The following is a 56,395-nucleotide window of genomic DNA, read 5'->3' as shown; positions in this document are numbered from 1 at the left end:
GACCCGGGCCAGAACCTCGCGCACCTTGGCACGCCGGTCGTGCGGGGTCAGCAGGTCGACGACGTCGGCGCCCACGGCCTCGGCCCGGTCATATCCGTAGATGCGCTGTGCTGCGGCGTTGAAGCCCAGGATCCGCCCATCGGGGCGCGCCACCAGAATTGCATCGATCGACGCCTCGAACAGCGAATTCAGGCGATTGCTGACCGCGGCGATGCGGCGGTTTCGTTCGCCTGCGCTGCGCACCATCGCGGCCAGGACCACGACGCTGCCCGCCAGCACCATGAACAACGGAACGACCAGCAGCGACAGGGTGGTCAATGCGCGGGCCACACCTTCGCGGCGCAGCGCGGATTTTTCGGCGAAAAGCCGCACCCCCTCCAGCGACACCTGCCTGACCAGGGGCACGGAGGCGTCGACGATGGGCATGATCCGGGGCAGCCCCGCGATTAGTCCCGCGTCATCGCCGTCGATCACCGGCACGGCGGCGTCCAGCCCGGACTGGATCGCCATCAGCGCGGTCGAGATGCCGGGTTCCGCGCGCAGGTGGTCATAGGTCCGCCCCTGCTGCAGCGTCTGGATGCGCGAATAGAAGATGTCGAACCGCTGCCGCAGATCCCGTGCCTGATCCGCGCCGGCACCGGGCGTGGCCAGCAGCAGCGCGGCACGCTGCAGGGCCAGCACCTCGACCTCGGACTGGGCCAGGAACCATTGGGTGTTGTCCGTGGCGGCGGTCCCCATCTCGTCGATCTGACGGCGCGCATCGACCTGCAGCAGCCAGACGACCAGCCCCAGGGCCAGGATCACGCAACCGAAGAAGGCGGGCATCATCCTGACCGCCCGCGCGATGCGCGGGGGATGCAGGTCGGTGCCCACCGCGTTGATCACCTCACGGCCTCGATCCGGACCAGCTGCCAGATGCTGCGGGCATAGGTCACTTCGGACTGCAGCGCAGGATCGGAGTCATAGGGATAGATGACCCAGAGCGGCCCCTTGTCGCGCACGGACATCGCCTGCCCGTCCTGCTGGAACGCGACGATGGGATAATCCGCCGTCACCTCGTCCACGGGAATCTGCACCGCGTAATCGTTGATCGCCACGGCCGAGACCGTGCCCTCATCGATGCCCGCATCGGTCAGGATCGCCTGCAGCGGGACCCCGGTGAAGGCCGGCTGCCCCTCCGTCCAGATGGTCGAGGTGGCAAAGCTGACCGGCCCAAACGCCTGAAGCGCCGCCTGGTCATAGGTCTGCGTACGGTCCGGGCCGACCACGGTCAGCAACGGATCGTCGGCCAACGCCGGACCTGCTAGCGCAAGCAAAAGGGAGAGGGCTGCGATCTTCATGGGACTGCCTTCGACAAGGTTGGTCGGGGTTGCGGTGTCGCTTGATCTTGACGCCCGCCGCGCCAATCTGGCAGCGAATCCTTCCTAAAATGCTATCGACCGGCCGATGCCCTTTACTGGTATGGAAGTATGGTATAAATTTGCAGAAAAGGGCCTGACATGATTCCGATCCGCACTGCCACGACCGCCCAGCAGGTCCATGACTGGTTGTACCGCTGCGTCCTGCGCGGCGACCTGCTGCCGGGCACGCGCCTGTCGGAGACCGAGATCGCGGCCCAGGTCAACCTGTCGCGCCAACCCGTGCGCGAGGCCTTCATCCGGCTTGCCGCCGATGGCTTGGCCGAGGTGCTGCCCCAACGGGGCACCTATATCGGGCGCATCTCGATGCGGGCGGTCCTGTCGGCGCGCTTCATCCGCGAGGCGGTGGAAAGCGACCTGGCCCGCCATGTGGCCGCCACCCGCCCCGACCTGACCGCGATGGCCGCCGAACTGGCCGTGCAGGAACGATGCGATGTCGAAGGCGACGTGCCGGGGTTCATCGAATCGGACGACCGGTTCCACCGGGCCATGGCCCTGGCGGCGGATCAGGGCGCCGTCTGGCAGGATCTGGAACGGCTCAAGGCCCAGATGAACCGCCTGCGGCACCTGTCGATGCGCGTCTTCGACCGCAGCCAGACCATCGCCCAGCACCGTGCCGTACTGACCGCGCTGCAGGCCGGCGACGCCGATGGCGCCGAAGATGCCATCCGCACGCATCTGCGCCAGATGCTGACCGAACTGCCGCAGATGGCCGCGGCGCATCCCGACTATTTCACCGACTGAAAGGTCCCGAAGCATGCCGCAAGCCGACCCTATCCGCATCCTGTCCATCGGCGAGGCCATGGTCGAGATGTCGCGTGCCCCCGATCCGGACCTGTGGCGGATGGGCTTTGCCGGCGACACGCTGAACACGGCCTGGTATCTGCGCCGCCTGTTGGACGACGCCTGGCAGGTCGACTATCTGACGCGGGTCGGCACGGGCGACTTTTCGACCCGGATGGTCGAGTTCCTGCGGGCCGAAGGGCTGGGCACCGCCCATGTCACCCGTCAGCCCGATGCCGAGATCGGCCTCTATGCGATCAGCCTGACGAACGGGGAACGCAGCTTCTCCTACTGGCGCGACACGTCCGCGGCGCGGCGGCTGGCCGACGACCCGACCCTGCTGCACGCGGCCCTGCAGGGCTGCGCAATGGCCTATCTGTCGGGGATCACGCTGGCGATCCTGCCCCCGCAGGGGCGCATCGGCCTGCTGCAGGCGCTGGACCGGGCGCGGCAGGCCGGCACCACGGTCGTCTTCGACACCAACCTGCGGCCGCGCCTGTGGGCCGACGTGGACACCATGCGTGCGGTCACGCAGGACGCTGCCGGCCGCGCGGATCTGGTCCTGCCCAGCTTCGACGACGAGGCCGCGCTGTTCGGCGATGCCGATCCGCAGGCGACGCTGGACCGCTATCTGGCCCTGGGCGCGGGCCAGGTGGTGGTCAAGAATGGCGGTGGGCCGATCCGGTTCGGCGGGCGCGATGGTGCGGGCCACATCGACGATCTCAGCGTCGAGACCCCGGTCGACAGCACCGCCGCGGGCGACAGCTTCAATGCGGGCTATCTGGCGGCACGGCTGACGGGGGCCGATTGCGCCGGTGCCATCCGGGCCGGGCACGCGCTTGGGCGACAGGTGATCCGCCATCCGGGCGCGTTGATCCGGCAGGCGGTCGAGGCCGCGCGGCGCTGACTACAGCACCGCGCCGATCTGCCAGGGCAGGAACTCGTGGTCGCCCAGGCCCAGGGCCTCGCTGCGGGTGACCTGGCCCGAGGCGGTGCGCAGGATCAGATCGACGATCTGGCGGCCCTTGTCGTCAAGGCTGACACCGGACAGCACGTCGCCGCAGTTCAGATCCATGTCATCCCGCATTGCGGCGAACAGCGCATCGTTCGTCGCCAGCTTGAGGGTGGGCGCGGGTTTCGACCCGAAGGCCGATCCGCGCCCGGTGGTGAACACGATCAGCTGCGCCCCCCCGGCGATCTGACCCGTGGCCGAGACCGGGTCGTAACCCGGCGTGTCCATGAAGTTCAGGCCCGGCGCGGTGATGGGTTCGGCATAATCCAGCACGGCGTTCAGCGGCGTGGCGCCCGCCTTGGCCACCGCGCCCAGGGATTTCTCAAGGATCGTCGTCAGCCCGCCCGCCTTGTTGCCGGGGCTGGGATTGTTGTCCAGCGAGGCACCGTTCATCGCGGCATACCCCTCCCACCAGCGCAGGCGGGCCAGCAGCCGGTCGGCCAATGCGGGGTCGGCGGCGCGGTCCAGCAGCAGGCGTTCCGCGCCGTGGATCTCGGGCGTCTCGGACAGCACGACCGATGCGCCCTGCGCGGCCAGGATATCGCAGGCCACCCCAAGTGCGGGGTTGGCCGTGATGCCCGAAAATCCGTCCGACCCGCCGCATTGCAGCCCGATCCGCAGGGCCGATGCCGGGGCGGGTGCGCGCGTCACCGCATTGACCTGCGGCAGCATCTGGCGGACGCGGGCCTTGATGGCGTCGATGGTCGCGCGGGTGCCGCCGTTGTCCTGGATCGTCAGCCCATGAAAGCGCGCGGCCTGTCCCAGCTCCTGCTTCATGCGGGCGATCTGCATCACCTCGCAGCCCAGACCCACGAACAGCGCGGCCCCGACGTTCGGGTGCCCGGCATGCCCGGTCAGCACCCGCTGCAGCGCGATCCAGCCCGGTCCGCTGTCGGCCATCCCGCAGCCCGATCCATGGGCAAAGGCCACCACCCCGTCGACATTCGGATAATCGGCCAGCGCGCCCTCGGCCTGCAATTCGTCGGCGGCGCGGCGGATGACCGTCGCCGAACAGTTGACCGTCGCCACCAGCGCCACGAAGTTGCGCGTACCGACCTGTCCGCCGTCGCGGTGATAGCCCTGAAACTGCAATTCCCGCCCGCGATGCCGGTCAAGAGCCGCCCGCGCGGCCGCAAGCCCGGCGCCGGGGGTCTGGTCGCGGTCGTGATCGCCAAAGGCCAGGTTGTGGCTGTGAACGTGGTCGCCCGCCACGATGTCGCAGGTGGCATAGCCGATGACCTGCCCGTACTTCACCACCGCCGCCCCCCGCGCGATGTCCGCGCGGGCGATCTTGTGTCCAGCAGGCGCCACGCCGCGCGCGGTCAGGATGGCGACGGTGTCCGACGGATTCAGGACCAGCGGTTCAGCCACTTGCGGCGACCCGCGCGCCATCACGCACCAGCCGGGTCAGCGCATCGGTCAGGTCCGCGCGGAACCCCGCATCATCGTGCAGCACGGCGGGAAAGACCTGCGACAGGGCCAGGAACCCGTCTACCGTCGCCGCCGGATCGTCGCGCCCCGAGGCATAGCGCATCCAGGCCGCCACGGCCAAGGTCAGCCCCGGTACGGGCCGCCCGGCGGCGCGGCCTTCGGCGATGGTGCCAAGGATGCGCTGCGGCAGTTTCTGGCTGCCGTCCATGGCGATCTGCCAGGTCCGGTGACGGATCGCCGGATTGGCATAGCGCGCCGCGAGCGCGTCGGCATAGGCCGCAAGGTCGGTGCCCGGCGGCGGCGKCAGCGCCGGGATGATCTCGGACCGCCACAGACGGTCGACGAAGTGCGCCATCACCGGGTCGGCCATCGTGTCGGCGATGGTCTGGTGCCCGGCCAGATAGCCCAGATAGGCCAGGCTGGAATGGGTGCCGTTCAGCATCCGCAGCTTCATGTGCTCGAACGGCGTCACGTCGTCGACCAGCTGCACGCCGACCGCGCCCAGGTCCGGGCGGCCGTTGCAGAACCGGTCCTCGACAACCCATTGGCGGAAGGGTTCGTGCATCACCGGGGCCTCGTCGCGCCGGTCCGTCAGGGTCTCGACCCGGTCCAGATCGGCGGGCGTGGTGGCCGGAACGATGCGGTCGACCATGGTCGAGGGGAAGGCCCCTTGCGCCTCGATCCAGGCGGCCAGATCGGGGTCGATCAGTCGCGCCAGGTCCAGCACGACGCCACGCACGACATGGCCGTTTTCCGGCAGGTTGTCGCAGCACAGCACGGTAAAGGGCGGGATGCCCGCCGCGCGGCGCGCCTGCAGGGCCCGGATCAGAAAGCCCGGCGCCGATCTGGGCAGCGGATTGTCCAGATCGTGGCGGATGTCGGGGTGATCGGCGTTCAGCCGCCCCGTGGAAGGCTCATGGCAATAGCCCTTTTCTGTGACCGTCAGGCTGACGATCCGCACCGCGGGTGCGGTCATCGCGTCCAGCACGGCCTGGGGGTTTTCGGGCGCGACCAGAACGTCGCGCAGCACGGTGACGACCTGCGCGGTCTCTCCCTCCGGTCCCAGCTGCAGCGCGGTGTAGGCCCAGCCCTGCGGGGCCAGCCGGTCGCGCGTGCCGGGCGATTGCAACGAAACGCCGATGATGCCCCAGTCGCCGCCAGAGGCCGCCATGGCCTGTTCGACATAGATGGCGCCATGCGCGCGAAAGAACGCGCCAAGGCCCAGATGGACGATGCCCGCGGGTGCGGCGGACGGGGTATGGTGCAACCTAGCGGGCAAGCCAGCCTCCATCGACGTTGAGGATCGCGCCGTTGACGTAATCGGACGCGGGCGCGGCCAGGAACACGGCGGTCTGGGCGATATCCTCGGGGCGACCCCACCGGCCTGCGGGGATGCGCTCCAGGATGGCGCGGCTGCGGTCGGGATCGGCGCGCAGTGCCTGCGTGTTGTTCGTTTCGATATAGCCTGGCGCGATGGCGTTGACGTTCAGCCCGCGCCCGGCCCATTCGTTGGCCATCAGCTTGGTCAGCCCCGCCACGCCATGTTTCGACGCGGTATAGGACGGCACCCGGATGCCGCCCTGAAAGGACAGCAGCGACGCGATGTTGATGATCTTGCCCCTTCCCCGTGGCAGGGCGGCGCGCGCAAAGGCCTGGCAGGTAAAGAACAGCGCCTTGGCATTCACGTCCATCACCGCGTCCCAATCGGCCTCGGTGAAATCGACCGCATCGTCGCGGCGGATGATGCCCGCATTGTTCACCAGGATGTCGATGGGCTGGTCCGCGAACACGTCGCGCGCCGCCATCGGATCGGCGAAATCCAAGGTCAGCGACCGCCCCGCCTTGTCAGACACCTGGCCCATCATCGCCACCGTCTCGGCGCAGTCGCGCCGGCCGCTGGCGATCACGTCCGCCCCGGCCTGCGCCAAGGCCACGGCGATGGCCTGGCCGATGCCGGTATTCGCGCCGGTGACCAGGGCTGTGCGTCCCTCAAGGGAAAAGGGGGTCACCGCAGGTCCTCCGGCTGGATGAAGTCCATGTCGGTGTAATCGACATTGTCCCCCGCCATCGCCCAGATGAAGGTGTATTCGCCGATGCCCGCGCCGGAATGGATCGACCAGGTCGGCGACAGCACCGCCTGTTCGTTGGCCACGAACAGGTGGCGCGTCTCTTGCGGTTCGCCCATCAGGTGCAGGACCCGCGATTCCGGCGCCATGCCGTGATAGAGGTATGCCTCCATCCGGCGGTCATGGACATGGGCAGGAATGGTGTTCCAGACCGACCCTTCCTGCAACGAGGTATAGCCCAGCACCAGCTGGCAGCTTTCCATGACCAGCGGGTGGATGAACTGCTTGATGACGCGCTTGTTCGAGGTCGCGGTGGCGCCCATCTCGACCTTCTTGGCCTGATCGACGGTGATCAGCCGATGCGGTAGCGCGCGATGCGCAGGCGCCGAGGTGATGTAGAACCGCCCCCCGCCCGAAAACGTCACCGCCCCCGCGCCCATGCCCAGATACAGCACGTCGCCATTGGCCATGTCCCAGCCCTGCCCCGCGGCCTCCACCCGGCCCGGCCCGCCGATATTGACGATGCCCATCTCGCGGCGGTCCAGAAAGCTGGGCGTGCGGGTCTCGTCGATGGCGTCCAGGGTCAGGGGCGCCCCGTCCGGCACCGCACCGCCAACCACGAAGCGGTCGTAATGCGTATAGGTCAGGCGGATCTGACCGGCGGCGAACAGACCCTCGACCAGGAAATGCTGCCGCAGCTGGGCGGTGTCCATGCCGCGGGCGTGGTCCGGGTGGATCGCGTGGCGGGTTTCGACATGCGTCATCAGGGGTCCTTTCACAGAAAATCGTCGCGGCGGGGGGTGAAGCTGTCGATCAGCACACCCTCCTCCAGGCACAGGCAGCCGTGTTCGGCGCCCGAGGGGATGATGAAGGCGTCGCCGGGCCCGACCTCGGACGGCTGGCCGTCGACGGTGAAGCGGTAGCGGCCCGACTGGACATAGGTCGACTGCACATGCGGATGGCTGTGCAGCGCGCCCCGGTCGCCCGCCGCGAAGGCGAAGCGGACGACCATCAGATCCGGCGCATGGGCCAGGACGGTGCGGACGGGATCGGTCATTGCGACACCTTCATCAGCGGAACACGGAGGGCAGCCACAGCGACAGCGCCGGGACATAGGTGACCAGCATCAGCGTGGCGAAGGCCGCGCCGTAGAACGGCCAGATCGTGCGCATCGCCTGCCAGATGCTGATGCGGCCCACCGCGCAGCCCACGAACAGCACCGCGCCGACGGGCGGCGTGCACAGGCCGATCCCCAGGTTCAGGATCATGATGACCCCGAAATGCACCGGATCGACGCCGAAGGCGGTGGCGACCGGCAGAAAGATCGGCGTTGTGATGACGATCAGCGGCGACATGTCCATGAACGTCCCCAGGATCAGAAGGACGATGTTGATCATCAGCAGGATCACGATGGGGTTGCTGGACACGCTTTGCAGGATCTCGACCAGCTGTGTCGGCACGCGCAGATAGGCCAGAAGCCAGCCGAAACAGGCCGCGCAACCGATCACCAGCAGCACCATGGCGGTGGTGCGCACCGCACCCTTGGTCGCCTCGACGAATTCGGACCAGGGCAGGCTGCGATAGACCAGGGCCGTCACCAGCAGCGCATAGACCACCGCCACGTTCGAGGATTCGGACGCCGTGAACCAGCCCGACCGCACGCCCCCGAAGATGATCGCGATCAGGATCAGGCCGGGCATCGCGGACACGAACAGCGCGCCCAGCATCCGAAGGCCCGGGAACGGCTCGGTCGGATAGCCCTTCCGGCGCGCGACCCACCAGGCGGTGACCATCAGCGATACCGCCAGCAGCAGGCCTGGAATGATGCCCGCGGTGAACAGGTCTGCGATGGACAGACGGCCCCCGGCGGCGATGGAGTAGATGATCATGTTGTGGCTGGGCGGGATCATCAGCGCGATGATCGAACTGACGACCGTGATGTTCACGGCGTAATCGACGTCGTAACCGCGCGCCTTCATCTGCGGGACCATCAGGCCGCCCACCGCGCTGGCGTCGGCCGCGGCCGACCCAGACACGCCGCCGAACATCAGCGAGGCCATGATGTTGACCTGGCCCAGCCCGCCGCGCATGTGCCCGACCATCGCACCGGCCAGCGCCACCAGGCGCCGGGCGATGTCGCCCCGCACCATCAGGTCGCCCGCGAAGATGAAGAACGGGATCGCGATCAGCGCAAAGACCGAAATGCCGCTGTTCAGGCGCTGGAACACCACCACCGGCGGCAGCCCCATATAGAGGACGGTCAGAAAACTGGCCACGCCCAGGCAGAAGGCCACCGGCGTGCCGATCATCAGCAGCGTGACGAAGCTGCCGAACAGGATCCACAATTCCATGATCTCAGGTCCTTTCGCGGGGGCGCGCAGCCTTGCCGTCCAGAAGGTCATCGGCGCGCACCGCACCCGGCGCGCCGTCGACGACGCCGTCCGCGGCATCGTCCATGTCACCAAAGCGCATCGTCTTCAGCCCCGCCGCGCGGCGCAGGATGCGTTCGACCGAAAACAGCATCAGCAGGATGCCGCCCCCGATCAGCGGCGCGAAATCCCACAGGCGCGAAATGCCGATGCCCGGCACCACGCCGCTGGCCGCGCGCGCCGCCAACTGCCAGCCGAACCACGCCATGCCGAAGCCGAAGGCCGTCACGACCACGTCGGACAGGCTGTGGAACCACGGCCGCCAGCTTTCCGGCACGACCATCAGGCCCACGTCGAACGACAGGTGATAGCCTTCCTTGACCCCCACGGCGGCGCCCAGGAAGATGAACCAGCCCATCAGCATGACGGCGGCCGGTTCGGCCCAGAACAGGCTGGACCCCATCACGTAACGGAAGAACACCTGCGCAAAGACAAAGGCGGTCATCAGAACCAGCCCGATCCCCGCCAGCCACAAGGCCGCCTGCGCGACCGCGCCGGTCAGCGTGGCAAATCTGATCATCCCCTCGCGCATCGCGCATCCCCCGGAAAAGAAAAGGCCGCCCGCGAGGTCCGCGGGCGGCGTGATGTCACTGGGTCGCGCGGATGCGTTCGACCAGGTCCTTGTTCTCGGGGGTGGTCACGTACTTGTCGTAGACGGGCACCATCGCCTCGATGAACGGGGTCTTGTCGATCTCGGTGATGACCTCGGCACCGGCGGCGGTCACCTTGTCCAGCGATTCCTGTTCCTGCGCCGCCCACAGGTCGCGCTGCAGGGTCGAGGAATTCTGCGCCGCCTCGCGCAGGATCGCCTGATCCTCGGGGGTCAGCTTGTCCCAGCTGGTCTTGGACATCGCGACCAGTTCGGGAACGATCAGGTGCTCGTCCAGGGTGAAATACTTGGCGACCTCGGCGTGGCCCGAACTGTCATAGCTGGGAAAGTTGTTCTCGGCTCCGTCGATCACGCCGGTCTGGATGCTGGAATAGACCTCTCCATAGGGCATCGGCGTGGCGTTGGCGCCAAGCGCATCCATCATGTCGACGAACACGTCGTTCTGCATGACGCGGAACTTCATCCCCTCGAGGTCGGCGATCGACTGGATCGGCCGCTGCGAGTTGTAGAAGCTGCGCGCCCCGCCGTCGTACCAGGCCAGTGCCACCAGATCGCGCTCCTCGAACGCGGCGGCAATCTCCTCGCCGATGGGACCGTCCAGGACCGCGTGGCTGTGCTCGACGGACGTGAACAGATAGGGCAGCGACATGATCTGGGTGACCGGCACGATGTCGTTGAACGACCCGAAGCTGGCGCGGACCATGTCGATGACGCCGAACTGGGTCTGCTCGATCGTGTCCTTCTCCTCGCCCAGCTGGGACGACGGGAACACCTCGATGCAGATGCGGCCGTCGGTCTTCTCGCGGACCTCCTCGGCCATGGCCTTGACGCCCTCGACCGTCGGATAGCCGTCGGGATGGGTATCGGACGACCGCAGCGTGATCTCGCAGGCGGTGGCGAAGCTGGCCGAGGCCAGCAGGCCCGCCAGGGTTGTCATCAGCAGTTTCATGTTATCCTCCCAGATACAGATGCTCAAAGCTTGTAGGCCCGCTTGGCCAGGCCATAGGTCAGGTCGCGCGCCACCTCGGGGGCCTCGTCCTCCTCCAGACGTCCCGATGCGACCAGGTCGGCCAGCCAGGCGCAATCGACCCTGCGCGCCACGTCGTGACGGGCCGGGATCGAACAGAAGGCGCGCGTGTCGTCGTTGAACCCCACGGTGTTGTAGAACCCCGCCGTTTCCGTGGTCATCTCGCGAAAGCGGCGCATGCCTTCGGGGCTGTCGTGGAACCACCATGCCGGACCTAGCCGCAGGCAGGGCCAGACGCCGGCCATCGGGGCCAGTTCGCGGGCATAGGCGGTCTCGTCCAGCGTGAACAGGATCACCGTCAGGCGCGGGTCCATGCCCACCGCGTTCAGCAGCGGCCGCAGCGCGGTCACGTAATCGGTGCGGCCAGGGATGTCGAAGCCCTTGTCGCGGCCGAACATCGCCAGCACGTCGTCGGAATGGTTGCGGCGCGACCCGGGGTGGATCTGCAGGACCAGCCCGTCGTCAAGGCTCATGCGCGCCATCTCGGTCAGCATGTGGCCGCGGAACGCGTCGGCCTCCTCTGCGGTGCAGGTGCCGCGCAAGGCCTTGGCGAACAGCGCAGCGGCCTGGTCGCGGGGCAGATCCTCGGTCCGGGCCGACGCGTGGCCATGGTCGCTGGACGTCGCGCCATGGTCGATGAAGAACGCCCGACGCGCCCGATGCGCGTCCAGGTATCCTTCCCAGGTCGCGGTGTCGAACCCGGTCTGCTGGCCCATCAGCGCGACATTGTCGGCGAACCCGGCCATCTCGGGGTCGATCACGCCGTCCGGACGATAGGCGGTGATGACCCTGCCCCCCCAGTCGCTGTCGCGGATCATCCGGTGCCAGCGCAGATCGTCGGTCGCGGCCTCGGTCGTGGCGATCGCCTCGATGTTGAAACGGTCGAACAGCGCGCGGGGCCGGAATTCGGGCCGGGCCAGGCACTCGGCGATGTGATCGTAATACCAGTCGGCCGTGTCTTCGGACAGGCGGCGGTCAATGCCGAAGACGTGCTGGAAGCTGTGGTCCAGCCACAGGCGCGACGGCGTGCCGCGAAACAGCGGATAATGCCGCGCGAACAGCCGCCAGATGGTCCGCCCATCCGTTTCGGTCGGCCCGCCATCGGCGCGGGGCACCCCCAGGTCGGTCAGCGCCACCCCCTGCGAACACAGCATGCGGAACACGTAATGATCGGGCGTCACGAACAGCTGCGCGGGGTCGGGAAACGCCTCGTTCTCCGCAAACCAGCGCGGATCGGTATGGCCGTGTGGGCTGATGATCGGCAGGTCGCGCACCTGTTCGTACAGCGCGCGGGCCAGATCGCGGGCGCGGCCCTGGGTCGGGAACAGGCGGTCGTCGTCCAGCAGTGTCATGTGATCCCCCTCCGACTCACTTGCCATTCCGCTAGTCGTCTAATATGCTAGTTTACAGGTTCGGTCAACGCGGGGATGATCATGTCGGTTCAGGAACTGGACAGCTTGCCACCGCTGCAGGATCTGCGCCCCCGCACCGTCACCGACCAGATCTTCGAGCATCTCTATGCACGGGTCGTCGGGCTGGACCTGCCCCCCGGCGCGAAGCTGTCAGAGGCCGAGGTCGCGGCCCGGATGGGCGTGTCGCGCCAACCGGTGCGCGACGCCTTCTATCGGCTGTCGCAGCTGGGCTTCATCCAGATCCGCCCGCAGCGGGCGACCACCGTCACCCCGATCTCGACCGAGGCGGTGATGCAGGCCTATTTCATCCGCAGCGCGCTGGAACAGGCGACCATGCGGGTCGCGGCGCTGACGTTGCAGCCGTCGGACTGGGACGGCCTGGAACGCCTGATCGACCTGCAGGAGGCCGCCAGCCGGGAGGACCGGCGCAGCGATTTCCATGCCCTGGACGACCAGTTCCACCGTGACATCTGCGCGGCGGCGGGCAAGGAATTCGTCTGGAACCTGGTGCGCGACAACAAGGGCCACATGGACCGCGCGCGCTTTCTGTCGCTGTCCTACGGCGCCTCGACCGCCTTCATCGAGCATCGCGATATCCTGGCCGCCCTGCGTGCCCGCGACCCCGAGGCCGCCGCAGGCGCCCTGCGCGACCATCTGAGCCATATCGAACACATTCTGGAACGGCTGCGCATCGACCAGCCGGGCATCCTGGCCTAGCCGGCCGGGACCACCAGCACCGCCCGGAAATCGTTGACATTGGTCAGCGTCGGCCCGGTGCGGATCAGGCTGTCCGTCGCGTCGAACAGGCTGTAGCTGTCATGCCCCGCCAAGGCCGCACGCATGTCCAGGCCCAGCTCCGCGACCCGCTGCGGCAGATCGGGGCCGATGATGGCGCCTGCCGCGTCCTCGGTCCCGTCAATGCCGTCGGTGTCTGCGGCAAGCGCGTGGATGCCCGGCTGCCCGCGCAGCGCCACGGCCAGGGACAGAAGAAACTCGGTGTTGCGCCCGCCGCGGCCGGGATCGCCCTGGCCGATGGTCACGGTCGTCTCTCCGCCCGACAGCAGGACCGCGGGGGCCGGGGCGGGGGTGCCATGGGCGGCGGTCGCGCGGGCGATACCGGCCATGGCGATGCCCAGCTGCGCGGCCTCTCCCTCCAGCGCGTCCCCCAAGAGGACGGGCGTCACCCCGGCGCGTTCCGCCACGCGGGCGGCCGCCAGCAACGACATCTGCGGCGTGGCGATCAGTCGGCAATCGGCATCGAAGGCCGCGGCGGGCTGCGGCGGCGCCATCAGCAGATCACGCGCCGCCTGCGGCAGGTCGGGGCCCAGCCGGTCGACCAGCCAGGACAGGTCCTGTCCGGCGGTGGGGTCCGGCACCGTCGGACCGGATGCGATGGCCGCCGGATCGTCGCCCGGCACGTCGGAGATCGCCAGCGTCACCAGCCGTGCGGGCGCGGCCGCCTGCGCCAGCCGCCCGCCCTTGATCGCCGACAGGCGCCGGCGGACGCGGTTCATGTCCTCGATCGTCAGGCCCGACCGCAGCAGCAGGCGGTTGACCATGATCTTGTCCTCCAGCGTCAGCGGCGCGCGGGGCGCCGCCATCAGCGCCGACCCCCCGCCCGAGATCAGCGCCAGCACCAGGTCGTCCGGTCCCGCCGCCTTGGCCGCAGCCAGGATTCGTTCGGCGGCATCCTGCGACGCCGCGTCAGGCACCGGGTGGGACGCCTGGCACACGGTGATGCGCCGCGTCGGAACCTGGTGCCCATGTCGTGTGACCACGATGCCGGACAGGTCGACATCGGGCCAGGCGGCCTCCAGCGCGGCGGCCATGGCTGCGGCGGACTTGCCCGCGCCCACCACGATGCAGCGGCCCTGCGGCTTGGGCGGCAGATGATCGGCCAGCACCTGCGCGGGATCGGCGGCGCCCACCGCCGCATCGAACATGTCGCGCAACAGCGCCTGTGCCTGGTCCTGGTTCATTCCGCCTCCGTCGGTGATCGCGTCGCCCGGGGGCGCGCCTGTGGCGCCATCATAGGGATGGTGCCGCGGTTTGCCAGCACCGCCGCCGCTGGCCCCTGCCCCGCCGATCTGCTAGGGCGCCCCGGATTGCGGCCCCGCGCCGCCCCAACCCGCCCGAGGCCCCGGTGACCCAGCATGTTCTGCGCAGCGTCCTTCGCGACGGCACCGGCGATCTGCACGCGACGCTGGACGCGCAGGTGGGCGCGCTGGACAGCCCGGCGGCCTATCTGGCCTATCTGCGCGGCAGCCACGCGTTTCGCAGCGCCATCGATCCGCTGCTGGAGGCCGGCTCGGCCCGGATCGGCTGGCGGCCGGTGATGCTGTCGGATGCGACGGCGCGCGATCTGGCGGACCTTGGCGCAGGGCGCCCGACCCCTGTGGCCCCGCCTGCCCTGCCCGACGCCGCGTCCGTCGCGGGTGCGCTGTATGTGGTCGAAGGATCGACCATCGGTGCGGCGCTGATCGCGCGCAGGGCGGCGGCCTTGGGATACACCGCGGGCCACGGCGCATCGCACCTGGCGCTGCAGACGGGCGATCCGCGCCGGTGGCGGCGGTTTCTGGACTGGCTTCATGCCGCGGATCCGGACCCCGCACGGGCGGTCAAGGCCGCGCGGGCGGTGTTCCAGACCGCCATGACCGCATTTACGCAACGGTAAACGAAAAGCAATTGGACGGCTGACCTGGACCGCCTTAGAAATCCGTAATGTCCACAGCCCTGCCCAACCCTGCCGATGCCCGTGATCTGACTGCCTGCGACCGCGAACCGATCCATGTTCCCGGATCGATCCAGGCGCATGGCCACCTTCTGATCGTCGACCCGGGCGACGGCCGGATCGTCGGCGCCGCGGGACGCGCCGACGGCCTGACGCGCGACATGATCGGCCAGACCCTGTCGCAGGCGCTTGGCGGCGTGCTGCGCAATGCAATCGACGATCTGCCCGATATTGGTCCCGTTCCCCTGGCACCCGTGATGATCGACGGGGCATCCTGGGACCTGCTGGCCTATCGCAGCGGCGCGCATGTCGTGATCGAGATGCTGCCCGCGCTGGATCAACCGCCGCTGGATGCACGTTTCCTGGGCCGGATGCAGGCGCTGGACGCGGTGCTGGAGCGGGCGTCGTCCCTGCCCGACCTGATGCGGAACGCGGCGGGCGTGTTCCGCCAGCTGACCGGCCACGCGCGGGTGATGATCTATCGCTTCATCGACGACGAGGCCGGGGCCGTGGTGGGCGAAAGCCGTGCCGAGGGCATGGGCACGTTCATGAACCACCATTTCCCGGCATCCGATATTCCCCGTCAGGCGCGCGCCCTCTACGTGCGCAACCGCGTGCGGGTCATTGCCGACGTGCATGCCCCGGTCCAGCCGATCACCGGCAGCGCTCCCGGGATCGAGGCCATCGACCTCAGCGATTCGATGCTGCGCAGCGTCTCTCCGGTGCACCTGCATTATCTGCGCAACATGGGGGTGGGTGCATCGGCGTCGATGTCGATCATCAAGGACGGGGCCCTGTGGGGTCTTGTCGCCTGCCACCATCCCGAACCGCGCGACCTGTCGCTGGCCACGCGTCTGGCCTGTCAGTCCCTGGCCGACAGCCTGGCCCGCCAGATCCGCCTGCGCGAGGAGACGGTGCTGTACCGCGAACGCATCCGCCTGCGCGCGCACGAGGATACCGTGCTGGCCCGTCTTGGTCCTGACGACCAGCTGGACCAGTTCTTCGCGCAATCCGCGGGACCGTTGGCCGAGCTGGTGGGCGCCGACGGCTTTGCCGCCGTTCAGGGCAGCGAGCTGTTCTCGTCGGGCAGCTGCCCCGATCCGGCGGCGCTGCGCCATCTGGCCGACCATGTGCGCCAGTCTGCGGCGATCACCCCCTTTGTCAGTTCCAACCTGGAACGCGTGATCCCTGCGGCGGCGGCCTATCGCGACGTTGCCAGCGGCATGCTGTCGGTCACCATGTCGACCGAGGTGCCGACGATCCTGATGTGGTTCCGCGCCGAAAAGCTGCAGGTCGTGACCTGGGCCGGCAACCCGCATAAGGACGTCCCCACGGTCCCCGGCGCCACGCTGGAGCCGCGCGCATCCTTTGCGGCCTGGTCCGACGAAGTGCGCGGCAAGTCGCGCCCCTGGACAGCCGCCGAGGTCGAGGCCGCCAGCCGCCTGGTCCGCCTGATGCTGGAAGCGCGCAGCTCGCGGCGCATCCGCCGGCTGAACGCCGAATTGTCCATCACGCTGCGCGAGAACGAGAGCCTGATCCAGCAAAAGGAATTCCTGCTGCGCGAGGTCAACCACCGCGTCCAGAACAGCCTGGCCCTGGTGGCATCCTTCCTGCGCATGCAGGGCCGCGGCGCCGATTCCCTGGTCCGCACCCAGCTGGACGAGGCGCAAAGCCGACTGTCGGCCGTCAGCCTGGTCCATCGCCGCCTTTATCAGGACGACAGCGCCCAGATCGTGGACCTGGCGATCTATCTGGACGACCTGCTGCGCGATATGAAATCGTCGCTGGACCCAGCTTGGGCCGACGCGATCCAGACCGAATTCGCGCCCATCCTGGTATCGGCGGATCGTGCGGTCAGCATGGGCCTGCTGACCAACGAGATCGTCGCGAATGCCATCAAGTATGCCTATGACGGCCAGCCCGGCCCGGTGTCGGTCGTGCTGTCGCAGACGCGCAACGGGATGCTGTTGTCCGTGACCGACAACGGCGTGGGGTCGGACGGGTCCATCAAGGGCACCGGCTTTGGCATGCGGATGGTCGCGTCGCTGGTCGAGCAGCTAGGCGGCAAGTTGCAGTCGGACACGAATGCGCCCGGTCTGCGGGTGGTGATCACCGCTCCCCTGGACTGACGCCCCATTGCGCGGCGAAGGCGGGCGAGGCCACGAAGCTGCCGGGTTCGGGCGACACGGGGGGCGGATCGCACACGCCCTCCTCCAGGTATTTCAGCGCGGCGACGAATCCCGCCGATGAGAACGGCTTGGCGATGACGCCATGCGCGCCGTCGAAATCGTCGGGAATCTTCTTTGGGTTGGCCGTGACAAAGACCACGATGGTGTCGGGCCACTGCTTCTGGATGGCGCTGTTGACCTGCAGGCCGGTGCTGCCGCGTGCCAGCTGCATATCGACCAGCGCGACGTCCGGGGCCTTGTCCGTGGGCAGGGCCATCACGTCCTGCAGCGACGATGCCACGGCCAGAACCTGATGGCCGGCATCCTCGATCATCATCTCGATGTCCATCGCGATGATGAACTCATCCTCGACCACGAGGATCGACAGCGGCGCCTTGGGGCGGTTCATGGAATTTCCTTGTCGATGACGACGCTGACCTGGATCGACCCTTGATCGGTCCTGGACCAGGCCACGCGCGTTCGTGTCTGTGCGGCAAGCCGAGAGATGATCTGTTCGTTCACCCCGGACGGCGAATAGACCGGATCGGCCTCGGCGTCCCCCTGGCTCGGAGGTCCGAAGCCGATGGACAGCTCGACCCGCGCGGGCGTCGTCCGCGACGAGATGTCGAAGACCTGGCCCTTCGCGACGTTTTCGGGGCGGATCATGTGCGCCAGGATCTCGTTCACGATCAGCCCGATCGCCGCCGCCTGCCCCGCAGGCACCTCGGCCCGGCCCAGATCGGCGCGGATGCGGATGTCGCAATCGGCGCGGCTTTGCGTCAGGTCGGAGGCAAGGTTGACGGCATAGGATCCGATGTCGAACCGCGTCACGTCGTCGGACTGGTACAGGTGGCGATGCACCGTGGCCAAGGCGTCGATCCGGGTCATCATCGCGCGCAGCATGTCGGCCGTGTCGCTGTCCGCCGCCTCGCGCAGCTGCAGGCGCAGGATCGACCCGATCATGGTCATGTTGTTCTTCACGCGGTGATCGACCTCGTGCAGCAGCAGACGCTGTGCATCCAGCGAATCGCGCAGTTCGGCGACGCGGCGGGTCACTTCGGCCTCGACCCGCGATTTCTCGCGCGCCATGCGGGACTGCACGTCGATCCGGTCGGTGACGTCCAGCTGCGAGGCAAAGAAGAACCGGATACGGCCCGCATCGTCGCGCACCGGGCTGAGATACAGCGCGTTCCAGAACGACGTTCCGTCCTTGCGATAGTTCAAAATATCGACCGAGATGTCGGTCCCGTTCTCGACCGCCTCGCGCAGGCGGCGGATCGTGTCCTGGTCTGTCTGCGACCCCTGCAGGAACCGGCAGTTGCGACCCATCAGCTCGTCGCGGTCGTACCCGGTCAGGCGCTGGAACGCGTCATTGGCAAAGACGATGGGATTGTCGGGCAGGCTGGGGTTGGTGATGATCATCGGCATGCGCGTTGCCCGCACCGCGGCCGCGAAGGGATCGCCGCGTCCGTGTTCATGATGCAGCGCCTCGGTCAGGTGCCAGTCGTCCCGTTCGTCCACGTCGCGTCCCTTGTAAGCCTGCCCCAGACCCTGTCGTCTGCTTCAAGGCACTGCCGCCTTGAATGGTTCCGGAATATCGGAAAAGGATCGCTGTGACAGGCCCTCAAAGGTGACATGATGACCACGACGACAGATCTTCCCGACCTGAGAGAGCGCCTGCGGACCATGGCCCGCGGCCCCGGCCGGACCATGGTCGCCCTGGCGGGCCCTCCGGGCGCGGGCAAGAGCCATGTCACCGATGCGCTTCTGGCCGATCTGCCGGGGGCGGCGCTGCTGCCGATGGACGGGTATCACCTGGACGACCGGCTGCTGTCGGCACGCGGCGATCTGCCGCGCAAGGGGGCGCCCTGGACGTTCGACCTGAACGGCTTTGCGGTCATGCTGGAGCGGCTGGCCGCCGATGACGGCCGCGACGTGCTGGTCCCCGTCTTCGACCGCGACCTGGAGATCAGCCGCGCCGCCGCGCGTGAGATTCCCGCCAGCGCCCGGCTGATCCTGGTCGAGGGGAACTATCTGCTGCTGGACCGGCCCGGCTGGCGCGACCTGGGGCGTCATTTCGCGCTGACCGTGATGCTGGACGTGCCGCAGGCGGTGCTGCGGGCCCGCCTGACGGCCCGCTGGCGCGATCTGCCACCCGATCAGGCCCGCGCCAAGCTGGAGGCCAACGACCTGCCCAACATGGAGCTGGTGCTAACCGCCAGCCGTGCACCCGACCTGATCCTGCCGAACGGCTAGGCCGCGCGCCGGCGCCGCGCGACCTCATAGGCGATGGCCCCGATGACCGTGGCCACGATGATGACCAGCGCCAACGCGTTCACCGCGGGCGTCAGGCCGGTGCGGACCTTGGTCGCGATGAAGACGGTCAGGGGCGTCTCGAACCCGCGCACGAACAGCGTGGTGTTGTAGTTCTCGATCGATTGCAGCACCGCGAGGCCGGCCGATGCGATCAGCGCGGGCCGCAGGAACGGCAGCGTCACGCGGCGGAACACCATCACGCGGCTGGCGCCGAGACCCAGGGCCGCCTCCTCCTGCGTGCGGTCGAACCGCTGCAGGCGGGCCATGACCATCAGCATGACATAGCAGATGATGAAGGTGGACTGCGCCAGCACGATCAGGAACACCCCGCCGCCCACGCCCATCTGCCGCCACAGGATCAGGGTCGAGATCCCGATCACCACCCCCGGCGTCAGCAGGGGCGACACCATCACCGCATAGGCAAAGCTGCGCGCCCGCGCATGCAGCGATGTCAGGACCAGCGCCGCCGCCGTGCCCACCGGCACCACGATCACCACCACGCAGACCGCGACCAGCACGGACGTCCACAGCGCCTGCCACATGGCCGCGTCCGCCCACATGGCGGCGAACCATTCCGTCGTCGTCCCCTGCCACGGGATCACCGTGGGAAAGCGGCTTTCATTGAAGCTGGCCGCGCCCATGATGATCAGCGGTGCGAACAGATAGGCCGCGAAGACCATCAGATACAGCCAGAACATGGCGCCGAAGATGCGTTCCGCCCTCATTTCGCGACATCCGTCAGGTTGACGCGGAACAGCCGCAAGGTGATCAGGACGACCGCCAGGCACAGCACCAGCAGCACCAGCGCATAGGCCGCGCCGCGGTTCCAGTCGCCGCCCTCGAAGAACCAGTTGTAGATGATCTCGGTGAACCATCGGCTGCCGGGCGATCCAAGCAGCGCGGGCGCGACATAGCTGCCCGCCGCCAGCATGAAGGTGAACACGAAACCCGTGGCGATCCCGGCCTTGGCATGGGGGATGACCACGCGGGCATGGATGCGCCAGGGCGACGCGCCGAGGTCGCGCGCGGCCTCGATCTGGGCCTTTTCCAGCGATTCGATGGCGTTGTAGATCGGCAGCAGCATGAACAGGATATAGGCATAGACCATCGCTGCCAGCACGCCGCCGTCACCCTGCCAGCGGATCGGTGCGTCGATCAGGCCGATATTCGTCAGCACCGCGTTCAGCGGCCCACGATAGGCCAGGATGATGAACCAGGCCAGCGTCCGCAGCACCTCGTTGATGAAGAAGGGGATGATGATCAGCATCATCGCGATGGCCAGCTGTCCCGTCGTGGCCCGCTGCGCCATCCAGAAGGCGATGGGATAGCAGACGGCAAAGGTCACCGCCGCCACCAGGCCGCTGGCCCAGATCGTCTTGAAAAAGATCGCGCGGTGCGTGGGCTCTCCGGCAAGATACAGGATGTTCGACAGCGTATAGGTGTCGTCCGGCCCCCCAAGCGCCGCGGGCGGCAGGTTCGGTCGCAGGGCATAGTCGATCATCATCAGGTTCGGGGCCAGGACCATCACAGCCAGCCAGAACAGGACCAGGATCAGGAAGATCGTCGAAAGCCCCGGTCCGAAACGGTTTTTCAGATCACCCATCGCCCAGCACCACCGCATGTCCCGCGTCGAACCCGAACCCCGCCCGGCTGCCCGGAACCGGCGCATCGGCCAGCCGCGTCGAGGGCACCGATGCCGTCAGCGCCGTCCCGCCGTCGAATCGGCCGTGGACCAGCGCAAAGGATCCTTCGAAATCGACACGCTCTATCTGCGCCTGCAGGGGGTTTTGGCCGATACCGGGCACCAGCGCCTCGGGGCGGACATAGATCGTGCCCTGCACGCCCGGCGCGGCACCCTGTCCCGCGCGACCGGTCAGCGGGCCCAAGTCGGTCTCGATCCGGGCGGTGCCGGCCTGCACGGCGGGGTTGTCGTACAGCTCTCGGGGCGTGGCGACCTGTTGCAAGAGACCCGCCGACATCACGGCGACGCGGTCGGACATGGCCAGCGCCTCTGACTGGTCGTGGGTGATATAGATGAAGGTGACGCCCGTGCGCTTCTGGAGCGCGCGCAGTTCGGCGCGCATGTGCTGGCGCAGCTTCAGGTCCAGGGCGGAAAGCGGTTCGTCCAGCAGCAGGACGCCCGGTTCCACGGCCAGGGCGCGGGCGATGGCCACGCGCTGACGCTGGCCGCCGGACAGTTCGCCCGGCATGCGGTCGCCGTATCCCTCCAGCGCGATCAGGCGCAACAGGTCGTCGGCCTTGGCCCGGCGTTCGGCGCGGCCGACCCCGCGGGCCTCCAGGCCGAAGGCGATGTTGTCGCGCACCGACATCAGCGGGAACAGGGCCAGCGACTGAAAGATCATCGCGGTCGGGCGCTGGTTGGGGCCCAGCCCCTTCATGTCCCGGTCGCCGATCAGCACGCGCCCCTCGGTCGGCTCTATGAAGCCCGCGATCATGCGCAGGATCGTGGTTTTGCCGCAGCCCGAAGGCCCCAAGATGGAGAAGAACTCTCCGGCCTCGACCTTGAAGCTGACATCGCTGACGGCGCGGGTGGTGCCAAAAGTCATGCCGATGCCGGCAAGTTCGACCGAATGGGACATTGTGTCTCCTGCAGGAATTGGGGGGCGGCGCAAACCGCCCCCGGTTGGGTTCAGGCCGACAGGAAGCGGTCCTGATACTCGTTGCGCTTGGTGATGTACCAGCTTTCCTGGATCGGCCACCACCACAGCTTCTCCAGTGCGTCGCCCGGATAGGCGGCGGCGAAGAAGGCCTTGGCCTCGTCCGAGGTCAGCTGATCGGAGCCCACCGCGGTCGAGTTGATCTTGGTCGCGTTGGTGTACATCGCGCCGGCCTCGGGCGTCAGGAACCAGTTGATGAAGGCATAGGCGCCGTCCAGGTTCGCGGCCCCCGTCGGGATCGACAGACCCTCCATCCAGGCCAGCGCGCCTTCCTTGGGTGCGATGAAGCCCACGGGCAGACCTTCGGACGCCAGGGCGGCCGCGGTCGAATCCCAGGTCTGGCCCACGGTGGCGCCGTTGACGCGGAACGCGCCCTGGGCCTCGTTCTCGTTGGTCCAGAACTGGATGATGTTGCCCTTGCGCGCGATGGCCTCGGCCAGGATCACGTCGAAGATCTCGATCTGCGCATCGGGATCGGTGAACGCATCCAGCAGCGGCCGCGGCAGCTTGCCCTCGGCCTCCAGCCACAGGCCCAGGCCGATCAGCGAGGAATGCCCGCGCACGGTCGCCTGCGCGCCGTCCTTCCACAGATCGCCATAGGACGCGGTGCCGTATTCCAGCGGGTTCTGTTCGGTATCGAACGCGATCGCCTCGGTGCCCCAGTCGGTCGGCACCTGGTACCGCTTGCCGTCCACGACCGCGCCCAGGTTGACCGAGTTCTCCCAGGCACTGGGCAGCACCTTGGCGACCTCGATGCGCGATTCGTCCAGCGGCTGGATCAGGCCGAACTCGACATAGTTCGGGACGCGGTCGACGGTCGGCCAGATCAGGTCGAACCCGGCGCCGTTGTTGGCACGCAGCTGGTTCAGCAGCTCGTCGTTGGTGCCATAGGGGGTGAAATTCGGGGTGATGCCCGTGGCCTCCTGAAAGGCGCCCAGGATCTCGTCGTTCAGATAGCCGGCCCAGGCAAAGATGTTCACCTGCCCCGCACCCTGCGCCATGGCGCCGCGCGCCAGATAGGGAGAGGCCAGCGCCACGCCAGCCGTGGCCGCAGCCCCGCGCAGAAGGCCGCGTCGGTCGATCCGTGTCATAGAAAGATCCTCCATGTCGTTGTCACTCAGCCGTTTCCCGTTATCGGGCATGCGTGTCGATAAAATGACACGACGCCAAGGGCTTTGGCTTGGCCCGCAGCCTAGACCGGGGCCGCGCCAAGGCAAAGTGTCTTCTTGGTCAGCCCGTCGCGGCATGGAAAAAGGGCCGCCCCGGACGGGACGGCCCTCGCGGCGCAGCCTGCGCCGCGATCAGCGGGCGGTTTCGCGCACCAGCTGGCCCTGCGGGTCTAATTCCAGGGTGACGGTCTCCCCGTCGGGATTGGTCGCATCCAGCAGGACGCGCGGTCCCTCCTGGCGCATCAGGCCGAACGCGCTGTAGCCCGCCTGCGTCAGGCGCTGGTTCGCCGCGACGGTGTCGAACTGCGGCGCGGGGGGCATGTCGCCGCGCGGGCCATCACCCCGGGGGCCTTCGGCGCGCGAAGGACGGCCCCCGCCTCGTCAAAGGCCGCGCGCATGTCCTGGCCGCCGGTATCCTCGCCCTTGACCTCGAAGCGGCCGTATTCGGCCTTGATCTCCTCGATCATGCCGAACTGGGCCATGACCTCGTTGCCGCGCACGGCCTGCGGCAGGATCGCGTCGATGATCGGCTGCGGCAGGGCGGTGTCGTCGGTCTCGATCTCGATCAGGGTATTGTCGGGGGCGAACTTGACCTCGACCTCGGCGCCGTTCTCCTGCCAGCCCTTGATCTCCAGGTGGCGCGGGGTCTGCTTGATCTCCTCGAAGCGGGCGAACAGCGCCATCGCGGGCGTGCCGCGCACGGCACCGGGCAATGCGGCATCGATCAGCGGCGCGGGCAGGCTGCCGTCGTCGGCCTCGATCTTGATCAGATTGCCGGCCATGTCGAACTCGGCCTCGATCTGGGTGCCGTCCGGCAGATAGCCCTCGTATTCGCGCTGGCCGTCGCGCTTGGTCTCGAAGCTGATGCGGTCCAGGTCCAGCCCCTGCAGCATGGAGGGCAGCTCGACGCCGGGGGTCTGGGCGATGGCGGGGACGGTCCCGGCCATGACGGCGATCAGGGCGGCGGTGGATGCAAGATGCTTGCGGGTCATGTGACACTCCTTTGGGTCGATGTCGGCTGGCGGTTCCGGCCTTCTGCGAATCGTTTCTAGCCCAACGCACCCGAACGGATCGCCAACGCGCCGTTTGGTTTCCATTTCCCCCGGACAGGGCATAGTGGCCCCATGACACGTGCCCCGAATCCTCTGATCCTTGTCTTGGCCCTGATGGCGCCGCTGGCGGCACTGCCCCAGCCTGCGCCCCCGGCCGCCCCCCCGCCGGACCCTTGGGCCACCAGCTTTCAGCCGCAACCGTTCCACCGCATGGCCGAGGCGGTCACAGCGCGCTATGACGGCCGCCTGGTCGCGGCCGAGACGCGCCCGCCCCGCCCCGCCGAACGCGCCGCGGGGGTCGAGCTGGTCTATGAATTCCGCCTGCTGACCACGCAGCGCAACATCCTCAACATCCGCGTGGATGCCCGCACCGGGCGTTTTTTGGAAGTGGCCGGACGCGGCCAGCTGGAGGCGCGCCGCGCGCCCCGCACCCAAGACTGAAGGACCTGACATGCGCGCCCTGATCGTCGAGGACGACCCCCTGCTGGCCGACCAGCTGTCCCAGGCCATGATCCAGGCCGGCTTCGTGACCGACATCGCCCCAGACGGCACCCAGGGAGAGTTCCTGGGCGCCACCGAAAGCTATGACGTGGCCGTGCTGGACCTGGGCCTGCCCGGCCTGCCCGGCATCGAGGTCCTGACCCGCTGGCGCGACCAGGGCATCGCCATGCCGGTCCTGATCCTGACCGCGCGCGGCGACTGGACCGACAAGGTGGCGGGCTTTCGCGCGGGCGCCGACGATTACGCCGTCAAGCCCTTCCGCTTGGAAGAGGTCGTGCTGCGCGCCCAGACCCTGATCCGCCGTGCCGCGGGCCATGCGCGCCCGCAGATCGCGGCCGGGCGGCTGCAGCTGGACGGCCAGCTGGGCGTCATCACCCTGGACGGGATGGCGCTGCGGCTGACGGCGTTTGAACAGCGCATCATGACCTATCTGATCACCCATCAGGACCGCGTCATCAGCCGGACCGAACTGTCCGAACACCTCTACGAAGCCGAGACGGACCGCGACTTCAAGTCGATCGAGGTCGTCATCGGCCGCCTGCGCAAGAAGGTCGGCGACGGGATCATCGAGACCCGTCGCGGCGAGGGCTATGTCCTGAGGTCGGCGTGACGCGGTCAATCCGCGGCCGGCTGCTGCTGCTGGCGGCGGTCTGGCTCACGGCGGCGCTGCTGGGGGCGTTCCTGCTGATCGCGCAGCTGCTGGAGGATTTCGTCACCGACCGGTTCGACGCCGAAACCCTGGCCATCGCCGACAGCCTGATTGGCCAGCTGGAGGTCGACGACGACCGGGTCGAGCTGGACGACACGCCGCTGGACGTGCGCTTCACCCTGCCGCTGTCGGGTTGGTACTGGCAGGTCATGGCGGGGGATGCGACGGTGGCGCGCTCTCCGTCGCTGCTGGACGGGCAGCTGACCGGGCCCGCGGGCGATCTGACCGGCGCGACGGGCCGCGACGCCGATGCGGCGGGCCTGCGCGTCCTGCGCCGAGAGCTGACCATTCCCGACAGCGACGCCCTGATCGCGGTCACCGTGACCGCCCCCCTGGCCGAGATCGAGGGCAGCCTGGCGCAGATCGTGCGCCCGCTGGCGGTCGCGCTGGTGGTGCTGGGGCTGGGCCTGGCCGCCGCCAGCGTGATCCAGGTGACGCTTGGCCTGCGCAGCCTGGACCGCCTGCGGGCCGACCTGGCCCGCGTGCGCGCGGGCGACAGCGACCGGCTGGCCCGCCCCGACGTGTCCGAACTGCGCCCCCTGGCGTCAGAGATCAACGCGGCGCTGGATCAGAACGCGGCCCTTCTGACCCGGTCGCGCCAGCATCTGGGGAACCTGGCCCATTCGCTGAAGACGCCGCTGGCGGCCCTGTCGAACGAACTGCCGCCCGATCATCAGGGCCAGGCCCTGATCACGCGGATGGATCGCCTGATCGGCTGGCACCTGCGCCGCGCGCGACAGGCCGGGCCGCGCCTGCTGGGGCAGCGGACCCCGGTCGCGCCGGTCGTCGACGACATCCTGCTGGTGCTGCGCTGGCCCCTGGCCGACCGCGGCATGACTGCCGATGTCGATTGCCCCCCGGACGCGGCCTTTCCCGGCGAACGCCAGGACCTGGAGGAGATGATCGGCAACCTGTCCGAGAATGCCGCCAAATGGGGGCGCACGCGCCTGCGCATCACCGTGCGCGTCCTGCCGGACCGCCTGATCCTGCGGATCGAGGATGACGGTCCCGGCCTGTCGCCCGACCAGGCCCCCCTGGCCCTGATGCGCGGCGCGCGGCTGGACGAACTGGGCGCCCCCGGCGCGGGGCTGGGCCTGGCCATCGTGGCCGATCTGGCGGCGCTGCATGGCGGCGAATTGCGGCTGGAACGGTCCGATCTGGGCGGTCTGGCTGCCATCCTGGACCTGCCTGCCTGAAATTTCCGCAAAGCTTTGCGGCCCATATTTTACCATTTGATAAAAAAATGGACCTGTGTCAGCCTGATTTCACCAACAGGTGAGCCAGGAGACGAAAATGTCCCAAGCGAGATTAAGCCCCGGCGTGGTGCCGGGACGACTGCCCCCCGACCAGCTGGCGGCGAACTTCGTCGATGTCGCCCCGCCGCTGGACCGCCACGAGGCGCATGTGGCCGCTGACCGGTGCTATTTCTGCCATGACGCGCCCTGCATCACGGCCTGTCCGACCAGCATCGATATCCCGCTGTTCATCCGCCAGATCGCGACCGACACGCCGGACGCGGCGGCGATGACGATCTTTCACGCCAACATCCTGGGCGGCATGTGCGCCCGCGTCTGTCCCACGGAACAGCTGTGCGAGGGTGCGTGTGTGCGCATGGAGGCCGAGGGCAAGCCGGTCGAGATCGGGGCGCTGCAGCGTTACGCGACCGACGGGCTGATGGCGCAAGGGTCGCACCCCTTCAAGCGCGCCGCCCCCACGGGCAAGCGCGTGGCCGTGGTCGGCGCGGGCCCCGCGGGCCTGGCCTGCGCGCACCGCCTGGCCGCCAAGGGCCATGACGTGGTGATCTTCGAGGCGCGGCCCAAGCCCGGCGGGCTGAACGAATACGGCATCGCCAGCTACAAGGCCGTGGACGGTTTCGCGCAGGCCGAGGTCGATTGGCTGATGGGCATCGGGGGGATCGAGCTGCGCCACGATCAAGCGATCGGCCGCGACATCACCATGGCTGCGCTGCAGTCCGAATACGATGCAGTGTTCCTGGGCATGGGCCTGGGCGGCGTGAACGCGCTGCGCGCAGACGGCGAGGACCGCACGCATGTGCTGGACGCCGTCAGCTTCATCCGCGACCTGCGCCAGGCCAGCGATCTGGGCACCCTGCCCGTCGGCCGCGACGTGGTGGTGATCGGCGGCGGCATGACCGCCGTGGATGCCGCCGTACAGGCCCGCCTGCTGGGCGCCGAGAACGTCAGCATCGTCTATCGCCGCGGTCAGGACCGCATGGGCGCCAGCCGCCATGAACAGGACCACGCGACCGCCAGCGGCGTGCGGATCATCTGCAATGCGGCGCCCCTGGCGGTCCATGGCAACGGCGCGGTGACCGAGGTCGAGTTCGCCTATACCCAGGACGGCCCCGACGGGCTGCATGTGACCGAGGACCGGTTCCGCCTCCGGGCCGACCAGGTGTTCCGCGCTATCGGCCAGCGCCTGGACGGCGCGCCCGAGGGGCTGGAGCTGGCCGGGGGCAAGATCCTGGTGACCGGGCCGGGCCGCACGACGCTGGACGGGGTCTGGGCCGGGGGCGATTGCGCATCCGGCGGCGACGACCTGACCGTGACCGCGGTGGCCGAAGGCCGCGACGCGGCAGAAGACATCGACGCCCGGCTGACCGGACGTCCCGTCGAAATCCCCGGCTGAGGACGAACCCATGGCAGACCTGCGCAGCAATTTCATCGGGATCAAGTCCCCGAACCCCTTCTGGCTGGCCTCGGCCCCGCCGACCGACAAGGAATACAACGTCCGCCGCGCCTTCCAGGCCGGTTGGGGCGGCGTGGTGTGGAAGACGCTCGGGTCCGAAGGCCCGCCCGTCGTCAACGTGAACGGCCCGCGATACGGCGTGATCCACGGTGCCGACCGCCGCGTCCTGGGCATCAACAACATCGAGCTGATCACCGACCGACCCCTGGAAGTGAACCTGCGCGAGATTAAGTCGGTCAAGCGCGACTATCCCGACCGGGCGCTGATCATCAGCCTGATGGTGCCCTGCGACGAGGACAGCTGGCGCGACATCCTGGCCAAGATCGAGGATACCGGCGCCGACGGGGTCGAGCTGAACTTCGGCTGCCCGCACGGCATGGCCGAGCGCGGCATGGGATCGGCCGTGGGCCAGGTGCCGGAATACATCGAGATGGTGACCCGGTGGGTCAAGCAGTATTCCCGCATGCCCTGCATCGTGAAGCTGACGCCCAACATCACCGATGTCACCAAGCCCGCCGAGGCCGCCAAGCGGGGCGGCGCCGATGCGGTCAGCCTGATCAACACGATCAACTCGATCACCTCGGTCGATCTGGACCTGTTCGCGCCCCAGCCCACCATTGACGGCAAAGGCAGCCATGGCGGCTATTGCGGCCCGGCGGTCAAGCCCATCGCCCTGAACATGGTGGCCGAGATCGCGCGCAACCCGGCAACCGCAGGCCTGCCCATCAGCGGCATCGGCGGCGTCACCACTTGGCGCGACGCAGCCGAGTTCATGGCGCTTGGCGCGGGCAATGTGCAGGTCTGCACGGCGGCGATGACCTATGGCTTCAAGGTGGTCCAGGAGATGATCACCGGCCTGCACGATTATCTGGACAGCCATGAGATGGGCCTGTCCGACCTGATCGGCCGCGCGGTGCCCAACGTGCGCGACTGGCAGCAGCTGAACCTGAACTATGTCACCAAGGCGGTGATCGACCAGAACGCCTGCATCAGCTGCGGCCGCTGCTATGCCGCCTGCGAGGATACCAGCCACCAAGCCATCGCCATGAAGCCGGGCCGCGTCTTCGAGGTGATCGAGGAGGAATGCGTCGCCTGCAACCTGTGTGTTGATGTCTGCCCGGTTGAGGACTGCATCACCATGCGTGAGCTGGAGATCGGCGAGATCGACAAGCGCACCGGCATTCCGCGCGGCGAATACGCGAACTGGACCAGCCATCCGAACAACCCGATGGCCCGCGCCGCCGAGTGATCCGATGCGGCCGGGGGGCCTTGCGCCCCCCGGGACATCCGCAGGGTATTTGGTGAACGAAAAAGCCCCGCGGCGATGGCCGCGGGGCTTTGTCATGCGGGACGATCACAGACCGTAGATGCGGCCGAACTTCTGTTCCAGATAGTCCAGAAGCGGGTCGGGGCCGATGGGCCGGCCCGCGGCGGTCTCGATCACCTCGGTCGGGGTCATCAACCCGCCGTGGCGCTGAACGTTCTCGCGCAGCCATTCGGTGGCGGGGGTCGCGTCGCCCTGGGCCAGGGACGCGTCCAGATCAGGCACCGCGCCGCGCAAGGCCTGGTTCAGGCAGCCTGCATAGACATTGCCCAGGGCATAGGTCGGGAAATAGCCGAAAAGGCCCACCGACCAATGGACATCCTGCAGCACGCCGTTCGCGGGACGATCGACCGCGACGCCGAAATCCTTGAGGAAGCGCGCGTTCCACGCCGCCTCCAGGTCCTGCGTATCCAGCCGCCCCGAGATCAGGTCTCGTTCAAGATCAAAGCGCAGCATGACGTGCAGGTTGTACTGCACCTCGTCCGATTCGGTGCGGATATAGCCCGGCGTGACGCGGTTGACCGTCGCATAGAAGGCGTCGGGATCGGTGATGTTCAGCCCGTCGAAGGCCTCGGACATGCGTTCAAACAGCCAGCCTGTGAAGGCGCGGCCGCGGCCCAGCTGGTTCTCATAGATGCGGCTCTGGCTTTCGTGGACGCCCATAGACACGCCGCGCCCCAGGGGGGTGAAGGCGTAATCGGGATCGATGCCCAGCTCATAGCTGGAATGGCCGACCTCGTGGATGGTGGAGTAGAGACAGTTGAACGGATCCGTCTCGACCACCCGCGTGGTGATGCGGCTGTCCTGCCAGCGCCCCGAGCTGAAGGGATGCACGGCCAGATCCATCCGCCCCCGCGTCCAGTCATAACCGAAGGCCGTGGCACAGGCGCGGGCCAGGCGCAGCTGGGTTTCCTGCGGGAAATGGCCCTTCAGCGCCTGTGGCTGATCGGCACCCAGGACGTCGTCGCGCAGCGCGACCAGGCGCGGGCGCATCGCGTCGAACAGCGTCGCCAGACGCGCCCCGGTCATGCCGGGTTCGTAATCCTCCAGCAGCGCGTCATAAAGATCGCCGCCATCGGCCAGGCACGCGGCCTCCTCGCGCTTCAGCATCAGGACCTGATCCAGGGTCGGCAGGAAATCCGCGGGCGCGTCCTTGGCGCGGGCCTCGGCCCAGATGCCCTGGGCCAGCGAGGTCAGCCGCGCCAACTCGGAGGCCAGCCGCGCGGGAATGCGGCTGCTGCGGGCAAAATCGCGCGCGATCAGGGCGACGGCGCGGCTGTCGGCCGGCGTCTGCGGATCGGACGCGTCCAGCCATTCGCCGATGCGCGGATCGGTGCGGCGGTCATGCAGCACCTCCTCCATCGCGCCCATCTCCTCGGCGCGCTGTTCGGCGGCGCCGCGGGGCATCACGGTCTCTTGGTCCCAGCCCAACCGTTCGGCGACGGAGGACAGGGCTTCGGTCTGGCGCTGGAAGGCCAGCAGGTCGGTCAGCGCGGTCATCGGATCGCCCCCCGGATCGAGGTTTCAAAGGGATAGCGCGCATGGTGGCGCGCCCGCAGGATCATCGCGAACAGCACGACGGCGCCGAACTGGTGCGTCAGGGCCAGAAGCAGGGGCGATGCGTGGATCACGTTCAGGATGCCCAGCCCGATCTGCGCGGCCATCGCCACGATCATGACACTGAAGGCGCCGCGCGTCACCGGATGGGGCGAGCGGCGCGCCCGCAGCCAGACGACGACGGCGAAGATCGCCAGCAGATAGCCGGTCATGCGGTGGATGAACTGCACCAGGGCCGGGTTCTCGAAGAAGTTCCGCCAGCCCAGGGTGCCGTCCCAGATCGCCACCGGGATCCATTCGCCCCCCATGGTGGGCCAGCCGGTATAGGTGCGGCCCGCGTCGATGCCCGCGACCAGCGCGCCCAGCAGGATCTGCACGAAGGTCAGGTGCATCAGCCCCGTGGACATGCGGAACAGCTTGGCCTCTCCGGCGCGGCGCGCGCGCATCAGCTCGGCCTCCGACCGCGACAATTGCAGGACGTACCAGGTGATCAGGCCCAGGATTAGGAACGCGATGCCCAGATGCGTGGCCAGGCGATAGGACGCGACACGCAGCATCCCCTCGTTCAGGCCCGAGCTGACCATCCACCAGCCGATCGCGCCCTGCAGGCCGCCAAGCGCCCCCAGGGACAGAAGGCGGGGCGTCCAGCCCGTGGGAATGCGCGACGTGGCCCAGAAGAAGACGAAGCCCAGGGCCCAGACCAGACCGACCACGCGGCCCAGCAGACGGTGCCCCCATTCCCACCAGTAGATGTACTGGAACTCCGACAGCGACATGCCGCGGTTCAGCTCCTGGTACTGCGGGATCTGGCGGTAGAGGTCGAATTCGCTCTGCCAGTCGGCGGCGTTCATGGGCGGGATGGCCCCGGTCACGGGCTTCCATTCGGTGATCGACAGGCCCGACCCGGTCAGGCGCGTGGCGCCACCCACGACGATCATCGCCAAGACCAGCACGAACAGCACGGCAAGCCAGGCGCGGATCGCGCGGCGCGCGCCGCGGGGGCGGGCATCGATCATGCCGGTGGTCTGGACGGGTCGGGCTGCGGTCGGGTCCGAGACTTCCTGGAAGACAGGGCGCTTGGCCATCGCAAGGCTCCTTTCGGGCGGAGGTTAGGGGCGGGTCAGCGCCGGGTCAACTGACGCAGGACGCCGTGCAGGATCCGCACGTCGCCCTTGGTCAGGGTCAGGCGCGACCACATGTTGCGCATGTTCAGACGCATCGACGCGGCCTTGGTTTCCGGGAAGAAGAACCCGGCCTGGGTCAGCTGGTCGTCGTAATGGTCGCCCAACCGCTCGATCTCGATGCGGTCGGCGGGGGCTTCGGCCTCGGACCGGCGCAGATGGGGCGCGGGTTCGGGCGGCAGGATGTCGCGGCCGAATTCGTATCCCATCAGCAGGACGGCCTGGGCCAGGTTCAGCGACGGGAAATCGGGGTTCACCGGCACCGTCACGATGGCGTTGGCCCGCGCGATGTCGTCATTCTCCAGCCCCGTGCGTTCGGGGCCGAAGATGATCGCGGAGCGGCCATCATGGGCGCGGGCCTGGGCCATCGCGGTTGCGGGCGTGAAGACGGGCTTGGTCAGTTCGCGCCCGCGCGCGGTGGTGGCATAGGCATAGTCGATGCCCTCCATCGCCAGGGCCAGCGTGGGATAGACGCGGGCCGTGTCCAGCACGCGGCCCGCCGCCCCCGAGGCCATAGCGACGGCCTTGGGGTTGGGCCAGCCGTCGCGCGGATCGACGATGCGCATGTCGGTCAGGCCGAAATTCAGCATGGCGCGGGCGGCCGCGCCGATGTTCTCGCCCATCTGCGGGCGCACGAGGATGATGACGGGTTGGCGTTCGATCTGCATAGTCCGGCAGATAGTCCGTCTGGCGGCGGCGGGCAAGCTGCGCTATCTGCGACACAAAGGAGATCGCCATGACCGACGCCCCTCAACTGTACCTGATGACCCCTGCCGGCGCCCAGGCATCCAGCCTGGCACCGATGCTGGCCGAGGTGATGGACCGCGTGGCCCCCGCCTGCCTGCGCATCCGCGGCGGCGCCGAGGAGGACGAGCTGGGCCGCCTGGCCGACATGGCACGCGAGATCGCCCATGCCCGAGACGTGGCCGTGGTGATCGACGATCACGTCAAGCTGGCGCTGCGCCACGGGCTGGACGGAGTGCACCTAAACGACGGGGCCAAGGCCGTGCGCTATGCCCGCAAGGAGCTGGGCGACGACGCGATCGTCGGCGCGTTCTGCGGCACGTCGCGCCACGAAGGCATGAACGCGGCCGAGGCGGGTGCGGATTACGTGGCTTTTGGTCCGGTCAGCGACAGCGCGCTCTATCGTGGTGATCCGGTCGAGCTGGAGCTGTTCCAGTGGTGGTCCGAGATGATCGAGGTGCCGGTCGTGGCCGAAGGCGCCATCACGCGAGAGCTGATCACCCAGCTGACGCCGATCACCGACTTCATCGCCCTGGGCCCCGAGATCTGGACCCAGGAAGACCCGGCCGCGACACTGGCCCTGCTGTGGGGCTAAAGGACCAGGGGCGTTCGGTCGCCTGACGCGAACCGACGCAGCACCGCCGGGTACAGGCGGTGTTCCTGCACCAGCACACGCGCGGCCAGGGTCGCGGCGTCATCGCCGGGCAGGATCGGCACGCGCGCCTGACCCAGGGCCGGCCCTGCGTCCAGTTCCGGCGTGACCAGGTGCACGGTGCAGCCGGCCTCGGCGTCACCGGCGGCGATGGCGCGGGCATGGGTGTCGAGACCGGGGTATTTGGGCAAAAGAGAAGGATGGATGTTCAGCATCCGCCCCTGAAACCGCTGCACGAATTCGGGCGTCAGGATGCGCATGAAGCCGGCCAGGCAGATGATGTCGGGCCGGGCCGCCAGCAGCGGCTGCAGCAGCGCCTGTTCGAACCCCGCCCGGTCGCGCGGAAAGTCGCGGTGATCGACGGACGCGGTCGGCACGCCCAGTTCGGCGGCACGGGCCAGCCCGCCCGCCTGCGGATCGTTCGACGCGACCAGTACGGGGCGCGCCGGGTGATCGCCGGTCATGTCCTGCAGCAGGCGGATCATGTTCGACCCGCCCCCCGAGATCAGGAGCGCGACCCGTTTCACGCAAGCGTGCCGGAATAGCGTACGCCCGCGCCCGCCGTGACAGTGCCAAGGCGATGCACCGTCTCTCCCTGCTGGGACAGCAGGTCGGTCAGCGCATCGGCGCGGTCGGCGGCCACGACCAGGATCATGCCGATGCCGCTGTTGAAGGTCTTGAGCATTTCGGACGTCTTAATACCTCCGGCCTGGGCCAGCCAGGCGAAGACGGGGGGCAGCGGCCAGCTGCCCAGGTCGATGTCCGCGCCCAGGTCCTTGGGCAGGACGCGGGGCAGGTTCTCGGTCAGGCCGCCGCCGGTGATATGGGCCAGCGCATGCACGCCGCCAGCGCGGATCGCGGCCAGGGCGGGCTTGACGTAGAGCCGCGTGGGCGTCAGCAGCGCCTCTCCCAGGGTGGTGTCCGCAAAGGGCGCGGCGTCGGACCACGCCAGACCGGCGCGTTCCGCGACCTTGCGGACCAGCGAATAGCCGTTGGAATGCACGCCGTCCGAGGCCAGGGCCAGCAGCACGTCCCCCTGCCCCACGCCCGCGGGAAGCGCCGCGCCGCGGTTCATCGCGCCCACCGCAAAGCCCGCAAGGTCGAAATCGCCGTCGTGATACATGCCGGGCATCTCGGCGGTCTCTCCGCCGATCAGGGCGCAGCCGGCGGCCTTGCAGCCGCGGGCGATCCCCTCGACCACGCGGGCACCCTCGTCGACGGACAGCTTGCCGGTGGCGAAATAGTCCAGGAAGAACAGCGGCTCGGCGCCCTGGCAGACGAGGTCGTTCACGCACATCGCGACCAGGTCTTGACCCAGACCGTCCAGATGCCCGGTGTCGATACCGATGCGCAGCTTGGTGCCCACGCCATCGGTGGCGGCGACCAGGATCGGGTCGTCATAGCCCGCAGCCTTGAGGTCGAACAGCGCGCCGAACCCGCCAAGCGCATCCATGACGCCCGGCCGCTGCGTGGCGGCGGCGGCGGGCTTGATCCGTTCGACCAGCGCGTTCCCCGCGTCGATGTCGACGCCTGCGTCGCGATAGCTGATCCCGTTCTGTGTCATGTCGGCCCCCGGCTGATGTCGGCCCCCCGATAGCGGAACCGCACCCATTGGGCAACGCCCAAGCTTGACCTGACCGCCATGCGGCACTAGGCAATGCGTGCTGCGGGGGCCTGTAGCTCAATTGGTTAGAGCAGGGCGCTCATAACGCCTTGGTTGCGGGTTCAAGTCCTGCCGGGCCTACCAGCAGCGGGAAATTACCATTTAAGTTCATCACAGGTGTCCGACGCGGAATTAAGGCGTGGGACACCTTAGTGATCATCAGGCCAGCCGTAAGGCTTGTGACCCCACTTGCCCGACGGGTGCGCGCGAACCTCCTCTAGGGCGGCCTCCATCGACTCTGAATAGCCGTTCTTCGAGGGCATGGTGACGACAGACCACGCCCACTGGGGGCGGCTCAGGCGGCTGCTCTGCTGTTTGTCCCGCATGACACGGCCCACGACCAGGCCAGCCCGGAGAACGACCCAATCGTCGGCATCAGCCTCGTAAGTGACCTTTAGTCTCCAATGAGCGGTCACTCTGAATCACTCGTCCTGAGCACCCGGCTGCCGAACTGAAGTGAAAGCCAGTCGCGCAGCGAACATTCTGCCATCGCATCCCAAGCTGCCAGCATCGCGCGCAGGTGCCCGGTTGCCAGAGAGTAACGCTCAACCCGCCCAATCGTCGCACCACTTGATGCACGGGGCGCGATTCACTGAAAAAATGCGCTTGTATATCCGGTGGCGGAGCATGGCTGTCTCCTTCAGCACAACTGGAACAAAAGAAGAACATGGGCGATACTAAAGCTCCACGCCAGACCAGACCAGACCAGACCAAGAAGCCGACGACAAATGCACGTCAGACCAATTCTTTCAACCTTCGGCGAAGTGAACGCAATCCTTGCTCCCACAGGAGGAGAGCTTTACACCTTATAAAGATCATTAACGAAGTGCGGATCAACTCAAGGATGTTGATGCTACTATAAACGCGGTCCGCACACACCACCATGCAGGACAGAGAGAATTTAGATATGAAGAAGGCGCTGATTACCGGTATTACCGGTCAGGATGGATCTTATCTAGCTGAGCTACTTCTAGAGAAAGGATACGAGGTCCATGGCATCAAACGCAGAGCTTCACTATTCAACACTCAACGTGTCGATCATCTTTTCCAAGACCTCCACGAAGACAATGTAAGATTCAATCTCCACTATGGTGACCTGAGCGATGCCTCAAATCTGACGCGGTTATTGTCCGAGATCAGGCCCGACGAAGTATATAATCTTGGGGCACAATCCCATGTCGCCGTAAGCTTTGAGGCACCCGAATATACGGCCGATGTCGACGCGATGGGAACATTGCGTCTATTGGAAGCCATCAGGTTCCTAGGCCTCGAAAAGCATACGAAATTTTATCAGGCATCAACCTCTGAGCTATATGGTCTAGTGCAGGAAATTCCTCAAACAGAAACTACACCGTTCCATCCGCGTTCCCCCTATGCCGTCGCCAAAATGTACGCTTACTGGATTACGGTAAACTATCGCGAGGCCTACGGAATGTTCGCCTGCAACGGGATCCTCTTTAATCACGAGAGCCCTAGACGTGGTGAAACCTTTGTCACAAGAAAAATTACACGCGGATTGAGTAACATTGCTCAAGGCTTAGATACCTGTCTGTACATGGGAAACATTGATTCTATGCGTGATTGGGGGCACGCAAAAGATTATGTGCGAATGCAGTGGATGATGCTGCAGTGCGAAAAACCAGACGATTTCGTAATTGCTACCGGTGTCCAATACTCAGTAAGGAATTTTATCGAGTGGGCAGCAGAAGACTTGGGTATCGTCCTCGAGTTCAGCGGAAGCGGAGTTAACGAAGTCGGAACGGTAATTTCAGTAACCGGAGACTTGGCGCCGGGTGTGAAAGTTGGAGATGTAGTTGTCAAAATTGACCCGCGATACTTCAGACCTGCGGAAGTTGAGACGCTTCTAGGAGATCCTACGAAGGCCAAAAATTTGCTTGGATGGGAGCCTAAAATAACAGCCCGGGAGATGTGTCGAGAGATGGTAAATGCAGATCTAAGTACTGCAAAGAGTAGGGCATTCATGAACCTGCACGATATGAATTCCCCAACGCTCCCGCGGAACGAATAAATGAGCGCCAGAGAAAAGGTTCTCATCACTGGGGGGTCAGGGATGGTTGGTAAAAACCTAGTTAGCGCGCTTGATCATAATCGATATGAAGTGCTTACTCCAACCAGTCTAGATGTTGACCTAAGCGACAAACGCTCAGCATTTAATTACATTGATAAACAACGCCCTGGAATAGTTGTCCACGCAGCCGGAATTGTTGGCGGCATCCAAGCTAATCTAGCTGAGCCAATTCGATTTTTGACAAAGAATTTAGAAATTGGTGCAAACACCATTCTTGCTTCATTAAACGCCGGTGTAGCCTCGCTTATAAACTTATCTTCAAGTTGTGTGTACCCAAAGGACATCGGAAGTAACCTTACCGAAGACGATATTTTATCCGGCAAACTAGAGCCTACCAATGAAGGATATGCCTTGGCAAAGATTACTGCCATGAGGCTGTGCGATTTCGTACGTCGCGAGCATCCGGAACTGAACTACAAGAGTGTTGTTCCTTGCAATCTATATGGGCCATGGGACAAATTTCACCCGAAGAATTCTCACTTGATCCCGGCGATAATCCACAAGGTCCATAATGCAAACCAACGGCAAGATTCACAAATTGAAATATGGGGCGACGGAACTGCGCGTCGTGAGTTTATGTATGTGGCGGACCTCGTCGACGGGCTTGCAAAAGCTGTAGCTGATCCATGTGCACTACCGGACACCATGAATATGGGATTAGGATACGACTTCTCCATTCAAGATTATTATGAAGCAGTCGCTGGTGTTGTAGGATGGAGCGGATCCTTTACCTACAATCTATCGAAACCGGTTGGCATGAAACAAAAGCTGCTAAACGTGGAGCGGCAGCGAGCTTGGGGATGGCAGCCAACTACTTCCCTCGTGGACGGAATAAAAAGAACATATCAATTCTATCTGAAGGAACACGCTCAATGACGATCCGATACCCCCTCGCTACATCCTCGTGGGATAATAATGAGCTGCAGGCCATTCAACGAGTGATAGCATCTGATCAGTATTCAATGGGAAACGAAGTTAAGCTATTTGAAACTCAGTTCGCGGCGTGGGTAGGCTCAAAGTTCGCAGTAATGGCTAACTCGGGGTCCTCAGCCAATCTGTTGATGACGGCAGCACTGAGATACACCAAAAATTCGAACTATAGATTAGAAATCGGAGACGAGATAATTGTACCGGCAGTATCCTGGTCAACGACTTACTACCCGCTTCACCAATACGGTCTTAGATTAAGGTTTGTGGATATCGATCTAGAAACTCTGAACTATGATCTTGATGCACTTCATGGCGCCATAACTGAGCATACAAAAGCAATAATTTGCGTCAATCTACTAGGCAACCCGAACGACTTCGCGGTGATTAAAGATATTGCGTCAAAACATGACTTAGTTATCATCGAAGATAACTGTGAGTCTATGGGCGCTACATTTGAAGGAAGACAAGCTGGCACCCATGGTCTTCTTGGAACTTTCTCAACCTTCTTCTCGCACCATATTTCTACAATGGAGGGAGGCGTCGTCGTCACAGACGACGAGGAGCTATATCATATCCTCTTAGCATTACGTGCTCATGGGTGGACACGAAACTTACCTGATCATAACCTGCTAACTGGACAAAAATCTGCGGATCCATTTGAAGAGAGTTTCAGGTTTGTCCTACCTGGATACAACCTTAGGCCCTTAGAGATGTCGGGTGCTATCGGGCAAGAACAGCTAAAAAAGTTGCCTTCTTTAATAGCGGGACGTCGCGAAAACGCAAAGAAGTGGCAAGCAGCGCTTGGAGATCACCCTGTCTTTACTATTCAGAAAGAAATTGGAGATTCTAGTTGGTTTGGCTTCTCGCTTATTATTCGAAATGGTGTGGATGCTACGCGCAGTGAGGTTCTAACTCGCCTTTCAAACCTTGGTTTTGAGACAAGGCCAATCGTGAGTGGAAACTTCACTAAAAACCCAGTCCTACAGCTAATGGATTACAGCATCCATCAGTCCATGAAGAATGCTGAGATCCTTGATCGAAATGGTTTTTTCATCGGAAATCATCATTATGACCTGACAGAGTCGATTAACGTCATGAGCGAATTTACAGCGTAACACGTATTACCTGCGCCACGCCTTATTTAAAGGCTGGCTGCAGGCTGTATACGATCTATTCGACTGGAGAACCTACCCGGCTTTCTATTCCAACCCTGGAGACGAAGAGAGAGCTTTTCTGCTTCGTCAGTCTTCCCCATCTTCTCAAGTACTTTCCTAAGCAACTGTGTTGTTCGAAGAGCTCCAGGAGCCAATCCGTCAGCCCTCACCGCAAGGTTATACGCAAGATCGATAGTCTTAGGTGAACGCCTCAAGATATCTGCCGATAGCAAAATTATCTCAATAGCGTCATGTGGACATTTCTCTAAGTTGAGGAGGATGTCGATTGCCTCTGTTTTTTTTCCAAGCTTCATTTTCGTTAGAGCAAGTTCCGATTGGAAAAAGATATTGCCTCCCGATAAATCGGCTGCAAGTTCATAGAGGCGGTCGCTCTCATCACATCTGTCTTGCAATAGTCGAAGCCTTGCAAGTCGGATCAGTGCAAAATGATTGGAAGGATCATCCGATGCGGCGGTTTCGACGAGTAACGTTCCTTCGCTTTCAAGTCCAGCCTGCAGATAGAGCTGCCCTAAAAGGGACTTTACTGGCGGGGTTTCAATCTTTGATCTGTAAGTTGACTTATAAAAGTTTATTACCTTTTTTTGATTTGGGAGGTTCCAGAATGTAGCTGGAAGTGAAGTTGAGCACAATTCTTTCCAATCCCTGACGTCAAGCTCAAATGGGATGAATTCGAATGTGCCTTCACCGCAATCACGTCCTCGCAACTCATCTAATTGCGTCCTTAAAACTCTATGGATATCTAAGAACTTTGGCGCACCAGAACGCCGCATTACTATCAAGTCTTTTGGTAAGGGGTATGAGTTACTGCTATCAGGGTTGAGATGCGCTGTTACTATCCCATACAAGACACGATTAATAGGAAGCAGAGGCTGGAGCCAGTTTGCAATGTGGTACAGGCGTACGGCTTCGTTGAATAATCCCTGAGAAAATGCTGTTAACCCCGACCATGCGTATGTTTGTGCATTGGCCAAATTGGTACGAATAGGACGCTTTTTTAGGAGATCTACTATCTGCCGGCTGGTTTCAAGGTCTCCTATATAGAAGCTTTCCTCTGCGAGCAGATCGTAAATGTATGAGTAATTAAAACCTCGCCTCATGTGACTTTTCATAATATTGAATGCGACTTCAGGGCTGCCAACTTTCCGGTGATGCTGAATAAGTTCTGGAAAATTTTGCCCCAAATCAGCATCGCCGGCAAACCGTTCTGGTGATGAACGGATTCGTTTTGTCAACTCATGCATTGAATCATTGCGTTCAGCGTTTGTGAGATCTTCTTTCACACTAACGATACTACAGTTCCCAATCAGCGCTGCGACGCCAGAAAACGCGCTCGCCCCAGGGGCAACAATCGTTTTACATCGTGACATCAAATACAGTTCCATAAAGTCATTCTGAAGCCGTGTCAAATTTAGGTCTGTTAAGAAACGGTCCGCGCGGACGATATTGGAGGATATTCCGCAAAACGCATTTAGCTCGTGTTCTGCGTCCGAGAAGATCAAAATCTTGCTGTTTTCGTCACGGCTAATTGTCCTCTTAATATGCTTCTCATAAAACACACTTGGGACGTATTTATCCGGCCATAGTACGTTAGACGGGCGAGCATGTGGGTCAATAATGTCCCCCCGCCGCAGGTGATAAGCTGTGAGGGAGCTTCCAGAGAACTCCGCTTCAATTTTTAGTATTGCTTGCGATACTGCTTCTGAAAAATTAATGCTTAATAAGCTTTGAGCTAGTGCAGTTTTAACAGTAGAAGAATCTTCCCATGGCATTACGACAGGAATCATCGCTTCGCTTATTTTGTAATCAACTTCAGAAAATTTTATGTTGAAGAATTGTTCTTCAGCTAGTGGATCGCGAAAATTTTCAATCGCCTTCAGGTCTCTTTGCAAGTCTCCGTAAGATCGCTCAGTTTCCCTATGTTCTGCAATAAACTTTTCGCTGAATAGTTCTTGTGGTTTCTGAAGCTCAGGGCTTACATCCGCATGGTCTGCCCAAGTGAAGCTGAAGCTCGTATCGTAGTCAGTGGCTAAGCGTATCGCATTTAGCAGGGCGCCAAGTCGTCCGCCAAGGCGATCGTTACGGACGGCCACTATTTTCGCACACATACTTACACACCCGTCAGTGGATTTGCTGCATTTATTTCAGATGGTCTTAAATGTAACCGACCAGTCAAACTGGCGATTGTATTCAGTTCTTGCGGCATCAATGTTTTTGTACACCGTCCCATCCGTCAACTTCACTTCTCCGGTAGGAAGCAAATAAGCGTCGACATCACTGGCATCGAGGGTGATGAGTATTGGGCCATATTCAGTTATCCGCCAAGCGATAATTGGGGAGACCTCATAATTAAAGGTGTCATTGGAGGAATGGAATTTAACGGCTTGTGCGGTTATTAACGATCACTGAAAGTTTATCTTCAAGATCATCAAAATTATCAAGTGAGGTTGTATCAATCGTGTCTGTATATATTCTTCCGTATCCGCTGTTTGTTTTTTCGATCCTATTAATCGAATTTGAATTGATAAGACCGCAAGATGTTCTGATAAATGTCATGCGGAGCCTCTGTTCTGGACTTATTCAACGCTGTAGTCGTAGACCCGATAGCTGCACTGTACCCAATAGTTGATTTATGCGCAACTTTTGCGATACACGGGCATCATTCCGCAACTTTCCGTTGCTTTGGGAATCACCAACTTCGAGCATCAGCGTCGGTTAGCTTGGCGTACCAACTCTCAGTTTGCCCCTTCTCATATGGATTTACCTGCTATCGCGAGCGTTTCGCTGACAGGGCGCGGTTCCAGTGCGGCGAGGATACCAGCGCGGGCGCGGTAGTGGGGAGCAAGCCTAGGTTGCCGACGGTCCGTCCTGCTACCTAGGCTGTTATCCTACGCGACCTATTTGGGTACGTTCACCCGATCCGGCACCCAGTAGGCAACCGCCCAAGCGACGCCCGTGCCGACGAGCGTGGCGACCGCCGGGCCAGCTAGCGAAGGGGCTAGGGAGGGCATGACCTCGGACCATGCGGCCGTGACGACAGCTGCCACCCCGCCGCCGGTAAGCAGCTTGTTCGTCGGAAGTGCCGACAGTTGTTTTGCGAGTTGCATAGTTCAGGCCTTTCAGTGGTTGAGAAGTTCGCAACGGACCATTTCGCGGAGGCGATTGCCCACCGCGATCGGATCGCCAGGCTGGTCCATGCCCGGCAACCAGGTGATGTCCCATTTCCAGCGCTGGACGATACCCAAGGTCGGCTGGATCTCGGCGTAGGATAGGGTCGACCAAGGCGAGACGGGAATATCGTAGAGACGGCAAATGCGCGCGGTCTCGCGTACAAGGCCAGAGACCTGCGCCGGGGTGATCGGGGCGCGGCCGGGGTTGAAGGGCCGCTCCACCGCACCTGCCATGGCGCAGATCGAAACGCCGACCGCGCCGCCATTGGCGTTCAGCGTGTGGCTGCGGCGAATGGTCGGGCCGACCGGATGGACAGCGGGGCCGTCAGCCGTGATCAAGCTATGATAGGCACCAAGGTCCGTGCGGTTCGGGACATAGCTGCCGCCGGTCCAGTGCCAGTGAACCCGGTTGATCCCGGACGGATGCTCGAACGGCAGCCCCTTAGCGCGCTGCGAGGCGAATGCGGCCTCGAAGGCTGCGCGGGTGCGGCGACCGTCGAGGCCGTCGATAGGGCCTGGCCAGAAGCCCAGTGCGGCGCACCGCGCCTGGCGGGCGAGGATCGTGGTCATCTTCGCGGTCATGAATGCTCCAGACATGAAAAAGCCCCGCACGGAGGCGGGGCGGTTAAAGACGCGGATGGGGTGAGATCAGCTGCCGCGATCTTCGCGCTGGCTGGTGATCTGGCGTAGTAGATCGTTCGTTTCGCGCTGCGCCGCTTTTAGTTCGTCCATTGATCTGGCCAGAGCTTCATAGCGCTCGCTGTTCCGGGCGTCAGAGATCTCCAGCTGCTGGATCGAGCGACGATGCGTGACAAGATCAGCACGGATGTCGGTCAGCTGCTTTTCGTGGGTCAGCCGCAGTTCCTGGGTAGCTTGGCCGCCTTGCAGCTCGATGCGCTTCATCTCGCGCTGTCCTTCCAGCAGACCTGCCTGCAGGGTGGCGTAGGACACTGCCACAGCCACTAGCGTTGCGCCAATCGACCAAACGTTGCCCCAGGTGATTCCACCTTCGATCTTCGCCATCAGATATCCTTTCCGTGCCGGTCGGGCCGGGTTTAAGTAGTTTTGAGTGCAACGAAAAAGCCCCGCACGATGGCGGAGCTTGGTGGGCAGATGACCTCAGTGGCCGCGAGGGGATGTTCAAACACCCTAACCATGAACGAACGTAGCAACGTCGTCGCTTTTGTGCGGGCTATACGGGGGCAGGTCTGCCGCCTATGTTGTCTTAAAAATCGATTCCGACCAAATGGAGTGCTGGAGTTGTTTGAACGACGCAAGACCAAGAGCATGGCAGGCGCCGCGTTCACGCTCTCAGCCTTAATATATCATCAGACGGTATACGACTTAAGAACTTCTAGCAGAAATGCACTGGCCGGATTGGCGATCATTGTATTTCAGAACCTCGCCTTAGTGGCGGTTTTTATGGGTATGTATTATCTGATTGGCATAAGAACATCTCCGGTTAGGGGAGATTTTCTTCTGTTCATCATGTCCGGAATTTTTGTCTATATGACCCATGTCAAAGCCGTGGGTGCTGTTTCATCTAGCTATTCAGTTTCGAAAGCAGTGATGAAGCATGAGCCTCTAAGTGCTGCGGTATTGATTTCCGCCTCCGCCCTCTCAGCTCTATACCAGCAAGTATTGGGCTGCTTTGTCATTCTGTCATTCTACCATCTCGCTGTTAAACAGATCACTATTGACCAATGGCAAGGTGTAGCAGGAATGTTTATGCTTGCGTGGTTTTCTGGTTGCTGCATCGGCATGGTATTCTTAGGGATCAGGCCTTGGGCTCCAAAGGCTGCGGGAGTGATAACTACGCTTTATTCTCGGATCAATATGTTTGCATCGGGAAAGATGATGGTGGCAAACTCCATTCCGGGCTTCCTCCTTCCGTGGTTCGATTGGAATCCCCTCTTTCACTTGATCGACCAAGGTCGGGGCTTTATGTTTATAAACTACACGCCTAGGGTGACAGATTTATTGTATCCTGTCTGGGTTTCCATAGCGGCTTTGATGGTCGGCCTGCTGATTAACTTCACCACTAGAAAATACGAGTCTGCTAGCTGGGGAGCGACCTCATAGGAACCTAGCGGCAGTTGGCGTGCGTTGCAATATTGACATCCATAACGGAGACTAAGGAAATGGAAATACACGAACGAAAATCAGAAAATTTAATGGAATTAGAAGCGAAGCTCGCTACAGCAATTGAGACGCTTGAGACAATCAAAGCGGACTGCAACCATCGTGATTCCAGTCCGCTTGGTGATATCGCTGCGGATGGGCTGGCAGCAATAACAAGCCAGTCGGTCAGGAAATAAGGAGCTTCTTAACATGGACGTTGCAACGCCCCTGCCAAAGGCGACAGGAAACAGCTTTGGGCGCCATGTGGTGACTGGCGAAGATGTCTTGACGTTTCTGACAGAGATATCCGCGTCAGATAATATTGTTGGTATCACTTGCGCAGGTAAAACGGACGGAGGCGGTGCGCAGGTATTGGCCGTCATGTCAACCTTGGCCTATAGTGATGCCACAGGCGTACCGTATTTCCATTCGCCGTTTACCGAAGTTCGTTTTGACGATGGCAACCCTGAATGGGCTTGTCGATGGGAACGGTTCTTCAATCTAGGGTTAGGTGAAAACAGCCTCCCTTTCGATGTGCCAGTGCTGGATGCTTCTCAATATATCGAAGCTGGGCGCCCGAGCGGCGTAATTATACGAGTTCCCTACTGCCACAATTTCATCCATAGAGACGGAACCGCCGATGCCTACTCCACAACCATGCGGGAGAGGTTTCGCCGCAAGTACGCAAGCGGGCCCAATAAAGGTCAGTATCCAGATCGGTACATCGCGGTCCACATACGCCGTGGCGATGTCTCAAATGATAAGCATTCGAGCAGGTTTACATCAAGCGATCGCATCCTAGAAGATCTAAGACTTTTTAGGCAGCGCACTGGAAGCACCCTGCCTTTCGAGGTTTTTTCCCAAGGCAACGAAGCAGACTTTAATTTCCTGCCGAAAGGTGAGGTTTCTCGCCTGCATCTGGACGTTGATGTATTCGAAACCATCGACCGAATGGTCTGCGCCGACGGTCTGATTATGGGGCGTAGCTCCTTCAGCTATCTCTCGGCACTGCTCGGGGACGCCCCGGTCATGACGGACCTATGGTATCACCGCCCCCTCAGCACCTGGTTCGTTCCTACGGGGTATGGGGATGCTCTGCCATGGGGCACTATCGCAAGTAACAAGAGGCTCACGCGAAATCTTCACAGTCGCCTAGCAACAGACCCTGACGGCGTGATCGCAGAGGCGTCTCAAAATCCAAGGCTATTTAAAGAAAGTCCGGTGGCGAGATGGTATCTGGCGCTCGCCTATCTCAGGAACCAACCTGAGAAAGCAGAGCCAATATTGAATGAACTCGCGCTAGGACGAAGCGGAGTGGCCAACTCTGCCCGCCGAACAGTGGCCAATCGTTACTCTGACAGGCGTATAGATCAGAAGAAGTAACAGTTTGCTGGCGAGCCGAACCATCTATTCGATTGCTGCCGGAACTTCAGGCACGTCAGCCGGCCTTATTGGATCGGCAGGGCTGTCATGTATAGGGCATTCACTCGTCAGCCATCCAAGATAATTGGCGCTGTCTTCTCCGTCGAAATCCAATGGATTGCACCGGCACCCTTGCTCAAAAGCGTCGGGGGTGCCGGGAAACGGTAGCGGCTTGGTACTCATAGCAGAACCCTTTTCCGAACCTGGGCAACGGTGATCGCGATCGGGCTGTTCACTTCCACCCCGCGCGCGCCGTCAAAGATCAGCACCGAATTCGGCGTCACTTGAAGAAACCGGGGATTTGCAGCCCAGGATGTCAGATCGATCACCTCATTGTTCCACCAATCGGTGATCTGCACCGTTCCCGATGGCCCGATGATGAACGTGTCCGTGCCGGATCCACCCGTGACGTTCGCATTGCCCTGGGTGTGGATCGTGTCATCGCCGTTGCCGCCGTCGATCACGTTGTTTCCCGGCCCGGTGTAGATCACATCATCCCCGTTCCCGCCATAGATCGTATCGTCGCCAGGCCCGCCAAAAATCGTATCGGGACCGCCGCCACCTTCGATCAGGTCATTTCCGCTGCCACCCTCGATCCGATGGCCTGTTACCCGGTCATCCACAACAATGTGGTCATCACCAGGCCCGCCGAACATCGGGATGCCGCCGGATCCAATCAGGGTATCGTTGCCGGGCCCACCGTCCAGGATCGAGTTTGCACCCTTGGCCGTCAGGTGGTCATCACCGGCCCCGCCGTAAAGGCGCGAGGTGCTGCCACCCTGCATCCGATCGTTCCCTTTTCCGCCCATGCCGATATAGGCATACATCGGCGAATCAAGCGTGACGCCCCCATCATGGGCCACGATCGTCGGGCGTGACCGGCCGGATTTGACGGCGACCGTCAGCGCCTGGATGCCCTCGGGGATGGTGTATGTGGTGTTATCGGCCCACCCCGACAGATAGACCGAATTGCGCCCACCATCGGCACCCTCGATTACGGCGCCGGATCGGGGATCGATCTGGAACGTGGTGTCCTTGTGCCCGCCTCGATAGACCGCGCCATGTTCCATGGCATAGCGCGCAGCGTCCAGGACGGTTGGCATTTCAGGATCGGTGGTAAAGATCCCGTAGCGGGCCATCTCGATCACCAGCCGCGCGCGCATGTCCGCGATCAAGGCGGCGTTCGCCGGCGCAAGTTGCGGGCTGCAAAGATTGAACGCCTGCGCGCTGTCGCTGATGATGTCGTAAAGCTCATCCTCCTTTGAAGGATAACGGATGTAACGATAGCGGCCCCATCCGATCGAGTTGGTGCCCAGGACCGCCGTCAGCGCGCCCCGATCCTCATAGTCACCAGACCCCCCCGGCAGTAACGGCAAGAGGGATTGACCCTGCAGACGATCGAGGCGCGGGATACCAGCGGCGTCCAAGATCGTGTGCATGATGTCCATCAGACTTACAGGCGTGTTGACGACGCTGCTAACCGTCTGGCCGGGCCCCTTGACGATCAGGGGGGTGCGGGCCGCCTGTTCCCATGGCGTCAGCTTGTTCCAGGCGTTGTGATCGCCCATGTTGAAACCATGATCGGAAAACACCAGCACGGCCGTGTCATCCGCAAAGGGTGATGCGGCCAGCGCGTTCAGGAAAGCCCCGGCGCGCACATCGGCATGATAGGTGCAGGCGAGATAAGCCCAGACATGATGGCGCCATGCCTCGTCGCCGAGGCGCTCATAGCCTGTATTAGCGTTCATAAACTGATTTGCGAATTCCGTTGGCAGCGGCAGATCGCCAAGGCTCCAGCTGGTCGGCCAGGTGATCTTGTCCACGTCAAAGGCATCATAGGCCCAATCCGGCGCGGTGTATCCGGTATGGGGATGCTGCGTGCCCAGAAACAGCGCCCACGGCCTGTCCGTTGGCATGGCCGCCAGCTTGTCGACGCCCCACTGGAACACGCGGGCATCGTAATAGGCGGCATCGCTGCCGGGGAAGGACGGAACCCGATTAATGTTGAAACCGGACGGCCACAGCTCCTGGGCATTGTCCAGGTTCGGCGTGAAGGATCCATTTGGCATCTGCTCGTCTGCGACCTGCCGCTGAACATCCAGCGGCTGCGTGAAATAGCCGTGCATGATCTTGCCGGCCCATCCGGCATAGTATCCATGGCGGCGCAGATAGGACGACACATTGTCCCGCGATCGATCCTTGTCAAACCAGTTGGTGTCTGCGTTGGACAGACTGCCGGTTTCCCATGGGGAATATCCGGTAAAGGTGGCCTCTCGCGACGGGGCGCAAACGGGAACCACGCAATATCCCCGATCAAACACCGTTGCCCGCTCGCACAGCCGATCAAGGTTTGGCGTTCTGAACGCCTCGCCAAACGTATTGCGCAGCAACCGATACGGCACCAGGTCATCGAAAGTGATCACGACGATATTAGTCATGCGTAGACCTCCGAAAAGTAATTGATCAGCATCACCCGCGCCGGATCCTCGACATCACCCAGAACCCCACGGGGGAAAACCCATGTGTCCAAAATGGTGTCGCGCAGGTTCCGGCCCACGGCAGGCGCCGCGGACTCGGCCGCGCCATAAACAACGTCCAGCGGCCCGGTGAACGCCGGATCATAGGATGCGGAAACAGATTGCAGCGCGATCCCCCTACGTTGGGCGATCATCCGCAGAACGCCACCCGATCGCGAAATGATTGCCATGGTCGGCCCGGGTTCATTGAAAACCGGATTAGTCTGCAGGATCACCTTGGATCCCCTCTGGACCTGCAGACGAAAGCCGGTGTTGACCAGGCGCAGCCCGTTAGTCGAAACGGCATCGATCGCCATCACGTCCTGCGACCCCGACAGTGCGGCATCGCTGTTCCAGACCATGCCGGCAGCAAAGCCAGCCTGCGTCAGCGGCGTCAGGCATAGCAGACTGCGGTTCTCCGTCTGCGATCCCAAGCCACCGGCCAGCCCGTCAGCCGTGACAACGGGCGCAGGCCCCACGCTGCCGGGCGCTGCAGTCAGCCCATAAGCCCCACCGCGCGGCCTCACGGCCGTGATGCGATCGGCCGCCACAGTGCAGAATTGCGGTTCAAGGGAACAGAACGACAGGGCGCCAAGGGCAGCAAAGGCGCGGCTGAAATTCACCGCGCCCAGATCGAGGGCCGGGGCGGGGGCGTTGATCTTAACAACCATCAGGAAACCTCGAATTGGAAGGGAAGGGCATGGCGATAGAGGGGCTGGCCGGTGCGCGACATCACCGACCAGTTGTCGCGCATGTTCCCGTCTGCAGCTGCAGGACCGAACGCATAACGCAGGGTGCCCGCCGCCGCTGTTGTCAGCGTGATGCGCAGCCTGGTCATCAGCCCGGTCAGGGGATCGTCCACGACGCCGGCGGTGGTGATGGCTGCACCGGAATAGGTCAGCCCCAACGTGACCGGCGCAGATGGTAGCAGCGAAAACCCTGCCATCACTTCAAAATCAACGTCGATGATGTTGCCGGTGCGCCGTGCAAGGAAAGCCATCGGCGGCAACCAGGACGGATCAGCCGCGCAAAGCGCGTCCAGCTCGGCCAGCATGGTGACAGCCTCGGGCGTGGGATTGACCAGACCCGATCGAGGACAGGCATACAGCGGCGCAACCAGGCGCATGGGGGCCACCCCGCGATCGCGGAAAGCCTCGATCGTGGCCTGGGTGGATGCAAAATCACCGCGCTGCGACGTGCCGCAAGGCACCATGACATTGATCTGTCGCGCGCCGGCCTCGCCAAGTTTGGTAACAAGCGCGCGCAGATCCGCCGCGTAGGTCGGGCTATCGCTGCCAGCCCCGTGCATGATCGTGACCGCATCGAATTGACCGATGCGGTCATACGCGGCCAGCTGCTGCACGAACTGGTCACGGGCGCGCAGCACGTTCAGCCAACCTTGTCCGCTGGTCAGCTCGGGCAGCGTTGCCCCCACGACGCACCCGTGGCGGTGATGCCGACAGCGGGTGCAACCGCCTCCATACCGTTAAGCCCGTCCTGGCCGCCCTGATCGTCCAGCGTGACGATCAGGGCGGCGCGCCGGTGCCATGCTGGCCGGCGCCAATCCCAACCCGTCGCCATAAACGATCCGCAGCGGGACGCGTGATGCGCCGTTGATGAACGGTTCTCCATTTGGAAGCGCGACATATTCACGCGGATATTCATACGGGTCCAGAACGGCCGTGAAAGTCAGCAAGCCGGTTTCATCCTGCCAGACCGACCAGCCATCCGTGCCGCCAAGCAGATCCGGGGATCCGGGGGATGCCGAACCACCGCCACCACCGCCCGGCATTTCATCCGCCAGCCAATCCAGTGTTTCACGATCGAGGCGCAGCCGGGTTTCGCCCTGCGGGTTCTGCGTCATCGTCGGGACGCCGCCGATCGTGACGATCACCGCATTGTCGCCGCGACCCAATGCCTGCGGGGCAGTCTCCACTTTTAGCGCATTGATGTCGGCCTGCTGCGCGGCATCGGTGGCCGTCAGCGCCGATGTAGCCGACAGGAACGCGCCCTGGTTTGGCTGTTCCGCCCATGCGCCATGGGCTGCACCATCCCATGTCCGCGAAAAGATCCGGCCGCCGACATCGCGCCAGATCGTGCGGGATCCCCCCGCTGCCGGTAGCGTCTCGGCGGTGCCGGTATGCGGCGCGGCAAGGGCAACAGGCGCATCAGCGATCACGGCATCCGTGAATCGTCGCAGCCGGTTGGGGGCCGTCCACAGCGCCGCATTGCGATCGGTAAGCGTGCTGCCCGATGTAATGGTGATCTGCTGATGCGTCAGGCTGACGATCGCCGCGACACGCGCGGCAGTTTCGGCCGCAAGCTGCGCATAGGTGACATCGCCGCGAACAACGCGATATTGCCCCCCCGTGCGCCGCATCACAAGCGGCTGACCGATGACCAGCCCGGCCGCCGGAAAAGTGCTGCCATCGATACGGCGGATCTCTCGGGCAATATCGCCGGCAATGGCAATGGTCGGATTGTCGGCCGTGTTGGCGGCGGCGGGCACCCATACCAATTCCCCGCCATCCGATACGGTCGTGATGCCGGCCGAGACATAGGCGGGGGCGATGTCGGCAACGATCGCGTTGGCGGTCCCGCGCAGGTTTGAAAGCGGGATCGGACCAGATACCGCCAGCGCGTTGCGCAGCGCCGTGACGTCGGCTGCAGATGCTTGGCTGTCCCAGACAAGGCGCCACCATTGGCCTGCCGCATCCAGCCGATCGGTGCCGGTTTCTGTCGGCGGGACAGGCGCAGCAATGGGCCGGTAAAGGGCCGCGCCCGTGGACGTGACGCAAAGCACCTGGTTAGTGCCCGGTTGGGGGGTAGTGCCCGATGGCGTGGCGGATCCCAATGTCCAGATCCGACCATTGCGCAGCTCGGAAAGAATAGCGGCACTGTCATGGCGCTGGACGACGCCCCACCGCGCGCCGGTGGAAAACAAGGGGTCATCCGCAAAAGCCGTCCGCGATCGCAGCAGCAACGCATTGCCTTCGCGGACAATGACCATGTTGATAGACGCGGCAAGCATTGGGGTGCCCGCCTCGGCCGCCGCCCGGTTCACATAGCTTGGCGTAAGCAGCGGATCCAAGCCGTTGATGGCTGCGATGATCTCATTCAACAGATCCCGCATCGGGGCTTTGTCCACGCGCGTGTTGTCCGAAATCACCGCCGCGACGGTGCGGGTCAAATTCACAGCCATGTCTGGATGTCCCTTAGTATGTGCCGATATTCACCGGGGTGGAAACGATGCCCGATCCATTGCTGGATCGCAGGAAATAGGTCTGCGGGCTGGCCGTCAGGGCCACCGATCCTTGGACCGTTGACGCCTGGTCATAGAACCAGCGGATAAAGGTCGCGTTGGCAAAGTTGCCGTTGGGCCCGCGCCAGATCCCGGTTTGCCGATAGTTGGCGCCCAGATCGGGTGCGAAACTAAACGCAAGCCGGTCGCCCTCGATGCCGGCCTGGATCAGCTCCGGCGCGTCCGGCGGCGTCTGATCGGCGATGACCTGGATCCCCGTGATCAACGTCCAGGGGCTCGCCCTGGTGATGTCGCTCTGCCTCTCCCACAGCAGCGATGTCAGGCCGGGAAAGAACCGGCGGGCCCGGACATCATACAGCCGGCCATCGGCCAGATCCGGGGTGCGCCAATAGCCTGTTTCTTGATTGAACTCGGCCCGCGACCAGGGGCCGCTCGGGGATCTGCGGAACTGCACCCCGAACGCATAGCCGGCGATCGGTTCGACCACCCCCGACAAAAACAGCGTGTTGCCGTCAGAATTCACCGTTACCTGTTCGATGACGGGCGCCGGGATCGGTTGGCGGCCGTTCTCGGATCGGGCCGGCGCGGACGGCTTCATCCCTTCCTCGGGCCGGGTGAAGGGGTAGGCGGCCGGATCATCGCTTTCCAGCTCCACCTTGATCACCCCATCGGACGCGGACAGATCCAGCGACAGGCCAGTGATCCGCATCGGGACCATATTTAGGCCGCGATCGGGGCGGTGCAGGAAAACCCGTTCCTCGCCGATCAGGCGCAGCCCCCAGAACCGCAGGGACAGCGATGCGGTGATCATCGGGTTTTCGCGGGCCGCAGCTATCTTCGCCAGGTGGCGGGCCTGCCCATGGTGCTGGACCCAAGGCATCGGCATCTCTTGCGGCTTGGGTTCACCAAACCGGGCGATCGCGCGGGCGTTCTGCCAGGGATCGGCCGTGGTTTCGGTATAGTCCAGCGACGGTTCGACATACTCGGGCACCAGCGTGGTGACGCGATCGAGGCGCGACTTGCCCGGCCCATAATCCATACTGACGATCTTGGACTTGTCGATCACCAGCGTGGGCGCCTCATAGACCCCCATGCGGATCCCGATCTTGCCTTCCTGCGTCAGATACAGCGATGCGGCGCCGGCCTGCAGGATCCGATCGGCCACGTCCTTGGCGGGTTCATTCAAGGCATAGCTGCCCCCACCGGCAAAGCGCATCCGCGTGTTGCCGGCCGTGGGCAGATCGAACCGGCTTGCCTCGATCCCTGCAAACCAGCTCGGCAGATCGAATTCCTCAAGCGGGATCAGGCCCGCGCCAGCATCGGACAGATAGTGCAGCGCATGGCGCGCCACGTTGTCGGTGAAGCTCGCATTTCCGGTGGCGGGCTCATAGCAGGGGGCGCCGCGCAGGGTCATGGTGATCTCGGGCGGCCGGGCGCCGGGATAAACGTCGCTCACGTCCTCCGGTGGCACTGAATCGAATTCCGCCAGGACGGTGGCAACCCCGTCCAGGCGGTGCTGGCTGGCGATCCATCGGGTCGGGAATGCATCGTGCAGATCCGTCCAATGGCCCCCGGCGAACTCGGACCCCATGCCGGTGCGCACGCGCAGCCGCACCTTGTTGCCGTTCCAGGGCGCCGTGGTCACATAGCCTTGGGCGTTCACGTTGACTTTCTTGCCGTCCAGATACCACTGATCGATCCCGGAAATGCCCCCGGTGGATACGGCCAGTAGGACGTACGCGCGGCGGGTGCCGGGGATAGAAACGCCTATAACCTCCTGCGTGAAAACCTTGTAATCCGAGAACATCAGCGTCCCCCCCACGCGCACCCGACCGAAATGCTGGACGCGATCGGACGTGCCCGATCGGATGTTGCTCTGCAGATCTCGCGGCCGTGGCCCCTGCTGCTTGGGCCCGAACTTCTTCACAACCGCGCTCACGGCCAGGTTCACGCCAAGGCTGATCACGCTGGTGACGATAGCCGCGCCAACGCCGCCGGCGGCAATGATGCCGCCGACCCATACAAATGCAGCCGGCATTACTTACTCCATGCGATGATCGGGCGCGCCGGGGCTTCCCCCAATCCGCGCAGGGTTCTAAAGGCCCAGGCTTTCCCGGTGCAGATCGCGGCCGTTTCCTGGCCGAGAATTAGGATCACCCCGACATCGCCGGCGATCGGGGCGGTGGTGATCCGCAGGGGCGCCATGCGGGGGCGCAGCAGCTCGGCCAGGCCGCCGGCGATCAGGGCATCCGCGCCGACTTCCGCGTCATAGGTGCCGCGCAGATCTGCGATCGGATCGTGGTCCCAATGCAGCCGGCACCAGTCAGACATCCAGGCGGTGCAATCAGTGCGGCCCCAGATCCATGGCAGGGCCGCGCCGGCGGTCACGAACGGGTTCAGCCCGGCAGCCATCCGACGAACTCCGCACCGCTGCTTTCGTAAAGGGCGACATATTCGCACCCGCGATCGCCGGGCGATCGCATCTGCTGATCTCGGTCGGTGTATTTCCCCAACAGGGCCGCATTGCGATCCTTGAACGGCCCCTCCACGCGGACCTCAAGATAATCCGATGACACGCTGTCACGCCGTCGGATGTCAGCGATCAGGCCGCTATGGATATGCACGGCCGGGCCCACGGCCACACCGTCCAGAAACAGCACCAGGCGCTGCGTCAGGCGGCGATCGCGCCACTCGCTTTCATCCGACAGGACGGCCAGACCCAGATCCGGGGTGACACGGCCGAGGCGGTAGCGCGCCGGGTGCGCGTCCATCACGCCCGACGCCTTGATCCCCTCGGCCTGGATCACGTTAAGCGCGGGGATCCAGATATGGGTGCCATCAGGCCAGGGCGTTGATCCCTCGATCGCGCGCACCGTCACCGATCGGAAATCGAACTGGAACGTGCGCCGCGCCTCGATTCGGTCGCGGTTCGCTTCCAGGAAAGCGATCTGCTGCGGGGTCCGGCTCATCGATCGAAATCCTCCACAAAGGTGATCGTCACGGGTTCGCCCCAGGACAGCAGATCGCGCGCCCGTTCACCCTCTCCATCGGTGGCGAACTTGGAATAGACCAGCGGCGGGGCGGTCTGCAGCCTGGTCCCGGCCGGGATCGCTTCGCGCAAGGGCGGCTCGATCTTCACCCACCCCCCGGCATTGCGGCGCACGACGCGGTAAAGAAACCCGTTCACGGTAAACAGGTCGCCCACATCGAAGGCCGGGCGGCGCGGGTTTTCCAGATCCACCGTGATCTGACTTGCGCCCGCGGCCACCATGCCTGTGGTGATCATCGGCTGCACCGCGGTGCCGGCCGACCATCCGGTGTCGTCCGAAAAGAACGTGGTATCTTGCCAGCTCTCTTGCAGAGGGCTCACGGCCTGATCGTAGGCATAGGCATCATAGATTGGGATTACCGCCGTGTTCAGGCGGCCGCGCATTTCTGAAACAAGCGCCTCGAACCGACGCAGGCGGGCCCGATCGTGATCGAGTTGGAACTCGAACTCGAACCGCCAGATGCCGGTGCCGGTGTCGATGATCTGCTCCGAACCGGACAAGCCGATGCCGGCACCCCGGCTTATCCAATCGATGTGATAGGCTGTCCTCGTCGTTCGGAATTGCTCGGCCGGCCAGTCGATAAGCGCCATTACATGCGCTCCTTTTCATACTGTGTCAGGGTTGCGACCTCGCCGGGCAGCTCGGCCTTGCTGAACCGCGCAACCCGGGCCTCCGCCGCCATACCGGCACGCTCGTCGACGAAGGCGGTTATATTGCCGTTCTTCGGATCGACGCCCACCAGAACCCGGGGGGCATCACGCGATCCGCCCGCCCTGTCAGCCATGCGCTTGGAGATGTCATGCGGGATGACCCGGGTGCCGCCCGGCAGATCAAGGATCTCGCCACCGCGTTCGTTGAGCCGCGCTAGACCATCCGGAGAGAATGGCGTGCCACGGGCGAAGGCCGGGATGGCATTCAGCCCGGCGCCGCTGAGCGCTCCGGCCAGAGCGTCTCCGCCGCCGAAGACGCTGCCGAGGATTCGGTTCAAGCCACTGGAGAAGAGCCGCGAGGCCATATCCGAAACCATGTTAGCGAACCGGACCTTCAGGTTGTCGAAGACGTCACCAAGGTTGCGCGCGCCCTGTGTGAGCTGCTGCCGGTTTCGTGGACACGAAGATAAGATCGCGACCAAGGAACTGGAGAGTGGATATGACGAGACGAAAGTTCAGCCGTGAGTTCAAGACAGAGGCCGTGAGGCTGGTAACCGATCGGGGCGTAGCGGTGTCACAGGCCGCACGCGACCTCGACCTGTCCGAGAGTGTGCTGCGCCGCTGGATGAGGGAATTGAGCGCAGCCCCGGCTGCTGCATTTCCCGGGAATG

Annotated in this window: 55 protein-coding genes and 1 tRNA gene (1 of these 56 cut by a window edge); 19 read left to right on the top strand and 37 right to left on the bottom strand. The window is 64.0% G+C overall.

What is annotated here, in order from left to right; translation table 11 throughout:
• Together GBO37_RS03325 and GBO37_RS03320 are read right to left on the bottom strand one after the other, a co-directional pair.
• On the bottom strand, positions 1–885 hold the 5' end (the start) of the coding sequence (locus tag GBO37_RS03325) for an ATP-binding protein (protein WP_252927220.1). 1,341 nt of this gene lie to the left of the window's left edge; 885 of the gene's 2,226 nt are visible here — the first part of the coding sequence; its start codon is at positions 883–885; its stop codon lies beyond the left edge, outside the window.
• On the bottom strand, positions 882–1,340 hold the full coding sequence (locus GBO37_RS03320) for a molybdopterin-dependent oxidoreductase (RefSeq protein ID WP_252927218.1): 459 nt from the start codon (positions 1,338–1,340) through the stop codon (positions 882–884). The genes GBO37_RS03325 and GBO37_RS03320 overlap by 4 nt, the downstream gene beginning before the upstream one ends.
• Before the next feature lie 159 nt (positions 1,341–1,499).
• On the opposite strand from GBO37_RS03320, the gene GBO37_RS03315 reads away from it, so the two are divergent.
• Entirely contained in the window at positions 1,500–2,162 is a 663-nt protein-coding gene (locus GBO37_RS03315; protein ID WP_252927216.1) for a GntR family transcriptional regulator, read from the top strand.
• A gap of 13 nt (positions 2,163–2,175) precedes the next feature.
• Positions 2,176–3,108 (top strand): sugar kinase, encoded by a 933-nt coding sequence (locus GBO37_RS03310; RefSeq protein WP_252927214.1) that lies wholly within the window; start codon positions 2,176–2,178, stop codon positions 3,106–3,108.
• On the opposite strand, the gene GBO37_RS03305 is transcribed toward GBO37_RS03310, so the two are convergent.
• The 9 genes from GBO37_RS03305 to uxaC form a co-directional block, all read right to left on the bottom strand.
• Positions 3,109–4,584, bottom strand: a complete 1,476-nt coding sequence (locus GBO37_RS03305) for a UxaA family hydrolase (protein ID WP_252927212.1) — start codon at positions 4,582–4,584, stop codon at positions 3,109–3,111.
• Positions 4,577–5,911 carry a mannitol dehydrogenase family protein gene (locus tag GBO37_RS03300; RefSeq protein ID WP_371927465.1) on the bottom strand — a complete coding sequence of 445 codons (1,335 nt, stop codon included), beginning with the start codon at positions 5,909–5,911 and terminating at the stop codon, positions 4,577–4,579. Before GBO37_RS03300 ends, GBO37_RS03305 begins: the two co-directional genes overlap by 8 nt.
• Before the next feature lies 1 nt (position 5,912).
• Positions 5,913–6,653, bottom strand: coding sequence for a 2-dehydro-3-deoxy-D-gluconate 5-dehydrogenase KduD (gene kduD, locus GBO37_RS03295; protein WP_045998954.1), 741 nt, complete (start codon positions 6,651–6,653; stop codon positions 5,913–5,915).
• Positions 6,650–7,474 (bottom strand): 5-dehydro-4-deoxy-D-glucuronate isomerase, encoded by an 825-nt coding sequence (gene kduI / locus GBO37_RS03290; protein ID WP_127898745.1) that lies wholly within the window; start codon positions 7,472–7,474, stop codon positions 6,650–6,652. The genes kduD and kduI overlap by 4 nt, the downstream gene beginning before the upstream one ends.
• 11 nt (positions 7,475–7,485) lie before the next feature.
• Positions 7,486–7,767: a cupin domain-containing protein gene (locus tag GBO37_RS03285; protein ID WP_127898746.1), complete on the bottom strand. Its 282-nt coding sequence runs from the start codon at positions 7,765–7,767 to the stop codon at positions 7,486–7,488.
• A gap of 13 nt (positions 7,768–7,780) precedes the next feature.
• Positions 7,781–9,061, bottom strand: coding sequence for a TRAP transporter large permease (locus tag GBO37_RS03280; protein ID WP_045998951.1), 1,281 nt, complete (start codon positions 9,059–9,061; stop codon positions 7,781–7,783).
• A 4-nt stretch (positions 9,062–9,065) separates the two neighbouring features.
• Complete coding sequence (locus tag GBO37_RS03275) at positions 9,066–9,659, bottom strand: TRAP transporter small permease (protein ID WP_232303234.1); 594 nt, start codon at positions 9,657–9,659, stop codon at positions 9,066–9,068.
• Positions 9,660–9,726: 67 nt separating this feature from the next.
• The gene (locus GBO37_RS03270; RefSeq protein WP_045998950.1) at positions 9,727–10,698 is read right to left on the bottom strand and encodes a TRAP transporter substrate-binding protein; all 972 of its coding nucleotides are present in this window, start codon (positions 10,696–10,698) and stop codon (positions 9,727–9,729) included.
• Positions 10,699–10,721: 23 nt separating this feature from the next.
• Positions 10,722–12,128 (bottom strand): glucuronate isomerase, encoded by a 1,407-nt coding sequence (uxaC, locus tag GBO37_RS03265; RefSeq protein ID WP_252927208.1) that lies wholly within the window; start codon positions 12,126–12,128, stop codon positions 10,722–10,724.
• 81 nt (positions 12,129–12,209) lie between these two features.
• Here uxaC and GBO37_RS03260 point away from each other — a divergent pair, with 81 nt between their 5' ends.
• Positions 12,210–12,905 carry a GntR family transcriptional regulator gene (locus GBO37_RS03260; protein ID WP_157001347.1) on the top strand — a complete coding sequence of 232 codons (696 nt, stop codon included), beginning with the start codon at positions 12,210–12,212 and terminating at the stop codon, positions 12,903–12,905.
• Here GBO37_RS03260 and GBO37_RS03255 read toward each other — a convergent pair.
• Positions 12,902–14,167: a glycerate kinase gene (locus GBO37_RS03255; RefSeq protein ID WP_252927206.1), complete on the bottom strand. Its 1,266-nt coding sequence runs from the start codon at positions 14,165–14,167 to the stop codon at positions 12,902–12,904. The two genes, GBO37_RS03260 and GBO37_RS03255, sit on opposite strands and share 4 nt — an antisense overlap.
• Before the next feature lie 164 nt (positions 14,168–14,331).
• On the opposite strand from GBO37_RS03255, the gene GBO37_RS03250 reads away from it, so the two are divergent.
• The gene (locus GBO37_RS03250; RefSeq protein WP_194885614.1) at positions 14,332–14,862 is read left to right on the top strand and encodes a biliverdin-producing heme oxygenase; all 531 of its coding nucleotides are present in this window, start codon (positions 14,332–14,334) and stop codon (positions 14,860–14,862) included.
• A 47-nt stretch (positions 14,863–14,909) separates the two neighbouring features.
• Positions 14,910–17,048, top strand: a complete 2,139-nt coding sequence (locus tag GBO37_RS03245; protein ID WP_252927202.1) for a histidine kinase dimerization/phosphoacceptor domain -containing protein — start codon at positions 14,910–14,912, stop codon at positions 17,046–17,048.
• Here GBO37_RS03245 and GBO37_RS03240 read toward each other — a convergent pair.
• Positions 17,029–17,496: a response regulator gene (locus GBO37_RS03240; RefSeq protein ID WP_127898753.1), complete on the bottom strand. Its 468-nt coding sequence runs from the start codon at positions 17,494–17,496 to the stop codon at positions 17,029–17,031. The two genes, GBO37_RS03245 and GBO37_RS03240, sit on opposite strands and share 20 nt — an antisense overlap.
• Positions 17,493–18,608, bottom strand: a complete 1,116-nt coding sequence (locus GBO37_RS03235; protein ID WP_252927200.1) for a PAS domain-containing protein — start codon at positions 18,606–18,608, stop codon at positions 17,493–17,495. Before GBO37_RS03235 ends, GBO37_RS03240 begins: the two co-directional genes overlap by 4 nt.
• 117 nt (positions 18,609–18,725) lie before the next feature.
• Between GBO37_RS03235 and GBO37_RS03230 the strand changes: the two genes are divergently transcribed.
• Positions 18,726–19,343, top strand: coding sequence for a nucleoside/nucleotide kinase family protein (locus GBO37_RS03230; RefSeq protein WP_252927197.1), 618 nt, complete (start codon positions 18,726–18,728; stop codon positions 19,341–19,343).
• On the opposite strand, the gene GBO37_RS03225 is transcribed toward GBO37_RS03230, so the two are convergent.
• The 6 genes from GBO37_RS03225 to GBO37_RS03200 form a co-directional block, all read right to left on the bottom strand.
• Positions 19,340–20,128: an ABC transporter permease gene (locus tag GBO37_RS03225; RefSeq protein ID WP_252927194.1), complete on the bottom strand. Its 789-nt coding sequence runs from the start codon at positions 20,126–20,128 to the stop codon at positions 19,340–19,342. The genes GBO37_RS03230 and GBO37_RS03225 overlap by 4 nt on opposite strands.
• Entirely contained in the window at positions 20,125–21,006 is an 882-nt protein-coding gene (locus GBO37_RS03220; RefSeq protein ID WP_252927191.1) for an ABC transporter permease, read from the bottom strand. The genes GBO37_RS03225 and GBO37_RS03220 overlap by 4 nt, the downstream gene beginning before the upstream one ends.
• Positions 20,999–22,003 carry an ABC transporter ATP-binding protein gene (locus tag GBO37_RS03215; RefSeq protein ID WP_252927188.1) on the bottom strand — a complete coding sequence of 335 codons (1,005 nt, stop codon included), beginning with the start codon at positions 22,001–22,003 and terminating at the stop codon, positions 20,999–21,001. Before GBO37_RS03215 ends, GBO37_RS03220 begins: the two co-directional genes overlap by 8 nt.
• Before the next feature lie 50 nt (positions 22,004–22,053).
• Positions 22,054–23,172, bottom strand: a complete 1,119-nt coding sequence (locus GBO37_RS03210; protein ID WP_045981663.1) for an extracellular solute-binding protein — start codon at positions 23,170–23,172, stop codon at positions 22,054–22,056.
• A 210-nt stretch (positions 23,173–23,382) separates the two neighbouring features.
• On the bottom strand, positions 23,383–23,571 hold the full coding sequence (locus GBO37_RS03205; protein WP_167550363.1) for a hypothetical protein: 189 nt from the start codon (positions 23,569–23,571) through the stop codon (positions 23,383–23,385).
• Complete coding sequence (locus GBO37_RS03200) at positions 23,523–24,242, bottom strand: PepSY-like domain-containing protein (RefSeq protein ID WP_252927185.1); 720 nt, start codon at positions 24,240–24,242, stop codon at positions 23,523–23,525. The genes GBO37_RS03205 and GBO37_RS03200 overlap by 49 nt, the downstream gene beginning before the upstream one ends.
• 132 nt (positions 24,243–24,374) lie before the next feature.
• Between GBO37_RS03200 and GBO37_RS03195 the strand changes: the two genes are divergently transcribed.
• The 5 genes from GBO37_RS03195 to preA all read left to right on the top strand — a co-directional run bounded on the left by GBO37_RS03195 (position 24,375) and on the right by preA (position 29,470).
• Entirely contained in the window at positions 24,375–24,743 is a 369-nt protein-coding gene (locus GBO37_RS03195) for a PepSY domain-containing protein (protein ID WP_127898760.1), read from the top strand.
• Positions 24,744–24,753: 10 nt separating this feature from the next.
• A complete protein-coding gene (locus GBO37_RS03190; protein WP_127898761.1) occupies positions 24,754–25,413 on the top strand; it encodes a response regulator transcription factor in 660 nt (219 codons plus the stop codon).
• Positions 25,410–26,708, top strand: coding sequence for an ATP-binding protein (locus GBO37_RS03185; RefSeq protein ID WP_252927183.1), 1,299 nt, complete (start codon positions 25,410–25,412; stop codon positions 26,706–26,708). The genes GBO37_RS03190 and GBO37_RS03185 overlap by 4 nt, the downstream gene beginning before the upstream one ends.
• A 97-nt stretch (positions 26,709–26,805) precedes the next feature.
• Positions 26,806–28,161 (top strand): NAD(P)-dependent oxidoreductase, encoded by a 1,356-nt coding sequence (locus tag GBO37_RS03180; protein ID WP_252927181.1) that lies wholly within the window; start codon positions 26,806–26,808, stop codon positions 28,159–28,161.
• A gap of 10 nt (positions 28,162–28,171) precedes the next feature.
• Complete coding sequence (preA, locus tag GBO37_RS03175; protein ID WP_252927178.1) at positions 28,172–29,470, top strand: NAD-dependent dihydropyrimidine dehydrogenase subunit PreA; 1,299 nt, start codon at positions 28,172–28,174, stop codon at positions 29,468–29,470.
• Between the two features lie 105 nt (positions 29,471–29,575).
• On the opposite strand, the gene GBO37_RS03170 is transcribed toward preA, so the two are convergent.
• The 3 genes from GBO37_RS03170 to GBO37_RS03160 are packed head-to-tail and all read right to left on the bottom strand — an operon-like array spanning position 29,576 to position 32,951.
• Positions 29,576–31,045 carry a carboxypeptidase M32 gene (locus GBO37_RS03170; RefSeq protein ID WP_252927175.1) on the bottom strand — a complete coding sequence of 490 codons (1,470 nt, stop codon included), beginning with the start codon at positions 31,043–31,045 and terminating at the stop codon, positions 29,576–29,578.
• Positions 31,042–32,187 (bottom strand): heme A synthase, encoded by a 1,146-nt coding sequence (gene ctaA / locus GBO37_RS03165; protein ID WP_252927172.1) that lies wholly within the window; start codon positions 32,185–32,187, stop codon positions 31,042–31,044. Before ctaA ends, GBO37_RS03170 begins: the two co-directional genes overlap by 4 nt.
• Before the next feature lie 35 nt (positions 32,188–32,222).
• Entirely contained in the window at positions 32,223–32,951 is a 729-nt protein-coding gene (locus GBO37_RS03160; protein WP_045998933.1) for an RNA methyltransferase, read from the bottom strand.
• Positions 32,952–33,019: 68 nt separating this feature from the next.
• Between GBO37_RS03160 and GBO37_RS03155 the strand changes: the two genes are divergently transcribed.
• Positions 33,020–33,622, top strand: coding sequence for a thiamine phosphate synthase (locus GBO37_RS03155; protein WP_127898765.1), 603 nt, complete (start codon positions 33,020–33,022; stop codon positions 33,620–33,622).
• Here GBO37_RS03155 and purN read toward each other — a convergent pair.
• Together purN and purM are read right to left on the bottom strand one after the other, a co-directional pair.
• Positions 33,619–34,206 (bottom strand): phosphoribosylglycinamide formyltransferase, encoded by a 588-nt coding sequence (gene purN / locus GBO37_RS03150; RefSeq protein WP_252927170.1) that lies wholly within the window; start codon positions 34,204–34,206, stop codon positions 33,619–33,621. The genes GBO37_RS03155 and purN overlap by 4 nt on opposite strands.
• The gene (purM, locus tag GBO37_RS03145; protein WP_252927169.1) at positions 34,203–35,243 is read right to left on the bottom strand and encodes a phosphoribosylformylglycinamidine cyclo-ligase; all 1,041 of its coding nucleotides are present in this window, start codon (positions 35,241–35,243) and stop codon (positions 34,203–34,205) included. The genes purN and purM overlap by 4 nt, the downstream gene beginning before the upstream one ends.
• A 106-nt stretch (positions 35,244–35,349) precedes the next feature.
• Between purM and GBO37_RS03140 the strand changes: the two genes are divergently transcribed.
• The 4 genes from GBO37_RS03140 to GBO37_RS03125 all read left to right on the top strand — a co-directional run bounded on the left by GBO37_RS03140 (position 35,350) and on the right by GBO37_RS03125 (position 39,476).
• Positions 35,350–35,426, top strand: a tRNA-Ile gene (locus tag GBO37_RS03140).
• Positions 35,427–36,249: 823 nt separating this feature from the next.
• A complete protein-coding gene (gene gmd / locus GBO37_RS03135) occupies positions 36,250–37,371 on the top strand; it encodes a GDP-mannose 4,6-dehydratase (protein WP_252927168.1) in 1,122 nt (373 codons plus the stop codon).
• On the top strand, positions 37,372–38,307 hold the full coding sequence (locus GBO37_RS03130) for a GDP-L-fucose synthase (RefSeq protein ID WP_252927167.1): 936 nt from the start codon (positions 37,372–37,374) through the stop codon (positions 38,305–38,307).
• Positions 38,304–39,476 carry a DegT/DnrJ/EryC1/StrS aminotransferase family protein gene (locus tag GBO37_RS03125; RefSeq protein ID WP_252927166.1) on the top strand — a complete coding sequence of 391 codons (1,173 nt, stop codon included), beginning with the start codon at positions 38,304–38,306 and terminating at the stop codon, positions 39,474–39,476. The genes GBO37_RS03130 and GBO37_RS03125 overlap by 4 nt, the downstream gene beginning before the upstream one ends.
• 26 nt (positions 39,477–39,502) lie before the next feature.
• Here the strand turns inward: GBO37_RS03125 and GBO37_RS03120 are convergent, their stop codons facing one another.
• The 3 genes from GBO37_RS03120 to GBO37_RS03110 form a co-directional block, all read right to left on the bottom strand.
• The gene (locus tag GBO37_RS03120; protein WP_252927165.1) at positions 39,503–41,626 is read right to left on the bottom strand and encodes a hypothetical protein; all 2,124 of its coding nucleotides are present in this window, start codon (positions 41,624–41,626) and stop codon (positions 39,503–39,505) included.
• A gap of 1,026 nt (positions 41,627–42,652) precedes the next feature.
• Positions 42,653–43,285 carry a peptidoglycan-binding domain-containing protein gene (locus GBO37_RS03115; RefSeq protein ID WP_252927164.1) on the bottom strand — a complete coding sequence of 211 codons (633 nt, stop codon included), beginning with the start codon at positions 43,283–43,285 and terminating at the stop codon, positions 42,653–42,655.
• A 66-nt stretch (positions 43,286–43,351) separates the two neighbouring features.
• The gene (locus GBO37_RS03110; RefSeq protein WP_252927163.1) at positions 43,352–43,726 is read right to left on the bottom strand and encodes a hypothetical protein; all 375 of its coding nucleotides are present in this window, start codon (positions 43,724–43,726) and stop codon (positions 43,352–43,354) included.
• Between the two features lie 69 nt (positions 43,727–43,795).
• Here GBO37_RS03110 and GBO37_RS03105 point away from each other — a divergent pair, with 69 nt between their 5' ends.
• On the top strand, positions 43,796–44,785 hold the full coding sequence (locus tag GBO37_RS03105) for an ABC transporter permease (RefSeq protein WP_252927161.1): 990 nt from the start codon (positions 43,796–43,798) through the stop codon (positions 44,783–44,785).
• A 249-nt stretch (positions 44,786–45,034) separates the two neighbouring features.
• Entirely contained in the window at positions 45,035–46,207 is a 1,173-nt protein-coding gene (locus GBO37_RS03100; RefSeq protein ID WP_252927159.1) for a hypothetical protein, read from the top strand.
• A 218-nt stretch (positions 46,208–46,425) separates the two neighbouring features.
• Here the strand turns inward: GBO37_RS03100 and GBO37_RS03095 are convergent, their stop codons facing one another.
• From GBO37_RS03095 to GBO37_RS03055, 9 genes are all read right to left on the bottom strand, one after another.
• Positions 46,426–48,684, bottom strand: a complete 2,259-nt coding sequence (locus tag GBO37_RS03095; protein WP_252927156.1) for a sulfatase-like hydrolase/transferase — start codon at positions 48,682–48,684, stop codon at positions 46,426–46,428.
• Positions 48,681–49,433 (bottom strand): hypothetical protein, encoded by a 753-nt coding sequence (locus GBO37_RS03090; protein ID WP_252927154.1) that lies wholly within the window; start codon positions 49,431–49,433, stop codon positions 48,681–48,683. Before GBO37_RS03090 ends, GBO37_RS03095 begins: the two co-directional genes overlap by 4 nt.
• The gene (locus GBO37_RS03085) at positions 49,433–50,149 is read right to left on the bottom strand and encodes a hypothetical protein (RefSeq protein WP_252927151.1); all 717 of its coding nucleotides are present in this window, start codon (positions 50,147–50,149) and stop codon (positions 49,433–49,435) included. Before GBO37_RS03085 ends, GBO37_RS03090 begins: the two co-directional genes overlap by 1 nt.
• Positions 50,150–50,248: 99 nt before the next feature.
• The gene (locus GBO37_RS03080; protein ID WP_252927150.1) at positions 50,249–51,964 is read right to left on the bottom strand and encodes a hypothetical protein; all 1,716 of its coding nucleotides are present in this window, start codon (positions 51,962–51,964) and stop codon (positions 50,249–50,251) included.
• Between the two features lie 13 nt (positions 51,965–51,977).
• On the bottom strand, positions 51,978–54,062 hold the full coding sequence (locus GBO37_RS03075; RefSeq protein WP_252927147.1) for a hypothetical protein: 2,085 nt from the start codon (positions 54,060–54,062) through the stop codon (positions 51,978–51,980).
• Entirely contained in the window at positions 54,062–54,436 is a 375-nt protein-coding gene (locus GBO37_RS03070) for a hypothetical protein (protein WP_252927144.1), read from the bottom strand. Before GBO37_RS03070 ends, GBO37_RS03075 begins: the two co-directional genes overlap by 1 nt.
• On the bottom strand, positions 54,421–54,993 hold the full coding sequence (locus tag GBO37_RS03065; RefSeq protein WP_252927142.1) for a hypothetical protein: 573 nt from the start codon (positions 54,991–54,993) through the stop codon (positions 54,421–54,423). Before GBO37_RS03065 ends, GBO37_RS03070 begins: the two co-directional genes overlap by 16 nt.
• The gene (locus tag GBO37_RS03060) at positions 54,990–55,664 is read right to left on the bottom strand and encodes a hypothetical protein (RefSeq protein WP_252927140.1); all 675 of its coding nucleotides are present in this window, start codon (positions 55,662–55,664) and stop codon (positions 54,990–54,992) included. The genes GBO37_RS03065 and GBO37_RS03060 overlap by 4 nt, the downstream gene beginning before the upstream one ends.
• Complete coding sequence (locus GBO37_RS03055) at positions 55,664–56,101, bottom strand: hypothetical protein (RefSeq protein WP_252927137.1); 438 nt, start codon at positions 56,099–56,101, stop codon at positions 55,664–55,666. The genes GBO37_RS03060 and GBO37_RS03055 overlap by 1 nt, the downstream gene beginning before the upstream one ends.
• Before the next feature lie 122 nt (positions 56,102–56,223).
• Here GBO37_RS03055 and GBO37_RS03050 point away from each other — a divergent pair.
• On the top strand, positions 56,224–56,395 hold a 172-nt coding region (locus GBO37_RS03050; RefSeq protein ID WP_252927294.1), incomplete at its 3' end, for a transposase.

Source organism: Paracoccus sp. 08 (assembly GCF_024105395.1).
Classification (GTDB): domain Bacteria; phylum Pseudomonadota; class Alphaproteobacteria; order Rhodobacterales; family Rhodobacteraceae; genus Paracoccus; species Paracoccus marcusii.
This window is presented reverse-complemented; position numbering and strand designations above follow the sequence as displayed.

Bases quoted from the DNA above. Each gene is read 5' to 3' on its own strand.
- GBO37_RS03080 (WP_252927150.1), bottom strand. From the start codon at position 51,964: ATGGCTGTGAATTTGACCCGCACCGTCGCGGCGGTGATTTCGGACAAC.
- GBO37_RS03285 (WP_127898746.1), bottom strand. From the start codon at position 7,767: ATGACCGATCCCGTCCGCACCGTCCTGGCCCATGCGCCGGATCTGATG.
- GBO37_RS03160 (WP_045998933.1), bottom strand. From the start codon at position 32,951: ATGCAGATCGAACGCCAACCCGTCATCATCCTCGTGCGCCCGCAGATG.
- GBO37_RS03275 (WP_232303234.1), bottom strand. From the start codon at position 9,659: ATGATCAGATTTGCCACGCTGACCGGCGCGGTCGCGCAGGCGGCCTTG.
- GBO37_RS03195 (WP_127898760.1), top strand. From the start codon at position 24,375: ATGACACGTGCCCCGAATCCTCTGATCCTTGTCTTGGCCCTGATGGCG.
- GBO37_RS03190 (WP_127898761.1), top strand. From the start codon at position 24,754: ATGCGCGCCCTGATCGTCGAGGACGACCCCCTGCTGGCCGACCAGCTG.
- GBO37_RS03225 (WP_252927194.1), bottom strand. From the start codon at position 20,128: ATGAGGGCGGAACGCATCTTCGGCGCCATGTTCTGGCTGTATCTGATG.
- GBO37_RS03125 (WP_252927166.1), top strand. From the start codon at position 38,304: ATGACGATCCGATACCCCCTCGCTACATCCTCGTGGGATAATAATGAG.
- GBO37_RS03280 (WP_045998951.1), bottom strand. From the start codon at position 9,061: ATGGAATTGTGGATCCTGTTCGGCAGCTTCGTCACGCTGCTGATGATC.
- GBO37_RS03075 (WP_252927147.1), bottom strand. From the start codon at position 54,062: ATGCCGGCTGCATTTGTATGGGTCGGCGGCATCATTGCCGCCGGCGGC.
- GBO37_RS03055 (WP_252927137.1), bottom strand. From the start codon at position 56,101: ATGGTTTCGGATATGGCCTCGCGGCTCTTCTCCAGTGGCTTGAACCGA.
- GBO37_RS03220 (WP_252927191.1), bottom strand. From the start codon at position 21,006: ATGGGTGATCTGAAAAACCGTTTCGGACCGGGGCTTTCGACGATCTTC.
- GBO37_RS03155 (WP_127898765.1), top strand. From the start codon at position 33,020: ATGACCGACGCCCCTCAACTGTACCTGATGACCCCTGCCGGCGCCCAG.
- uxaC (WP_252927208.1), bottom strand. From the start codon at position 12,128: ATGACACTGCTGGACGACGACCGCCTGTTCCCGACCCAGGGCCGCGCC.
- kduI (WP_127898745.1), bottom strand. From the start codon at position 7,474: ATGACGCATGTCGAAACCCGCCACGCGATCCACCCGGACCACGCCCGC.
- preA (WP_252927178.1), top strand. From the start codon at position 28,172: ATGGCAGACCTGCGCAGCAATTTCATCGGGATCAAGTCCCCGAACCCC.
- GBO37_RS03090 (WP_252927154.1), bottom strand. From the start codon at position 49,433: ATGGTTGTTAAGATCAACGCCCCCGCCCCGGCCCTCGATCTGGGCGCG.
- GBO37_RS03200 (WP_252927185.1), bottom strand. From the start codon at position 24,242: ATGACCCGCAAGCATCTTGCATCCACCGCCGCCCTGATCGCCGTCATG.
- ctaA (WP_252927172.1), bottom strand. From the start codon at position 32,187: ATGGCCAAGCGCCCTGTCTTCCAGGAAGTCTCGGACCCGACCGCAGCC.
- GBO37_RS03270 (WP_045998950.1), bottom strand. From the start codon at position 10,698: ATGAAACTGCTGATGACAACCCTGGCGGGCCTGCTGGCCTCGGCCAGC.
- GBO37_RS03170 (WP_252927175.1), bottom strand. From the start codon at position 31,045: ATGACCGCGCTGACCGACCTGCTGGCCTTCCAGCGCCAGACCGAAGCC.
- GBO37_RS03105 (WP_252927161.1), top strand. From the start codon at position 43,796: ATGGCGGAGCTTGGTGGGCAGATGACCTCAGTGGCCGCGAGGGGATGT.
- gmd (WP_252927168.1), top strand. From the start codon at position 36,250: ATGAAGAAGGCGCTGATTACCGGTATTACCGGTCAGGATGGATCTTAT.
- GBO37_RS03095 (WP_252927156.1), bottom strand. From the start codon at position 48,684: ATGACTAATATCGTCGTGATCACTTTCGATGACCTGGTGCCGTATCGG.
- GBO37_RS03060 (WP_252927140.1), bottom strand. From the start codon at position 55,664: ATGGCGCTTATCGACTGGCCGGCCGAGCAATTCCGAACGACGAGGACA.
- GBO37_RS03310 (WP_252927214.1), top strand. From the start codon at position 2,176: ATGCCGCAAGCCGACCCTATCCGCATCCTGTCCATCGGCGAGGCCATG.
- GBO37_RS03100 (WP_252927159.1), top strand. From the start codon at position 45,035: ATGGACGTTGCAACGCCCCTGCCAAAGGCGACAGGAAACAGCTTTGGG.
- GBO37_RS03205 (WP_167550363.1), bottom strand. From the start codon at position 23,571: ATGCCCCCCGCGCCGCAGTTCGACACCGTCGCGGCGAACCAGCGCCTG.
- GBO37_RS03240 (WP_127898753.1), bottom strand. From the start codon at position 17,496: ATGAACCGCCCCAAGGCGCCGCTGTCGATCCTCGTGGTCGAGGATGAG.
- GBO37_RS03115 (WP_252927164.1), bottom strand. From the start codon at position 43,285: ATGACCGCGAAGATGACCACGATCCTCGCCCGCCAGGCGCGGTGCGCC.
- GBO37_RS03255 (WP_252927206.1), bottom strand. From the start codon at position 14,167: ATGAACCAGGACCAGGCACAGGCGCTGTTGCGCGACATGTTCGATGCG.
- GBO37_RS03070 (WP_252927144.1), bottom strand. From the start codon at position 54,436: ATGGCTGCCGGGCTGAACCCGTTCGTGACCGCCGGCGCGGCCCTGCCA.
- GBO37_RS03180 (WP_252927181.1), top strand. From the start codon at position 26,806: ATGTCCCAAGCGAGATTAAGCCCCGGCGTGGTGCCGGGACGACTGCCC.
- GBO37_RS03110 (WP_252927163.1), bottom strand. From the start codon at position 43,726: ATGGCGAAGATCGAAGGTGGAATCACCTGGGGCAACGTTTGGTCGATT.
- GBO37_RS03130 (WP_252927167.1), top strand. From the start codon at position 37,372: ATGAGCGCCAGAGAAAAGGTTCTCATCACTGGGGGGTCAGGGATGGTT.
- GBO37_RS03065 (WP_252927142.1), bottom strand. From the start codon at position 54,993: ATGAGCCGGACCCCGCAGCAGATCGCTTTCCTGGAAGCGAACCGCGAC.
- GBO37_RS03210 (WP_045981663.1), bottom strand. From the start codon at position 23,172: ATGACACGGATCGACCGACGCGGCCTTCTGCGCGGGGCTGCGGCCACG.
- GBO37_RS03230 (WP_252927197.1), top strand. From the start codon at position 18,726: ATGACCACGACGACAGATCTTCCCGACCTGAGAGAGCGCCTGCGGACC.
- GBO37_RS03245 (WP_252927202.1), top strand. From the start codon at position 14,910: ATGTCCACAGCCCTGCCCAACCCTGCCGATGCCCGTGATCTGACTGCC.
- GBO37_RS03215 (WP_252927188.1), bottom strand. From the start codon at position 22,003: ATGTCCCATTCGGTCGAACTTGCCGGCATCGGCATGACTTTTGGCACC.
- GBO37_RS03260 (WP_157001347.1), top strand. From the start codon at position 12,210: ATGTCGGTTCAGGAACTGGACAGCTTGCCACCGCTGCAGGATCTGCGC.
- purM (WP_252927169.1), bottom strand. From the start codon at position 35,243: ATGACACAGAACGGGATCAGCTATCGCGACGCAGGCGTCGACATCGAC.
- GBO37_RS03315 (WP_252927216.1), top strand. From the start codon at position 1,500: ATGATTCCGATCCGCACTGCCACGACCGCCCAGCAGGTCCATGACTGG.
- GBO37_RS03320 (WP_252927218.1), bottom strand. From the start codon at position 1,340: ATGAAGATCGCAGCCCTCTCCCTTTTGCTTGCGCTAGCAGGTCCGGCG.